This window comes from Anoxybacillus sp. P3H1B (assembly GCF_001560855.1).
GTDB lineage: Bacteria > Bacillota > Bacilli > Bacillales > Anoxybacillaceae > Anoxybacteroides > Anoxybacteroides rupiense.
On sequence record NZ_LPUG01000019.1, the window covers coordinates 1 to 57,671 of the forward strand.

Consider the following 57,671-nt stretch of genomic DNA (forward strand, 5'->3'; position numbering starts at 1 on the left):
CTCATAAGCTTTAATAACTTCATATTTAAACTCTTCAGAATAATGTTTGCCAGACACAGAAAAACTCCCCCTAAGAGAAAACAGATTTTTATTTTTTAATCTGTCTACCTTAGGGGGAGCATATCAAGGTAGAGTTGGGCTGTCTTTGGTTTATTTTTATTCATCAAATTTGTTCTGATTTATTTTGATCCCCTGTTTTTTTATTTCCGCCTCCAAATGCCTGCTATACTTCTCAGCGAAATGGATCATCATATCAAGTTGTTCCTCTGTTATTTGCTCAAATACGGCTTTATCTCGCTCTCGAAACTCTTTGTGCAGTTCCTCATGGATTTTATAAATGATTTTCCCTTGCTCAGTGAGTCTAAAATAGATTTCTTTCTTGTTATCCGGCTTCTGGTAGCTTTCGATAAGGCCTTTTTTTATGAGCTTCTTGGTCATTTTGCTTATGGCACCTCTAGTCATATAAGAGAACTCCGCAAGTTTTGTTACATTGGAATCTACATGTTTTCCAATGTATTCGATGCAATGTACTTCAGAAGGCTTATAACCCTTAAGACTTTCTTCCATCTTAGTCTTATTAAGCAAAATCAACTTATTTAATAAATTCTTGAAGCTCATTAAGACCTGTTCTTCTTTGTCCACTGCCTGTCCTCCTACTCATTGGTGCATTAACTTTATTATATGAAATTTTTATTTTCGTTTCAAAACTCTATTTGTTTATAGGCTGGGTTGTCGGCTTTACGCCGCTGCTCTTTTTTGAGGGTAACGGGCCATAATGATGGCTTTACTAGATGCGAAGGGGTGGATTTTGGCTTATAAAAAAGGAATTTTGCTTGCTGTGAGGAAATACAAATAAAAGGGCTGTGGATTGTTCAAGCTTTTTTTCGCATGCCGTCTGTCATGCCGGCAGTTTTACAGAAAATGAAAATAAGACGGTCTTGCTATGAATGATCGCACCCATATGAGTCAAACAAGGGGGAGAAAAATGGAAACAGTCGTGCTTTCTTTTTCAGGAAACTTGGCGTTATTAGAGCTGAATCGTCCCGAATCATTAAATGCGATCAATGTTCAAATGCTAAATGAACTGCTAGAAGCGTTGCATCAAGTCGAGCAGAGTGAGGCCTCCATTCTTGTCATTCGCGGCAGAGGAAGAGGGTTTTCCGCCGGTGGCGATATTAAAACGATGCTTAATGTAGATGATCCAGAAGCGTTTCATAAGGTGATGAGTACGATTCAAAAGATTATTGTGACTTTGTATACGTTGCCGAAGGTCGTCATTGCTTCGATTCATGGACCTGCAGCAGGGTTGGGATTAAGCTTGGCTTTAGCGGGCGATTATGTGATGGCTGCGAAGGAAGCGCGTTTAGCCATGAATTTTATTGGGATTGGGCTGATCCCGGATGGAGGAGGTCATTTCTTTTTAGCGAAACGGATCGGTGAAATCAAGGCTAAGCAATTGATTTGGGAAGGAAAACAAATGAGCGCACACGAAGCCTATGAGCTCGGCATCGTTGATTGGCTGGCGGAAGATGGGGAGCAAATCGAGCAAAAAATCAGCGAATGGCAGGCTAAGCCGCTGCAAGCGATGATTGCCAGTAAAATGTTGTATGCCCGTTTAGGCAAAAATGAGTTATTAAAGGTATTGCAGCTTGAAGCAGAATGGCAGCAGCATATGCGGCAAACGAAAGATCATCGTGAAGGGATTCGCGCCTTTCTTGAAAAACGGAAGCCAAATTTTATCGGAAAGTAGCTTATATATACGGTTCTTTCAACAGAAGCAAAGTATTTCGGTGGACTGTAAAGAAAATTTATCCCAAAATGGTTGTTGGATTTCGGATAGTTATCCTGTATTCATCTATGACATCATGCGGCTTTTTATGGGTGCGCAACAGTCGGAAAGGGGGAGATGCCGATGAACGGAATGCTGCGCTCGCTTCAGCTTCCTATTATTCAGGCCCCAATGGCAGGCGGGGCCTCAACTCCACAGCTGGCCGCTGCAGTGTCCAATGGCGGAGGGCTCGGTTTTTTAGCTGGCGGCTATAAAACGGCAGAAGAAATGAGAAATGAAATAAAAAAGATTCGGGGCTTGACCGCCGCTCCATTTGGCGTCAACGTATTTGTACCTGGGGAAAATAAAGCAGACGAGCAGGAATTAGTCAGCTACAAAGCACAATTAGCGGAAGAAGCGAAACGTTTTGGCATCACGCTTGAAGCAGAAAAATGGGACGATGATGAGTGGGAGGAGAAGCTTGCGGTTTTAAGGGAAGAAAAAGTCCCGGTCGTCAGTTTTACATTTGGTTGTCCTTCACGCGAGGTGATGGAGTCATTACAAGCTCATGGCTCCTTTATAATTGTAACCGTGACATCAAAGGATGAAGCGATCCAGGCAGTACAAGAGGGAGCGGATGCTCTTTGTGTGCAAGGAATGGAAGCGGGAGGGCATCGTTCCGTATTTCGCAACAGCAAAGAAGCGGACGACCAAACGAGCTTATTGGTTTTATTGCAGCAAGTTCGCGATGTTGTCAAGGTGCCGTTGATTGCAGCAGGGGGAATCATGACAGGACGGGATATTGCTTCCGTGTTGGCGGCAGGAGCATGTGCCGCACAGTTGGGAACCGCTTTTTTGCGTTGCCCAGAGAGCGGGGCACATCCGGTGCACAAGGCAGCGCTTGCTGATCCGCAGTTTCAAACGACAGCGGTTACCCGTGCGTTTACAGGGCGGCCGGCACGAGGTCTTGTGAATCGATTTTTCCTTCAACATGATGCAACCGCTCCAGCTGCTTATCCGCAGGTGCATCATTTGACTAAACAGCTGCGCAAAGCTGCTGCCCAACATGGCGACCCGCATGCGATGGCATTATGGGCTGGACAGGGATATCGGCTAGCTAAGGCGCTGCCGGCAGCCGAACTGCTTTCACTATTAAGGGAGCAGCTGAAGGAAGCATGGGCGGAAAGGATGATTTTGGATCTGTAAAATGGATTGCCTACGAAAGCATAGATGATTTTTAATCAATCATGAAAGCGGGGGAGAAGCTGATTTTCTAGCCCCGTTTTTTTATCGCTTTTTTGGCTATTCGAGCACTGTCTGATGCGAAAGTAGAACGAATATATTTTTTGATTTTTCTGTAAATATCAACACCAAAAGTTCTAGCGAAATGTGTAAAACATGATATGATAAAAAATAGAGGTGAGAGCGATGTGGCAGCTTTGTCTTTCCATGGTTGAAAGGCTTGGAATTATTGTGATGGTCGCTTTTTTATTGACGCGTCTTCCATATTTTCGCCGCTTAATTTATCATCAAGAAGTAGACGGGATGCAGCGGTTTATTATTATGGTCATTTTCGGAATTTTCGGCATTGTTGGTACTTATACAGGCTTGACCGTTCGGGTTGAAACATTTGAAATTATGAAATGGCCATGGTCGTTAAAAGAGAATGAAGCGCTTGCTAATTCGCGTGTTATTGGAGTTGTTATTGCCGGTCTTCTCGGCGGCTGGAAAGTAGGGCTTGGAGCCGGGCTGATTGCCGGAATTCACCGGTTGTTTCTTGGTGGATTTACCGCTGTGGCTTGCGGAATTTCTACGATGGCTGCCGGTGCTATTGCTGGGATTGTGCATCATCGTAAAAAAAGAGCGAACGCTCTTTCGCCACGTGTGGCACTTATGGTGGGAATGGCCGCCGAGTCTTTGCAAATGCTTGTCATTTTGTTGGTGGCCAAGCCATTTGCGAGTGCGTGGCTTTTGGTAGAAGAAATCGGAATTCCAATGATTATTGCGAACGGGCTTGGCAGCGCCATTTTTATTTTAGTGATTCGCAATGTTTTTCAAGAGGAAGAAAAAGCGGGGGCTCTACAGGCTGAAAAAGCGATGCGTCTGGCGGAAGCAACCGTTCATCATTTGCGAAACGGCTTGACTCCGCAGTCCGCTAGGGCGATATGCGAGCTTTTTATTCGGGAGGTGCCGTCCGTAGCGGTGGCCGTTACGGATCGAACTCATATTCTTGCCCATGTGGGGGCAGGCAGTGACCACCACTTGGCTGACGAGCCGATCCAAACAGAAATGACGCGCCGAGTGATTGAAACAGGAGAAATGATAATTGTGCGCGATCGTGTGATTTGCGGCCACCGGCATTGTCCGCTGCATAAAGCCATTATTGCTCCGCTGAAGCGAAAAGATGAAACCATTGGGACACTTAAGTTTTATTTTCATTCGGAAGCGGAGCTATCATCGATTGCAGTAGAATTTGTAAAAGGGCTATCTTCGCTTTTAAGCCTGCAGCTTGAAATTGCCGAAGCAGAAAAATATTATCAGCTTATGAAAGAAGCGAAAATTAAAGCGCTGCACGCACAGGTGCACCCGCATTTTTTATTTAATGCGCTTAATACGATTGTCTCATGTATTCGAATCGATCCGAATCGCGCCAGACAGCTTCTTGTGTCTTTAGCGTATTATTTTCGCAAAAATTTAGCGGATGCAACGGAGATGCTGTCAACACTTGAAGAGGAGATCAGGCATGTCCAGGCGTATTTGACGATTGAAGAAGCGAGATTTCAAGATAAATTGCGCGTCCGCTATGAAATCGAGGCCGGGTATGAGCAAATGACCCTGCCGACGATGACATTGCAGCCGCTTGTCGAAAATGCGGTGCGGCATGGCTTGAAGCATATGAAAAAAGGAAGCGAAATTGTTATTTCTGTCAAAGCAGAGGGAAGTATGGTGAAAATCTCCGTTTCTGATAATGGAAAAGGAATGACAGAGGAGCAATTATCGCAATTGTTGAAGGCGCCGATTGCTTCCCAATCCGGTGCAGGAATCGGATTGTATAATGTCTATGAGCGTTTAAAATCGCTGCTTGGGGAGGAGGCGGAGCTTTCGCTTGCCTCTGAAAAAGGAAAGGGAACAACGGTTCAATTGCTTGTTCCATATACAGAAAGAAAGGTGGGATATGCGGTTGCGTATTCAGGTTATGGTCGTAGATGATGAGCCTTTGAGCCGCGAAGAGCTAAAGCATCTGCTCTGTGTATATGAACAGATCGAACTTGTCGGTGAAGCGGATTGCGGAGAAAGCGCATTAGAGAAAATTGTTACATTAGAGCCCGATGTGGTTTTTCTTGATATTGAAATGGCGGAAATGTCCGGATTAAGTCTAGCTAAAATGCTGCAGCGCATGAAGCAGCCGCCGAGCATTGTGTTCGCTACCGCCTATCCTAATTATGCGGTAGAGGCGTTCCGATGTGAAGCGGTCGATTATTTGCTGAAGCCATTTGATGAAGGGCAGATTCGCGAAACGATATGGCGTTTGATTCGCAAATTTGAAAAAGAAAGGCCGGCTGCTTCTGAGGAGGCGGTTCGCAAGCTGGCCGTCGAGGAAGACGACGGGATTGTTTATGTTTCGCCACACGATATTTTGTATTGCTGTCGAGAAATTAAAGATACGCTTATTGTTACGAAGCAAAAAACGTATTATACGAAGGTGTCGCTAAAGGATTTGGAGCAAAAGCTAAAAGGAAATCTGTTTTTCCGGCCGCATAAAAGCTACTTGGTGAATGTGGAAAAAATTGCGCAGCTCACCCCCTGGTTTAATGGAGCATATCAGCTGTCACTCGAGGGAACGGCCGATAAAATTCCGGTGAGCCGGAATTATGTCAAAGCATTGCGACAACGGTTGGAATTATAGAGGAAGCTAGTTTAGTTCACTTTATTTGAAATGGAAAATCAAGGGATGGAAACGAGACATAAAAGGCTATTGAAAAAATGCTGATGAAGAAGAGGAGCTAATTTTATGCTCCTTTTTTGTACATAGGGCCCCCTGAACGAAAAGGAGTGAGAGGCAGGGGGCGATGAAAGGTCATCTGTTTTGTACGAATCGCAACAATTCGTACGCTCGATCGCCGACAAGAAGAATAAGCTGTTCAAACAGTTCGTCGCGTTTTATATCTAAATCTACGACTTTTTTAGCTAATTCAAGAGCTTGCCGATTCAACATCATCCCCTCCGTTTCTTTTCCGACGGCTTTTATTTTTCTCATATTCATGACGCAGATCGCTTACGGTCCATTGGGAAAGGAGATCGGGATTGACAAACTGTCCCGTCCTCATCAGTTCATAAATATAAAACTGCTTTTGTTTCGACAGGGCTTTCCGCATGAATGCTCCCATATGATCAACTCCCTTTTTCTTTTCATCTTATATGATTCAGCTAATGATTTCATATCTTTTTGTTAGTTTTTCTTACATAAAATCGGAATGATTGTTAATTTTTTTAACAATATGGTAACAGTTTTCCCTTAAAACTTTTATAATAATGTTAGAAAAACTATCATAGGAGGGGCGCCATGTCACATAAAGAAGATTCTTATAAATTCAAAAAGGTTATTTCGATCGGAATTGTTAGTGAGTTAACAGGGCTCTCGCAACGGCAGATTCGCTACTATGAGGAACGAAAGCTCATTTTTCCAGATCGATCAAAGGGAGCGCGCAAATATTCATTTGATGATGTAGAACGATTAATGGATATTGCCGATAAGCGAGAAGAGGGCGTTACGACCCGAGAAATTCGCAAAGAGTTGACAAAGGAAGTTAGAGAAAAAATGTTAAAAGGACAAATGAATGCTCACTTTCGTCTGCGCGGATAAACCAATAGCCAAAATGGAGAAGAGAATACATTTTAGCCGTACGAATCATACTAACATATAAAGTAAAAGATTTATTGACAAAGGAGCGGTTCATGATGGAGCCTTCTTGGAAATCTCTTCTCCCATTTTTAATTGTGATTCCACTATCAATATGGACGCGGCAAGTCATTCCCGGTTTGTTTGCTGCGCTGATGCTAGGCAGCTACTTAATAGAGCCAACGCTGCTTGGCGGTTTAAAAACGATGCTGTCTTATGTCGTTCATAATCTTATGCAAACGAATAACATCCGAATTATTATTTTCCTTTATGTATTTGCTGGCTTAATTAGTATGATCAAATATACAGGAGGAATCAAAGGCTTTGTTCACCTCGTGAGCAAAAAGGTGAAAACAGCGAGAAGCGCTCTCCTGCTTACGTGGGTTTCGACGATGGTGACCTTTAGCGATCCTGATTTTCGGATTGTGACAGTGGCTCCTATTATGAAAGCGCTGAAAAGACGTCTTCATTTATCGTCCCAGCAAATCGGTTTTACAATTGAAGTGACCTCCAATCCTGTCGTAGCGTTGATTCCGCTGGCGACTGCGTTTGTCGGATACATGGTGTCGGTGATTGATAAAGCGCTGAAAACCGCCGGGATTCATGAAAAAGCCTACACCATTTATGTCCAAAGCATTCCTTTTAACTTTTTTTCATTCACCATTATTGTGGTTGGTCTGTATTATAGCTTTTTTAAATACTCGAAAAAAACGGAGCCGATGGCCGACATAAAAAAATGGAATCAGGCGGTCATGGTTGAAGCGGCAAGCGAGGCGGAAGCCAATCCGAACGAGGCTCAAGGGGAGGAAGGATTAGAAATCTGTCCAAAGGCATTTGAAAAAGAAACGCCGATCAGGCCTTGGAATTTAATGATTCCTCTTTCATTTGTGCTTGTATTAACGTTATTTCTTAGCTGGTGGGACGGACGGAAAGGAGCAAACAGCTTTTTTGATGCTTTTCTGCGCAGCGATGCCCTTGGAGTCATGCTGGAATCGTTAATCATAACGGTCATCGTCGCTGTGGCCTACTTTTTATTTCAAAAATTTAAGCTAGCGGATTTGCTCACTCATTTTGTCAAAGGCGGAAATGAGTTAATGTCTGTCATTATTATGCTTTCATTAATTTGGGCGGTGTCCGCGATTTCTGAGGACTTGGGATTCTCGCAGTATATTACGGATCATGTAAAAGGCTGGATTCCTCACTATTTTGTAGCTCCTGTATTGTTTTTATTGGGTGCGCTGATTTCTTATTTTATCGGCTCCTCTTGGGGAACGTGGGGATTATTAATGCCGCTTGGCGTTACGCTTGCTCATGAATCGGGCACGAACATTTTATTAGTGATTGGCGCTGTATTTGCTAGCGGTACATTTGGCGCTTTTGCTTCCCCGCTTAGCGATAACACGGTAACGCTTTGTACCATTTTAGATCTGCCGGTGATTGAATATGCGCGCACGAAGCTGCTTCCTTCTTTTATTGCAGCGGGCCTAGCCGTTATTTTATTCAGCGTCATGTCGTTTATTATGCGGTAGTCTGGTAGCATGGCTGAAAAGTGCTATATAAGGGTCACTTGATTCATATGGATCTCGTGCGGTTTTTCAACGGCCGGAGGAAGGTTTTTGAACTTGCCTCCGGCCGCTATTTTTTCAGAGCTTCCAGTTACTGAACCTTGCTTACTAGGCATGCCTCGACAGTTTTTCAAATGGTGAATATCTGCCAATCGGTTTTTTTGATATAATACAGATAATCACCATTTTATTTGTCCAGTTGCATCATCGGCTTCATCCTGAGAGCTAGCTGCTACGTTAGTTGTAGACAGAAGAAACAATCAATCATCATCCCTTCCTTGTTGTCTTCTCATTGTCTAGTGAATTCAAATGACCCGTGGCGTTCTAGTGTAAAATGGAAAGCCAAACAAGATGCGCACGGTCAAGAAAGCAAGCATTGACGTACCATATAGAGAAAGAATGACGATCCATATGCAGCCGTTTATCAATCAGGGGACAGAGAAGCTTGTTGTTTGCCTAAAAACCGGCGGATAAACCTCCTAAAAGGCGGGTGGAGGAAGATGGAAAATGAAATGAACCTGTTGAAAAGTGTTCAGGAGCTTGAACAGTGGAATTGCGAGGACTGCGATACGCAGTTGATGGTATTGAAGGAAAACCAGCAGCAAATCCAAGCGGATGCAAGGATCTATTACGATGAAACAAAAGATGGTCAAGCGATTAAGAGATATTACCGGAAGATTGAGCATCAAGCGGATAAGCTGTCCCTGTTTGTACAGTATCACGAACTGATTACAAAAACGCATAAGCGGAGATTGCCGTATTTTTTCAGTAAGGATGAGTATTTGTATACATGGGTCGATCTTCATCCGGATGGCTCCGTTCAAAGCATTTATTCAGGAGAGAAAAAGGCCCCTGAAACGATGATTGTCCGAGATTATGAAATCGTTAAAAAGAGATATGAGGAATTCCGGCTGCTGTTAAAAAAAATAAGAAAAAGTGAATTGAATGTCGAACAAAAGATAAAAGGGATTGAACAGCAATTTAAATTTAACACGGAGCATGTTGTGCCGCAATCATGGTTTGGAGCGCGAGAGCCGATGAAAGGAGATTTGCATCATCTGTTTGTGTGCCAGCCGGAATGCAATACGGTCCGCTCTAACTTTCCATATGCTGACTTTCCCTTCTATGAACCAGAATCACCTGATGAACTGATTCAAAATCATTGCGGCGTCGCTGAAAATGGCTTTTTTGAACCGGAATACGGAAAAGGGACAGTGGCAAGAGCGATGTTATATTTTTTACTGCGCTATCCGACGCAAATTGCCAAGGGAGTCCGCCGTAAAATTGATGTTCCGTTGCTTATTCGCTGGCACAAACAGTTTCCCGCTACGCTTTATGAAAGACATCGAAATCAAGCCATTTTTCTGATTCAAGGCAATCGCAACCCGTTTATTGATGTTCCGGAGTTAGCAGAGCATATGGTATTTCCGATCAAGCTCATAAAAAATAAAGCGATATAAATCGTGGTTATTTTTTTCGGGAGGGGCATTTAGGGGGACATAGAAGCAAGTAAGACAATCCTATCTCTAAGTGAAGGAGACGCTGGAACGCCTTCTCCTTTTGAAAGGTGGCCGAAGATCATCGCTTGGCAGGCAGTGAAAGGCGGTGCCGCTCGGCCATTTGTTATGCGAAATGATCGATAGAGAACGGAATGAACCTTTCTTTTCGTGGTGTAATCGAATGCAACGGTATGAATGGAATGTGTCCACATTTCTCTCGCCAATGATCAGATAGGGTATTCGGACGACCGTTTTCGTCATCAAGATGCATGACGCAAAGGAAAGGTGTGAGGTCGATAAGCCGGCTGCTTCGCCTTCCGATTGCCAAAAACATTCGTTTCCCTCGCTTCGCCTTTAAGCTGTATAATAGAGTTTGAAACGAGAAGAAGGGCGATTGAAAGATATCTTGATATAAATAGTTCTAAACTCCTATTTACATTTTTATACAAGAATAGATTTAATGGATATAAAGGGTAATAATTTTCTAAATATTTTTTCTGATTTTTGCATGAGAAAAGCAAGTGCTTGGACTGGCCTCCAACCATTGACTTCCCAGTTCTTCGCAAGGTGGATGTATATAGATTCAGGGAATGAGATGGCATAGGGCATGCGCGCGAATTTTGACGATTGATGGAAGGTGCGAGAGGCAAAGGAGAGTAAAAGATGGTTTATGACGGTATTCTTTTATCATTATTAATCGGTTTATTGCGCGGGGGGAATTTGAAAGGGATTGCCCATATAAACTTGCGCGGCGGCTGGCTTTTTCCTATTTTACTAGGGATTGAAATTTGTATTTTTATGTTGCAAAATAAAATAGATATAATTGGTCAAGCTAGCAATGTCTTGTTTCTTTTGATTTATGTAGTTGGCCTGATTTTTCTCTGGATGAATCGACACCAACCGGGTTTTTTGGTGATTTTTGCAGGAGTGTTTTTGAATTTCATTGTTATGGCAGTCAACGGCGGAAGGATGCCTGTTTCCATTGAAGCTGCACAAACGCTTGGGCGGGAGTATGTCGAAATTTTGAAGGCTGGCATATATGGAAAGCATGAAGCGATTCACGCTTCCACTGTTTTGCCGTTTTTAGGAGACATTATTCCGCTTTCCCCGCCATATCCGCGCCGGCAAGTAATCAGCATCGGCGATGTGGTCATGAATGTAGGAGCGTTTCTCTTTGTTCAGCATCTTATGGTGAATGGACAGAATAATCCTTCTTCACATCAAACCGCCCATGAAGGGAGGTGAACAGGATGAACGTAACCGTTAAAAAAGTGCTTGTGAACCTATTAATCATCGGTTCTGTTATCGTGGCGTTGACATCGGGATTTCGCTTAACATAAGTCTAAGTTTGGAGAAGTGTTATACTTCTCCTTAAAACCTTTGAAAACGAGAGTGGTTAAAGATGTTTTCAAGTAAATATTTTCATCAAAAAAATTTAGTTAAACTATATGTAGCAATTATTTATGGCGCAGGCTTATTTGTATGCTTGTGGAAAAGCAGTTTTTTTACTCAATCCTTAGAGGATTGGGTTTTAATTTATATGCTGTCTTCATCGGTTCTTTTATTAAGTTATTTTTCTATTCATCTTCCTCCGAAAGATAACTCATTTTCTATGGATTCAGCTATTTATTTAGCATCAATGTTTTTGTATGGTATTAGTTTAACATTAAATGTTTTGCTTTTTAGTATTATTATTGAATTATTGTATAAAAGAAGAAGAGTTGCTTCGTGGAAACATCTTTTTAATTTTTCTATGTATTCTTTAATGATGGTGGGAGCATATTATACATTTTTGCTTTTTGGTGGAAGAATAGGAGAGATTAATACCAACAATTTATTTCCATACATGATTAGTTTAGTAGTTTATTTTAGCTTGAATATTATGTTTATGTTTCTATTTTTCTTTCTGTCTGGACAAATTTTCAAAGGTACTTTCAATTTGGGAGTTTTAGGAGAAGCTTGTATTAGTTATTTTGTTACTTTATTGCTTTCTTTGGTTTTAGCCATTTTATTAGAAGAACAAAAATATTTTGGTTTATTTTTATTTACTGTTTTAGTCACATTGCTTTCATTTGTATTTCGAAAGTTTTTGCAGCTATATCAATCCGTCGCTGAACGAGCGAATCGGGATGATTTAACGGGTTTGTACAATCATGGTTTTTTTAAAGAAACGTTAAAAGAACATTTTGCAGATGTGAAAAAGTTGCCGCAATCTTTTTGCCTCGCGTTGCTGGATTTGGATGATTTTAAAAAATATAACGACTGCAATGGCCATTTGCGCGGGGACGAGCTGTTGAAGTTTTTCGGTGATTTATTGCAAGCCGAAACAAAGGAGAAAAATTATATTGTGGCGCGTTATGGCGGCGAAGAATTTGCCATTTTAATGCCGAACACAACGAAAGAAGCGGCCTTTTTATTTCTCGATCGGCTGCGTAAAAAAGTGAATGATACGTATTTTATTGGTGTTGAATATGTTCCTTATCGCTGTCTTTCTTTTTCCTGTGGAATTGCTGAATATGAAAAAGGAATGTATGACAGCGGTGAGTTAATTCATAAAGCAGATCAAGCCATGTATTATGCAAAAGCGCAAGGAAAGAATAATGTACAAATATATGACGAGGAAAATATTTGTTGGAGTCAAATTGAATTTAAAGAAGATTTGGAGGACATGGAGCAGCTGTTGAGAATTTTTTTATCAAAGGATGTCTATACGTACCGTCACAGCAAGCGGGTCTTTACGTATGCGCTTGAATTCAGTGAACGGCTTGATCTAACCGATCATGAAAAACAAACGCTTATTTTAGGAGCGCTTATTCACGATATCGGAAAGATCGAAGTGCCGCGCGACATTTTAAATAAAAAAGGAAAGCTGGAGCCTCATGAATGGGAAATTATCCAAAAGCACGTGATATGGGGAAAAGAAATTTTAGCTTCGAATCGCCGGTTTGAAGATGTGCTGCCGCTTGTTGAGCTTCACCATGAACGATATGATGGAAAAGGCTATCCATATGGATTAAAAGGAGAGGAAATTCCGAAGCTGGCTCGCATCTTATGCATCATCGATTCCTTTGATGCGATGACAACAGAGCGCCCGTATCAGCCCACCAAGACATTTGAAGAAGCTGTGGCCGAACTACGCGCCTGTGCAGGAACACAGTTTGACCCTTATTATGCCCAGCAGTTTATTCAGTTTATCGAAACGCAATATATGCCGCGTTTGGAGCGGACGAATCGCTAGCCATGTATATGAATATAGAGTTCGTGTTGTTTTTTGACGGCCGAAGATGAGTATGTGGACTTATCTTCGGCCGTTATTTTTTAGAGACCTTTTGTTCGACCTTCAAGCTGTATTTATCGGGAATGATTATTTTTGATTGATTTATAGATAATTTTTGATTTTTTATGAATGAACTTGATTGATTTTGATTGATTTTTCGTTCGCCATACGATATGATGAAAGCAACGATATGATTCAGAAGGGGAGGTGAGACCGTGCTGACAGCGGAAAGACATCGCCTGATTCTAGAATTATTAGCAGAAAAAAAGATTGTGAAATTGCAGGAACTGGTTGAAGCAACGGCGTCTTCCGAATCAACCATCCGCCGCGATTTAAACCAACTGGAGAAGGAGAAAAAATTGCGGCGCGTTCATGGAGGAGCTGCTGTTTTGCATCAAAAAAGAGAGGAATTGAGCATACTTGAGAAATCAGAAAAGTATATACAAGAAAAACGAATGATCGCTCAATATGCTGCGGGTTTTGTTGAAGCTGGCGATTGCATTTACTTAGATGCAGGCACAACGACTCTTGAATTGATACCGCATTTAAATGCCAAAGATCTTGTTGTTGTGACCAACGGCATCACTCATTTAGAAGCATTGCTGGAGAAAAATATTCCCACTTATTTGCTAGGCGGATTGATTAAAAAGAAAACAAAGGCGCTAATTGGACGCGGGGCGCTTCATTCATTAGAAAATTATAGCTTTGACAAATGCTTTATTGGTGTGAATGGCATCCATCTTGAATACGGATACACAACACCAGATCCGGAAGAAGCGATGGTGAAAAGCATGGCGATTAAGCTTTCTCGGCAAGCCTATGTTTTAGCAGACCACTCGAAAATAAATGAAAGCACATTTGCGAAAATTGCCGATTTGCCAGCGGCCACGATTATTACAGATGAGTTAGATGAAGAACTGCTGGAACAATACGAAGCAAAGACCGAGGTTAAGGTTGTGACAAAATGATTTATACATGTACACTAAATCCTTCTGTTGACTATATTGTCGAAGTAGATCATTTTCAAATTGGTGAACTGAATCGAGCGTTGAGTGCAACGACCTTTCCAGGTGGAAAAGGAATTAATGTATCGCGCGTACTGAGACGTCTTGGTGTGCCAAATACGGCTTTAGGCTTTATTGGTGGATTTACAGGAGCCTTTATTGAGCATGAATTACAGAGCGAAAATATTCAGTTTGATTTTGTCAAAGTGCCGGAAGATACGCGAATTAATATTAAATTAAAATCGGGAAAAGAAACCGAAATTAATGGAAAAGGCCCGACGATTTCCTTTGATTCGCAAAAGGAAATGCTCAAAAAAATTCAATGTTTGCGGCCTGATGACTTTCTCGTGCTGGCTGGCAGCATTCCTTCCTCGCTTTCTGTGCGTTTTTATGAACAAATCATGGACGTGGCGAAAAAAGCGCAGGTAAAAGTGATCGTGGATACAAGCGGCCCCGCCCTAAAGAGGCTCATGAACGACCAGCCGTTTTTAATGAAGCCGAATCATCGCGAGCTAGGAGAATTATTTGATACGGTTTTTCATTCGAAAAGAGAGGTCGCCATATATGGACGCCGCCTAGTTGAATGGGGTGTGAAGCATGTCATTGTCTCACTTGCAGGAGAGGGAGCGTTCTTTTTTGATAAGGAAACCGCGCTGTTTGCTGAAGCGCCGAAGGGAGCGGTAAGAAATTCGGTTGGCGCTGGTGATTCGATGGTCGCAGGCTTTCTAGCTGCCTATACGAGCGGAAAAAGTGTAGAAGAATCATTTGCTTATAGTGTCGCATCCGGAAGCGCTACCGCTTTTTCGCAAGACTTATGCACAAAAGAAAATGTCGAGCGGTTGCTTGGCCAAGTAAAAATCATGCGCATTTAAAAGGAGGTGTGATCGTGAAAATTACGGATTTATTAACAGAGGAAACGATTGTTCTTGAGGCGAAAGCGAGAACAAAGGAGGAAATTATTGACGAGCTTGCTCAAACATTGGAGCAAGCAGGTGTATTGCATGATTTGAAAGCGTTTAAAGAGGCGGTTTTGCTCCGTGAAGCGCAGAGTACGACGGGAATCGGCGATGGAATTGCCATTCCTCATGCGAAAACATCCGCGGTGGCCAGACCGGCGGTGGCCTTTGGCCGATCTAATCTTGGAATCGATTATGACGCATTGGACGGAAAGCCAAGCCATTTATTTTTTATGATTGCTGCTCCGGATGGGGCGGATCACACTCATTTGGAAGCGCTCGCCCGTCTATCATCCATGCTGATGGATGCCGCATTTCGTTCACGTGTTGAAAGCGCTTCAACTAAGGAAGAGCTGCTTTCTGTCATCAAAGAAAAAGAAGCGGCAGAAGAGATAGAGCCTGAAACGGCGCCAGCTTCAGCGAAAAAAATAGTAGCGGTTACAGCTTGTCCAACCGGAATTGCCCATACGTATATGGCGGCTGATGCGCTCAAAGCGAAAGCGAAAGAAATGAATATCGACATCAAAGTTGAAACGAACGGTTCAAGCGGTGTCAAAAATGAATTAACAGCGAAAGATATTGAAGAAGCCTCTGCTGTTATCGTTGCGGCAGATAAGCAAGTAGAAATGGAGCGCTTCAGAGGGAAGCCTGTGCTGCAAGTGCCTGTTGCTCAAGCGATCCGCCAACCGGAAAGGCTGATTGAGCAGGCCTTAAAGCAAGAAGCACCCGTCTATCAAGGAAGTGGGGCCAAGCTGGAATCAACTCATGTGAAAGGACGTACAGGCTTTTACAAGCATTTGATGAACGGCGTATCAAACATGCTTCCGTTCGTGGTCGGCGGGGGGATTTTGATTGCGATCTCCTTCCTGTTTGGAATCAAAGCCTTTGATCCAAACGATCCATCGTTTCATCCATTAGCCAAGGCATTGATGGATATTGGAAGCGGCAACGCCTTTGCGCTTATGATTCCTGTACTTGCGGGGTTCATTGCCATGAGCATTGCTGATCGCCCAGGATTTGCGCCAGGAATGGTTGGCGGATTTATCGCAGCTAATGGCGGGGCTGGATTTTTAGGAGGATTAATCGCAGGCTTTTTAGCCGGATATTTAGTGGTTGGACTTAAGAAAGCCTTTCATAAGCTCCCTGCTGCGTTTGAAGGCATTAAGCCTGTATTGATTTATCCGCTATTTGGTATTCTTATCACTGGGTTTATTATGCTGTATGTAATTGTCGATCCAGTAAAAGCATTAAATGATGGAATGAAGCATTGGCTTTCCAGTCTGGGAACAGGGAATCTTGTACTATTGGGACTCATTCTTGGCGGAATGATGGCGATTGATATGGGTGGACCGATTAATAAAGCGGCCTTTACATTCGGACTTGCCATGATTGATGCCGGAAATTACGCTCCACATGCGGCGATTATGGCAGGAGGGATGGTTCCTCCGCTCGGTCTGGCCTTGGCCACGACATTGTTTAAGCGTAAATTTACAAAAGCGGAACGGGAAGCTGGAAAAACATGCTATATTATGGGCGCCACGTTTATTACGGAAGGAGCCATTCCATTTGCAGCCGCCGATCCAGTGCGTGTCATCCCTTCGATTATTGTCGGGTCGGCGATTGCCGGAGCGTTAACGATGCTGTTTAAAATCGGCCTGCCAGCGCCGCATGGCGGAATTTTTGTCATTCCGATCGTCAAAGGAAGTCCATGGTTATATATACTTGCTATTTTAATAGGATCCATCGTCACAGCCTTGATGATTGGTCTGTGGAAAAAAGAAGTGAAAGAATAAAAGATGGATAGGAAAACGAGGCGTGGAAACGCTTCGTTTTTTTATGAGAAAATTTTATGAAATTCTCATGAAAAGGATGGATCAGTCGTGCTAAAATAAAAAAGTTGCTGTTAGGGTATATTTGTCAATAACGACGGAATCGGTCGGAAAACGGTGTTGTGTGAACTTTTGCTATACATTCGTGCGACAGGTAAGTCTCTGGCGATTGGCTTCCGTCAGCGATCATTTGTTTCATCCGGCATAAAAAGACGCTATTGGCCAATGCGGATAAACGGAAACATATTCAACAAATAAGGTGTTTTATTAATAAATTTTTTGCCATAGACCTCTATATGATGATCCGATTGCCAGGGGCAACCGATGCTGCTTCCTGCAAGTGGCTTTGTTTGTAAGCGGCTGATTGTTCGGCGCTCAGTGGCGCTTTGGCGTGACAGAAGTCCGTTACCGATTGATCTTCCGTTGTCGAAAAAATGGAGGAGATGGGTTTCTGGTGAAAACTCCATCTGTATTTCCATATAGAAAGTTTGAAACGTTCAGTTGTATTATGATAGTATAACGATCATCGATGCTTCGCATACAGCAACGGCACGTCTGGAACGATGGAATCAGTCGGCTGATTGCAACATGATCCGTTGATGGAATGGCCAATATATAGTTGGAATTGGTCATGTTCACAGTTGCATGGATACGAAGGTTGAACCGATTTTTCCACTCATTTTCGTTACAGAAGTGCGTGGTGAAAAACAAGTCGCGAGACCCTTTCGACCGAGGGCTGTTACAGATACCATTTGTTCAATTGTTTTAGTTATAATTTATACAGATATAATGGTGAGATCCTGTTATGAACTTTATTAAAGAAAAGGAGAGGCCGCATGAAGTCCTTTCTACAGCTTAATACTATTTTTGTTAGTATTTTAATAGAGTCTATTCCTTTTATATTAATTGGTGTATTTATTTCGGGTATTATTCAAATGTTTGTGACAGAAGAAATGGTCAAAAAATGGGTTCCGAAAAATAAAGTGCTGGCTGTCCTGTATTCAGCTCTCATTGGCGTGTTGTTTCCAGCATGCGAATGCGGCATTGTACCGATTACCCGCCGTTTAGTTACGAAAGGGGTGCCGCTACATGCTGCCATTCCGTTTATGTTGACAGGGCCTGTCGTTAATCCAATCGTCCTGTTTTCTACGTATATTGCCTTTGGCAGCAATTTTAAAATGGTGATTTATCGTGCGGTTTTTGCGTATATTGTGGCTGTCATGGTTGGACTCATATTATCGATACAATATAAAGATGAGCAGCTGCGAAACCAAGAAGTGATCCATGCTTCCCCGTCCCGGACATTGAAGGAAAAATGGATGGGGACGCTAGAGCATACGGTGGAAGAATTTTTTACGTCAGGGAAATATTTAATTATCGGTGCTTTTATCGCTTCTGCTATGCAAACGTACGTCAAAACATCAACACTTCTGGCCATTGGACACGGGAAAATGACGGCATCTCTTGTGATGATGGCGCTGGCGTTTGTGCTTTCATTATGCTCTGAAGCGGATGCATTTATTGCTTCGTCGTTTCAAAATACATTTTCTTTTGGAGCATTGGCTGCCTTTTTAGTATATGGACCGATGTTGGATATTAAGAATACGCTTATGCTGCTTCAATCGTTTAAAACACGATTTGTGCTTGTGCTGATTGCTTATATTACACTCTTTGTTTTTATCGGCTCATTATTGATTTAACATAACCTGTCGAGAATTCTCCCACCTCTAAACAAAGGGTAAGTGGAGGGGGATTCATTAAGGAGAACGACTTTTCTGATCCGGAAATTTTACTATCCATATGGCTTGGAAGCAGGGCGATAGTTGAATCGATGAGATGAAGCAGCTTGGCGGCCATATCTTGCTGGCAGTTCAGCATAAAAAAGCGGTGAATAAGGAGGGCGGTTCGATGCTGCGCACATATATTTTACTTGGCTTTGCTTTTGTTTTTTTTCATTTGCATGCCACTGGTGATATAAGCAAATACATTAATATGCGCTACTCTTACTTGTCGTTTAGTGCCATTTTTTTGTTTGTTTTTCTAACGGTTATTCAATTTATCATCGCAAATCGAAAGGAGAAACATACACATCATCACCATTGTCATGATGATTGCTGCCATCATCATGAAGAGGGGCAGCCGAAGTGGAAAAAAGCGCTTAATTATGCTATTTTCATTTTTCCGATCGTCTCAGCATTAGCATTTCCCATCGCTACGTTGGATTCAGACATTGTCAAAGCCAAAGGGTTTCATATTCCAGGATTTGATACGCAAAGCGAAGACCCTACCGTGCAGCGGCAGTTTTTGCGTCCTGATACAAGCATTTATTATGATCGAAGCGGCTATGAGGATTTAATGAGAAAGGATTTGGCTCAATTCTCTAAAAAATCCAGTCTGATTCTCAATGACCAAAACTATTTAAAAGCGATTGAGACCATTTATCAATTTCCAGGTGAGTTTAGCGATAAAGAGATTGAATTGGATGGCTTTGTTTACCATGATGAAACAACGAATAAGGACCAAGTATTTATTTTGCGATTTGGCATCATCCATTGTGTAGCTGATTCAGGGGTCTATGGACTGCTGGCTGAGTTTGCAAAACCGCCTGCTCTCAAAAATGATGAATGGATTCATATAAAAGGGGAACTATCCACTATGTATTACCAGCCGTATAATGCTGTTATTCCATATGTGAAGGTAGCATCTTGGCATACGATGAAACAACCGGAAGAGCCCTATGTGTTTCGCGGCTATGACCGTTAGCAAATGGAATAGGAGATGGATGATCGTCAGACAGCCCTTGCCGTTTATTAAGCAGCAAGGGCTGTCTGCCTATGCTGGCTAGCCGCAGCAATTCAATACTTCTCCAAGCTTTAAGCAGCGCAGCCGTTCTAGATCGAGCTGGCGCCTTTGCCATTCAGATACGAGACGGTCAAGCGCTTCCTGCGGTGTGTCATCAGCGAGGCGGAACGCTCCATAATGCATGGGAATAAATATATTGGCTTGACAGTCCATAAAGGCTTGAACGGCTTCCTCAGGAGTCACGTGCTGCGGCCCCATAAACCATTCTGGTTCATAAGCGCCGATGGGCAGGAGCGCATAGTCGATAGAAAAACGTTCACCAATTTCGCGAAAGCCGCGAAAATAGCCGCTGTCACCGGCAAAATAAAAGGTTGGCTGTCCATCTGTATGGATGATCCAGCCCCCCCAGTGGGAGGTATTCATATCTAGCAATGTTCTTCTTGTCCAGTGCTGTGCGGGCACAAAGGTAAAGAATGTTCCTCGATACTCCACGGTATCCCACCAAGAGCATTCTGTCACATGTTGATATCCTTTTCGGCGGAATAGACGTCCAAGGCCAACTGGAACGAAAAAATGAGGATTTCCTTTTAGTTTGCGAATGCTGGAAAAATGTAAATGGTCGTAATGGCCGTGTGAAATAAGAACAATATCGACAGTTGGCATGTCGTTGATCGCAATTCCCGGAGCAGTAAGCCGTTTAGCTGTCCCCATTCTTTTAGCCCATACAGGGTCTGTCACAACCGTTATTCCATTTGTTTGGATAACAAAGGTAGAATGGCCGATCCATGAAAGCAATGTATTCGCTTGATTCTCATGAAGCTGTTGATATTCAGGCGGATCAACGTGTGGAACTTGATAGGAAAGATCCTTTTGTTTGGTTTTTCGTTCTTTTTGCCATCGACGAAAGTCAGAAAATGTTTTTTTAGTCGAAATAAGGTCTAAATTTTCATATCGCTTCATGATGCTTTCCTTCCTTTTTAAACCGTTTGAGAGCTATCATATCACATTCTCTCTTCCTGCTGCTTTGACAGGTTCATTTTTCACGATGTATCTAAATGATTTGTACGAACGGCAAATAAAAAGTGAATAAGATGGTCCGCGCAAAAGGCGGACCTCCATTCATTTTATATGGAACAAGTAGTCAAAATTAACGGTCCGTTTTTCGTAATGGCAATTGTATGCTCGTATTGGGCAGAATAAGATCCGTCTACCGTTCTGGCTGTCCAGCCGTTCTTGTCCATGCGGCTCTGCCATTTTCCGGTGTTTACCATCGGTTCAATCGTAATCACCATGCCCTCTTTTAGGCGCATCCCTTTTCCTTTTTGCCCGAAGTGGGGAATGAACGGTTCTTCGTGAATGGTCGGACCGATGCCATGACCCGTAAAGTCGCGGACAACTGAAAAACCTTGTGCTTCCACATATGTTTGGATAGCATAACCGATATCCCCGATCCGGTTTCCGACTACAGCCTGTTCAATTCCTTTATATAAAGATTGTTCCGTAACAAATAACAAGGATTTCAGCTCCTCGCTGATTTCGCCAACGGCATATGTCCATGCCGAATCAGCAAGCGCTCCATGCAAATTTACAACGAAATCAATGGTGACGATATCCCCGTTTTTCAGCGGCTCATGGCGTGGAAAACCATGACATATTTCATCATTGATCGAAGCGCATGTGGCATATTGATAGCCTTTATACCCCTTTTGTTCTGGAGTAGCTCCATGTTGAGCTAAAAAATTCTCAACAAAATGGTCAATTTCTGCTGTTGTTATTCCTGGCTGAATGAGTTTGGCAATTTCTTGATGGCAAGCAGCCAGTAATTTTCCGGCTTCCTGCATAAGCTGAATTTCTCGTTCTGTTTTTAAATGAATCATTGTCAATAAGCTTCTCCTTTATTCTCATCTTTCTTTCTTATTTTAACATATTTGCCGAGAAATCTCTCATCTTGACAGCGCGTAGGCTGGAGCGGTTCATATTATGTATATGAAGGAAAAGGTTAAATGACTAGAGCATTTTCTTGGTCGCTGGCCGTCTGCTTTTGTCTTGATTGCGCTAATGGGAAATAGATACATACGGTTGTCCCTTTGTTAACTTCGCTTGTAATATGAATGGTTCCGTCCATCGATTCAACGATGCGATAAACGACCATCATGCCAAGTCCTGTTCCTTTTGTGCCTTTCGTCGTAAAATAAGGTTCACCAAGCCGGTCGATTTGTTCTTTTGTCATGCCGATTCCTGTATCACTCACGCGGATTAAAATTTGCTCATGCTCAATAGATACATAAATATCAAGTGTTCCGCCATTTTGCATTGCTTCAATGGAGTTTTTCATAATATTCAATAAACATTGCTGGAATTTTTCTCGTTCTCCTTTTACATGGAAGGGGATTAACGATGCTTGAATATCCACACTGTTCATGTTGGCAAGCGGACGCAGCAAATCAATGACTCGTTCAATTTCTGTTTTGACATTGAGCTTTTCTACATATTCTGGGGCCGGTTTAGCAAATGTCAAATAATCCGTAATAATCGACTCCGCCCGATCTAATTCTTCGATGGCAATTTGGATGTACTGCTTTCGTTTTTCCGGTGGCAAATGGCTCTGCTCAAGCAACTGCATAAAACCTCGGGCGGCAGTGAGCGGATTGCGCACCTCATGAGAAATGGAAGCGGCTAAGTGGCTAACGACTTCCATTTTTTCTGCTCGAATAATTTGTTTGCGCAATGAGTTGTTTTTATAAAGCATTTCTTTTAAATAACAGGCTGTTGCCATGCTAATGGGTTGAATAATCAAATACGAAGACCAAAACGGCAGCGATGAGAACGCCATTTGATCCAATAGGACGGTCAACATCCCGGAAAAGGTGGATAAAACAAAGGTGAGCAAGATACGCTGCTTAACAGACAATGATAAAAAATATTTTGACAGCAGCATGCTAACGAACATCACAAAAAAGGATGGCATGACGGTAATCATCCATTGTTCTTTTCCTAAAAGTATGTGATATCCAATTGCAAGCAAACAAAGAATGAAGCCAACAAGCGGTCCTTTATATAAACTTCCGAGCCAAAGAGGAATTTGGTGCAGATTGTAATCGCGCTCTGTGTCGGTGCTGATTGGAAAAGTCATGCAAAGAAAGGTCGTTAAAGCAAACGAAACGGTTAGCACATGATTTTTAAGCAGTTTTGGCACCTTTCGTTCCTCTAGCCATAACGGAACGGCGAAAATGGGAGCTAAAATGAAAAATAAATTCAACAAAAAATCCTTCAAAATATTAAGCATAAAAGCACCTTCTTTCGCATTTCGACAGCATGTACTAGTCTATTTCATTGTAAACAAAAAAACTGTCAAATGTTAAGGGGGAATCATTAGAGTTATTTTGACATAAATCCTGCTTTTTCAACACATTGATGCATAAATGACAAGGTTCGTTTAACTGCTCAAAAATTTGTTGATTTTTTTTGGTTTATTGTTCAATATTTTCTTCTATATAATTTTATTGGAATGGAAAGAAAAAGGGGGAGTTTTATGACAGGGGATCAGTATAACCAACTTATCCAATGGATTCAGCAAAAACAGCCTGTCAAAATCAAGATGCGTCATGGAGAAGCAACATTTTTGCCGGTAAAGCTATATCAAGATGCGCAAAAATTATTTGTATACAACAGAGAAATGCGGTTGATGAATATTGCTTTTGACGATATTATCTCCATCAAGCCAACACGTATTTACGGTTCGTTTGATCGGCGCAAGCTGATACATATGTATATGCTGTAAAAAAAGGGCGGTCTGTGACCGCTCTTTGTCGCTTTTAGAGGTTTTATATGGATAGGTGGCCAACGCTTTTCCTTTTGTTATATACTATGTGTATGAAAAATGAAACAAATCTGAAACCTGTGTTTCCTTTGGCTAGCAAGCGAGCCGTTGTTTGGTCTATGGTCGTTTAAATTAGGATCCGCGGTGCTAGGTGAGCATAACGTACGGTTACTACTTTAACATCTATTTTCATGTGAGCAGGTGATGCCCCCGCCTCTGACCGTTGGTTTTTACATGGATATACAAGTCAATCAAGCTCTAAACGTTTTAGAGACTGTTGACCAATGTTTTGTATTCTGCATTAGGGACCTCGCATGGCTGCGCTCTTAAGCCATTTGCGGCTGAAGAAATCGACATAAGATAGTTTACAAGAATGATAGGGCAAGGTTCATGGTGATTTTGTCTAGCAAATAAACATCATTGCAAGGAAGGGGAAGCAAAAATTGAAGGGAAAACGAGTCGCTTTATGTGCATCAAGAAAGCTGGAAGAAATGGCAACGTTGATTGAAAAGCAAGGAGGCATTCCGCTTGTGCGACCTGCTCAAGGAACGGTATTTGCTAAAAAAGAAGAGCTTGTTCACGAAATCGAAGAGGTGATTGCAAGCCGCCCAAGTTGGATGATCTTTACAACGGGGATTGGAGTAGATGCATTATTAGAAGCAGCTGAGCGAGGAGGAATGAAAGAAAAGTGGCTGGAGACGATTCGGCAAGCGAATGTTGCTATTCGCGGCTATAAAACAGCAGCCGCCCTGAAACGAATCGGAATCGCTCCTATTGCGGAAAGCGATGACGGAACGACGAAAGGATTAATTCGCTCGCTACAATCATTTTCATTTGCTCAAAAACGTGTGGTTGTCCAACTATACGGAGATACTGCTCCGTCATTAAAGCAATTTCTCCAGGAATCGGGCGCCATTTATACGGAATTGTTGCCTTATCAGCATATTGCACCAGATGAAGCGGTTCTTGGGCAGCTATATGAAGAAGTGACGAACCAGCAGGTTGATGCTGTTTGTTTTACGACAGCGATGCAAGTGCGTTTTTTCTTTTCTTTTGTTAAGGAAAAGAAAGACCTTGAGCAGCTGCGTCGGGCTTTTGCTAGGGATGTGGTCGCTTGTGCCGTTGGGAAAGTAACGGCTGAGGCGCTTTCTGAGGAAGGGGTCGATCGCATCGTTGCTCCAGAGCTGGAGCGCATGGGAGCGATGATCATTACTCTTGCCAAACACTTTAGTGCTAATTAAGAATGGCGAAAATAACAAGAAAGTTTTGTATGCTTTTTCACAAAGCGATGTAAAAAGAGAAAAAAACTAAACATTATATAAATCTTAATAAAGGCTCTTTTTCTGTAAATAACTCGTCGGTTTTGATTTGCAGCTCAATTTCTTTAGCAAGCAGTTCGGCATCATGAAATGAGTAAAGCGGCAGTGAGGCGAGATGAGGATATTCGTAGTAAAATATGTTTTCATTGTTTGACGGGTATACTTTGACGGTCCAATAATACAGCTCGCTAGCGTGGTCCGTTGGCGAGCCTTCTAAGGCGATGACCCAATGGGTTGCGGAAAACAACGTTTTTTTGTTTTCAGAAAGATTTTGTATAAAAGCGTTGCGGTCATTTTCCCCCATTGGAATAGCCGAGGTAGGATAAAGTTCTTTGTAGTTTGGAAACATAGCACCCCTCCCTTATATACATAATATATGTGCCCAAAACACAAAATGCCTTCTTTTTTAAAAAGCGAGGAAATGAAATAGAGTGGATGAGAAAAAATGAACAGGCAATCAGCAAGCCGGTTTAAACACGTGTGAGAAGTAATCATGGTGAGAGGGATTTACCTAGAATAATGGCTAAAGTTTTTCACCAATTTTCTTACTGTCTATTGCGATTAGGCGCTTTTCGTATTAGAATGTGAGGAGACGAACAAATATTCTTTTTTGTGGTATCATTAATGAAAACGTGTTTGTAGGTGATGGTTGATTGCGGTATCATACTCATGTGGTGACATCGTTGTGCATTGGAGCGGCAATCGCTTCACAAACCTCTTTGCCGTTTACGATTAGCTATACGGCCGGGATTATAGCGGGGAGCTTGCTGCCGGATATTGATGAACCGAAATCATATGTCGGCCGCCGGTCATTAGGAGCTGCGCAAAAAGTGAAGCAGGCGTTCGGCCATCGCGGAATGACTCACTCGCTTTTTGTTTGGGCTGTACTCGCTCTTATTATTATGCTTGAATCGCCGTCGGTTTTTGCAAGCGGGCTCGTATTGGGTTATTTGCTTCACATTTTAGAGGATTTTTTATCGGTTCAGGGAGTGCCGCTGTTCTGGCCTTTGCAGGATAAACGATACAAAATTCCGTTATACCGGACAGGGAGCCGCTTGGAAACGGTCCTCTTTTATGGTTCCTTTTCGTTGCTGATCTACATAGCCAGCCAGTATCAGCTGTTTCATGAATGGCTGCGATCGCTGCGGTCGTTTTTTCAGCAAATATGGTGAGGGGGCGAACATCTCGCTTTTTTTTCTTAAACAAATCTGTTATGTTTATGTTAGGTAGGACGCTGAAAGAAATGAGGTAGGGGAAATGGAAACACCCTTTGATCTGCTGCCCTATTTATCGTTAGTGAGCGCTTTGTTTGTAGCGATGAAATGCTACATGACTCAATATCGGAAAAATAGGCTGTTTCTCCATCAGCTTGAGTTTTATGATGTGGAGGTACACAGCCGGCAGCAGGATAATCAATGGATACGGCTGCCGCTGTATCGCTTGTTTATATGGAGGCAGCGAAAGATTCCAGTCAGGGAACGATCGCCTGTTTCCGATGAGGATGGAAGGAGTCTCCTTGCTTTTCGCTAAGAAGAGAATAAGCAAGGAGGCTAAATGATGAAGAAAAAATGGCTGTTGATGTTATTCGTGATTGTCGGAGTGTTAAGTGGCTGCAATCGCAATGCTCCGATTAATGAGCATAGCCAAGGAATTTGGGATCATTATTTTGTTTATCCGATGTCCAAGCTGCTTTTGGTATTGGGAGATTTGTTTGGTGGAAACTATGGCCCGGCGATCATTGCTGTTACGTTGATGGTGCGGTTTTGTTTGCTTCCGCTCATGCTGAAGCAGTTCCGAACATCGTTAGCGATGCAAAAGCTTCGGCCGGAGATCCAAAAATTGCAGGAAAAGTATAAAAGCAAAGATATGCAAACACAACAAAAGCTTCAGCAGGAAATGATGCAGCTATATCAAAAGCACGGAGTGAATCCGATGAGTGGCTGCCTGCCAGCATTAATTCAAATGCCGATTTTTATGGCACTGTATTATGCGATTCGACGGACGCAGGAAATTACACTTCATTCATTTTTATGGGTACAGCTCGGGCATCGCGACCCATATTTGATTTTGCCGATTTTAGCTGCTCTCACGACATTCATCTCCATGAAATTGTCACCAACGATGTCGGAGCAGCAAATGTCACAAATGGCCATCATGTCCTATATTATGCCGATCATGATTTTTATAGGGGCGAACTCTGTTCCGTCCGCTTTATCATTGTATTGGGTAGTCGGCGGTTGTTTTTCGATTATTCAATCGTTGATTTTTCGCATGCAGCTGAAATCAGCAAGAATGTCAAACGAGCAGGCATCGTAATGAACAGACCGCTTCCATACGAATGGAAGCGGTCTGTTTTTGCTATATCTTGCCTTGTTTTCGCAAAATGTGTTCCATTTCATTGACGAGCGAATCGAAGTAAGCGAAAAGACTATTTAACGGTTGCGGAGAAGTCATATCCACTCCGGCTTTTTTTAATAAAGAAATTGGATCATCCGATGTTCCGGAGCTTAAAAATGTTAAGTAGCGCTTTGTCGCTTCTCCTGTTTGGTCTTTCTTCATTTGTTTGACGAGCTCAAACGATGCGGCAATCGATGTTGCATATTTATATACGTAAAAGGCGTCATAGAAATGAGGAATGCGCAACCATCCAAGACCGGCTTCAGGATCTGCCGCATAAGCAGGGCCGTGGTATTTTTTCAACAAACGAAGCCAAAGCGCATTCAAATCTTCAGCGGTTAGGCTGCCGCCCTGCCGCACCTGATCATGAATCGTTTTTTCAAATTCAGAATACATCACTTGTGTATATAAGGTACCGCGAATTTGATCAATTTGTTGATTGAGTAAATATAACTTTTCTTCATCGTTTTTTGCCTGTTTGATGAAATAATCCATCATCAGCCACTCGTTAGCTGTCGAAGCCACTTCTGCCGTAAAGATGGATTGCCCTGAATAGCGGTAAGGTTGTGTTTGGTTTGTATAGACAGAGTTCATAGCGTGGCCGATCTCATGAGCGATCGTCAATGTTTGGTCTAGTGAATGGTCATAATTTAACAAAATAAACGGATGGGTATCATAGGCTCCCGTGTTATATCCGCCTGTATATTTTTTAGGGCGGGGATAGACATCAAGCCAACGATGGTCAAAGGCATATTTCACTTGCTTTATATATTCTTTGCCGAGCGGTTTTAAGCCTTCGAGTATAAGCGCCTGTGCTTTGTCAATCGGAAACCTCATTTGGTTGGCCACTGTTTGTGAGACGAGCGGAACGTACATATCATAGCTATGAATTTGATCTGTTTTCAATATGTTTTTTCGCAGCTCCACATAGCGGTGCAGCGACGATAAATGCTGGTTGACTCCTGAGATCAGATTCGTGAACACTTGTTCCGATACATCATCGGCCGATAGAGCCGCATCAAGGCCTGATTTGTACCGGCGTGCTTTGGCATATAGCTCATCCGCCTTAACGGAAGCATATAATGTTGCTGCTGCGGTATTTTTGATGGACTCATAGCTTTTAAAAAATGTTTGGAACGCCTGCTGGCGATAGGCCCGGTCAGGGTGCTCAAGCGCTTTTAAATAATTGCCTTCTGTAAGCTGCACCGTTTGGCCATCCGCCGTTTTCATAACGGGAGGAGTATAATCGCCTCGTGAAGCGTTATTGTAAATATTTTCGGCATCGCTTGTGATTGGAGAGAGCTTAGCGAGCAGTTGTTCTTCCTTTTTTGACAACGTATGCTTTTTTTGTTCCAGCAGCTCTTGAAAATAGCGGCGGTATCCTTTTAGTTGTTTGCTTGTTTGAAAATCATTCAGCTTGCTTTTAGGAAGCGATAAAATTTCTGGTTCGATAAATGAAGTAGCGGCTTGATAACGAGAAAAAAGCACCTCTAGCTTCGCCTTTAAACTGGCTGCTGTTTTGTCTTCAATATTTAAATCTTGCTTCATATGTGCATAAAGAGAGAGTTTTTCAAGTGTGCGCGCTGTTTTTTCCTGCAGAGCGAACAGTTTGGCCACATTGCTTTCGTTATGAAGCTTTCCTTGATAGGATGATAATAACGGGATGTTTTTTGCTGCTTTTTCGTAATCTTTGTTGAAATTGTCTTCAGATGGATAAATATCGGCGAGATTCCAAGTATAACGTTGAGCGTTGCTTGCTGCTTGTGTATGATGGAGCGGAATGATAATCATCCACAGCGTGAGCATGATGAGAAGCATTCGCTTCATTTTTGCCACTCCCTTTCCTGTAGGTTCCATATAGTAGTATGTGCAAAAATAGCGAACTTACTCGATAGAGATGGATGGAACTTGGCATGTTTACCTTTGCATGCAGGAGTTTGGCCTGTTTTTCAACGGTCATGTTCGTGATGGGACTTTTTCGACTGGAGATTTTTAGGATATCCTTCGGTTTATCTTTAAAGTTGATTAATATAGAAAAATGTCGTTTATCGGTTAAAGGAGAAAGAAGCTATGAAAGTGATTATCGCGGAAAAACCAGATCAAGGAATCGCGTTGGCCTCGATTTTTCAGACCAAAAAACGCCAGGGCTATCTTGAAATTTTACCAAACGAGTTGTTTCCAAAGGGGGCTTATATGACATGGGCAGTCGGCCATTTGCTCCAGCTGGCTCCGCCTGAACGGTATCGGCCGGAGTGGAAGCAGTGGAAGCTGGAAACGCTGCCGATCATTCCCGAGCAATTTCGCTATGAAGTGGAGAAATCCAAGGCGAAGCAGTTTCAAATAGTGAAGGAGCTCTTGCGAAAACCGGAGGTTATGGAAATTATTCACGCGGGAGATGCCGGGAGGGAAGGAGAGCTGATCATCCGCAATATCATTCACATGAGCGGTGTGAAAAAGCCGATGAAACGTCTTTGGATTTCTTCGTTAACTCCAAAAGCGATTGATGAAGGGTTTCGCCGGCTGCTTGATGAAAAAGAAACATGGCCGCTATTTGAAGAGGCATATGCGCGCGCTTGTGCCGATTGGCTTGTCGGCATGAACGCGTCTCGCATTTACAGCATTTTACTTAAACAAAAAGGAATGAATGATGTTTTTTCAGCTGGAAGGGTGCAAACCCCAACTCTCGCTTTAATTGTCAAGCGTGAAAAAGAAATCGAAAGCTTTAAACCAGAGCCATTTTGGGAGGTTGTTGCTTCATTTGTTATGAACGGCAAACAGTATGAGGGCAAATGGATGCAACAGGAGGATTCTCGTTTAAAGGACCAAGAGCTGGCCAATAAAATTGCCGCATTTTGCCAAGATAAACAAGCGGAAGTCAAAGAAATCAAGATGGAACGGAAAAAGTTTCAGCCGCCGCTTTTATTTAACTTATCGTCGCTGCAAGCAACGGCTAACAAACTTTATCAATTCTCTCCGCAAAAAACGCTTGATATTTTACAAAAGCTGTATCAAAGAGGAATCGTTTCGTATCCCCGTTCTGATTCACAATATGTAACAAGAGGGGAAGCGGAAGCGTTTCCGGAAATTTTGCAAAAATTAAGCCAGTTTGCAGCGTATCAATCCTTCTTTCCGCTGCCAAACACAAGTATTTTACATAATAAACGTTATGTAAATGAAAAAAAGGTGACGGACCATTATGCGATCATTCCAACTGAGCAGGTGGTGAATCCTGAAACGTTATCGAAAGAGGAGCGGAATATTTATGATCTAGTTGTCCGGAGATTGCTTGCTGCCCATTATCCTGAAGTCATTTTTGATTATACGACAGTGACGACGCTTGTTGATGGGCGGGCGGCTTTCATATCAAAAGGAAAGCAGCAAATTCAGGAAGGATGGCGGAAAGTTTTCTTTCAGCATGACGAAGAGAATGTAGCCGCTCTTCCGCCGCTTGCGGAAGGAGAACAGGGGAAAGTGGAAAAAGTCGATGTTAAAGAAGGCAAAACGCAGCCGCCAAAGCGGTATACAGAAGGTCAATTGATTACGTTGATGAAAACGGCGGGGAAATTTTTAGAAAACGAAGAATTGGAAAAAGTGCTTGCTAAAACGGAAGGTCTCGGTACGGAAGCGACACGGGCTGGCATTATTACGATGTTGAAAAACCGAAAGTATATCGAAGTGAAAAAAAATCAAGTCTATGCTACTGACAAAGCAAAAATTTTAATTGAAGCGATTGGGGATAAGATTTTAGCCTCGCCGGAAATGACCGCAAAATGGGAGCAGCGTTTAAGCGAGATTGGCGAAGGAAAAGCCTCTGCTTCCCTATTTATGGAACAAGTAAAAAAGCTGTCGATAAAAATCATAGAAGATGCAACAGCGATGGCGAAGGATTGGAATTTCTCAGGATTCGATACCGCTTCTATTCAGCGTACAACATCGAAAGCAACGCTTGGCAAACCGATCGGCCAATGCAAGTATTGCGGCGGAACAGTCATTGATAAAGGAGAGTTTTATGGCTGCGCGCATTATGCGAAAACAAAATGCTCATTTACGATCTCAAAGGTGATTCTCGGTAAAAAGATTTCACAAACGAATGTAAAAAAGCTTCTGCAGCACGGAAAGACAGATTTAATCAAAGGATTTAAAAAAGGGGATAAAACATTTAATGCCCATTTAGTGTGGAATGAGCAGGAAAAAAGAATTACTTTTTTGTTTTAACATTATCCACCAAGAAGTCTCCCGTCTCTTTAACGGATTGTAGGTGGGGGAGGCTCATTGCAAAATATTAAAAAATGCTTGCTCCTTTTTCTACCCGGCATAGCTGAGCATGTGCCGGGTAGAAGGCAAACTTAAGCAGCAACCATTAGCAATGGCGAAAGATTTCCATAAACTGATCTGGCTCATGCAGCACTTCAAATCCGAACGGCTGGTAAAGACCATGCGCATCCTTTGTCACTAATAAAAAGCGGCGGATATTGAGAAGATCAGGGTGCTGCAGGACACATTCCACCAGCCACTTGCCAAGCTCTCTGCCGCGATAGGCTTCATCAATAAAAACATCGCATAAATAGGCGAATGTAGCTCCGTCAGTAACCACGCGTGCAAATCCAATCTGTGTCTGGCCGTGAAAAAGAGAAAAGCATAGCGAATGTTCAATCGATTTGATAATCGTTGTTCGTTCCCTTTGATTGGCCCAATAGGACTGAGCCAGAAACTCGCATACGCGGTCCATTTGAATGAGGGCACGATTAGTGGAAATCATCATATCATTTCGTTTATATTCAACGACTTGAAACAAAGCGTTTCCTCCTCCCTATTTCGACGAATTATAAGCGATTTTAAGAAAAAAGGCAATGCTGGGTACTGGGCAAAGGAAAAAAAGCAACGGCTTTGGGCAGTCTATTATATATCGCTTTTTGTTTCCTCCCTTTTATTGGTGTAAGAGCTTCATGCTTTCGCGTGACAAGGACGAACCGAGCCGACGACTCCTTCAATCAGATGATTTATTCGATGTTTATAGCCCGTTTGGCGGAACTTTTCTATTGCTAAAGGCATGACGAATTGAGAGCAACGGCCTTTTGCGGTGGAACAAAAGGCACTGATGTTTGACAGGAGCGAAATTCAAAGGTACATTGAAGCTAACAAACATGAAATGCAAAAGATGTAAAAAACACATAATGAAGGAGGAAGGATAAGAATGGATATGATTAGAAAGATGTTGGCATTTGGTCTTGGTTTGGCGGCTGTCAGCAAAGAGCAAGCAGAGAAGTTGGTGGATGAGCTAGTAAAAAGAGGAGAATTATCTTTAGAAGAGTCAAAAGATGTAATTGATCAATGGATTCGGCAAAAGGAAGAAGGGAAAGCGGAGTTTCAACGCGCTGTGCGTGAGCAGTTTAAACAAATGCTTGATAAACTTGATTTAGCTACAAAAGAGGATATTCGCCAATTAGAAGAACGAATTCAACGCTTGGAGCAGAAAAACGAGTAAATAAAAAGATTTTGGAGCTGCAAAAGGAGACAAACCAATGGCCGGAAAAAGGATGCGTCATGTAAGTCGTTATCGGGAGATCGCTGTCGCTTTGATTCGCCATGGCTTTGGGATCGTAGCGGAGGAAATCGGGTTTTCCCAGTTTCTTTCTCTTCCACAAAGATTATTTTTCGATGCGCAGGAAAAGAATGAAAAAACAATTGGAGAACGAATCAGGCTCGTTTTACAGGAGTTGGGTCCAACTTTCGTGAAGCTGGGGCAGATTGCGAGCACGCGTCCGGATTTAATTCCTGGCCCTATTATTCGGGAATTGGAAAAGCTGCAAGATCAAGTTTCTTCTTTTTCATTTGCCGAAGTCGCACGAACGGTTCATGAGGAATTAGGAAGTGATGTGGATCGATTGTTTCAACAGTTCGAGGCGGTTCCGATTGCGGCCGCTTCGATTGGACAAGTTCATCGAGCCATCTTGCATTCAGGAGAACAAGTCGCTGTTAAAATTCAGCGCCCGAATATCGTCCATATGATTGAAACGGATTTAGAAATTCTGCAAGATTTAGCGATTCTCGCTGAGCGCCGCCTTTCATGGGCCGCGCAATATCAAATCGGCGATATGGTTGAAGAATTCTCGCAATCTCTTCGGGCCGAGCTTGATTATACGATTGAAGCGAGGAATGCTGATAAAATTTTTCAGCAATTTAAACAAGATCCTAGCATTTATGTTCCAAAAGTATTTTGGGAGTATTCAAGCAAAAAAGTGCTAACGATGGAATATGTGGAAGGAATCAAACTTAACGAGTTGGAGCGGCTGAAGGAAAGCGGATATGACTTGAAACATTTGGCCGAACGTCTAACCAAGGCAATTTTGCAGCAAATTTTAAGAGAAGGGTTTTTCCATGGAGATCCTCATCCCGGCAATCTATTCGTATTGCCGGGGGAGGTGATCGCTTTTATTGATTTTGGGATGATCGGGCGTCTGACGCCAGATATGAAATATCACTTTTCTTCGTTAGTGATTGCTTTAATGCGTCATAATACAGATGGGATCATTAAATCGCTGTATCAAATGGGGCTTGTTCCTGAGCATGTCGATGTATCGCGATTGCATGAGGATATCGAACAATTAAGAGAGAAATACTACAATGTTCCGCTCAGCCAAATCAGTCTTGGCGAGGCGCTTCATGATTTGTTTCATGTTGCCTTTCAACACTCTATTCGCATTCCGAAAGATTTAACCCTTCTGGGAAAGACGTTGCTAACAGTGGAAGGCGTAGCAGAGCAGTTAGATCCGGAGCTGAACATTCTCAATATTGCTGAACCATTCGGCCGCCAGCTATTAAAGGAGCGCTTGCATCCTAAACATCTAACCGAAGAAGTGTGGAAGCGCGTGTTCAATTATGGAGAAATGTTGCTGGACTTCCCTAAGAACATGAAGGAGTTAACGGCATTTATTAAACAAGGAAAGCTGCATTTGAAAATGGATATTCCTGAATGGCCGCTTTTTTTAAAAAAATTAGATCAAATTAGTAATCGCTTATCGTTCAGTATTGTGCTGCTGTCCTTCAGCATTATTATGGCAGGGATTATTATTGGCTCTTCTTTAGGTAGGCAATCGACTTTGCTTTGGAAAATTCCAGCAATTGAGATTGGGTTTGGTATCGCCTCTTTGATGTTTTTATGGCTGTTATATTTAATTTATAAATCCGGACGGTTTTAGCTGTTGACCTAATCGCTGGTGGTGGATTACTTGTTTTATTTCTCGTGCTGTATAAAATGGAGAACCACGGTTAGAGGATAGGCCGCTGACTTGTCTCGGTCACGCCAAAGCGTGCTGTCGAAACCTGCTTATATAGGGACTGCCTGCAGAGGCTCGACTAGAATGTGTTACGATAATAATTTTATGTAAACAATCAGGTGTGCTGATGATCCAATAAAAACCATTGGCATTACTTGATTCCAAGCTTTTCTGCCGTAGTCGGCAAGCAAATGACTTGCCGACTGGGCATGCATATGGCAGAAAAGCTTGTGTCTAGCTCAATCATTCCATATTTTTAGTAAAATGATCATCCACACTTGCGGGAAACCATATTAGTTCTTCTTATTTCACCGTTCCTCTGTTTTTTTTTGACGGATTTTGCAGGATTTTTTTTCAAAATGTCAAAAGGATTTAATAGACAAAGAAAAATGAGGGAAGGGAAATTAAATGAAGACAGCAGATTTATGTGATCAATTTTTGTCGGAGCTGCAAGTGTGCCAATTACCGTTGCATTCTTATGGCGGAAAAACAGAGTTTTCCGGACCGATTGCCACTGTTGAGGTATTCGAGGACAATGTGCTCGTTCGCGAAGCGCTAGAAACCATTCCGGCAGGCACGGTGTTAGTTGTTGATGGAAAAGGTTCGCGAAATTGTGCATTGCTCGGAGATCGTCTGGCACAAATCGCTTGTGAACGAGGACTTGTAGGCGTGATTGTCCATGGTTGCATTCGCGATTCAGCTGAAATTGCGCAAATGCCGCTTGGCGTAATCGCTCTTGGGACATGCCCTGTCAAAAGCAAAAAAGAAGGGAAAGGGGCGCGTGATCGCGTTCTTGAATTCGGGGGCGTACATTGGGAGCCGGGCGCGCATGTGTATGTTGATAGCGATGGAGTTGTTGTCGCTAAAACAAAACTGTTCGAAAAATAAAAATGGTTGACTTTTTTCGAAAATTCATCATATCATTGTGGAGGAACAACTGAATCATTGAATCGTTTGCTAAAGCAAGTAAGGTGCCTTTCTCTATTGGGACAGGCTTAAAAGGGAAGTACGGTGAAAAGCCGTCACGGTACCCGCCACTGTGATGAGGAGCTTCATTGCATCATGTCACTGAAGGAAACTTCGGGAAGGCGCAATGAAGCGATGATTCTAAGTCAGGAGACCTGCCTTATTTGCTCGGCCGGATACCTACGGGATTATAGGTAGACGTGCGGGGGAATGGTATACATATGCATTTGTGATTGGCCGTATGCATTTTTCTGCACCTCTATCGATAGAGGTGCTTTTTTATTTCATCAAAAAGGAGAGGATCGGTGTGACAACGTGGAATTTAACTGGAGTAAAGCATCACATATTGATCTGTAACGGCGGCAGCTGCATGCGAAAAGGCGGAGAGGAGGTGACAATCGCCATTCGTGATGAAATTGCGCGGCTGGAATTGGACAGCACTGTACACACAACGAGAACGCGCTGCAATGGCCGCTGTAATGATGCGTGCGTCGTAATCGTGTATCCGCAAGGAGTTTGGTACAAGGGGGTGACGCCGGATAAAGGAAGAGAGCTTGTCCAAACACATTTAAAAGATGGGGATCCTTTAAAAGATATTGTCACCTATCAGTATGGAGAAGATGGATTATCGATGTGCCATCCAACAGCTGCGGTTGGCATTACTAAAAAAGCTAGCATCAAGGAGGAGAGGGTATGAAGCAATGGAAGTTTCTGCTGCTGCTATGTGGCCTTGTTGTTTATTTTACTGTCAATAGCGGCACACCAGCCTATGCTATGCATATTATGGAAGGATTTTTGCCGATGAAATGGGCGCTATTTTGGTGGATTGTTTTTCTGCCGTTTTTCATCGCAGGAGTGCGAGCGCTGATGAAGATCACAAAGCGCCATCCTGAATTAAAATTGTTGATTGCGCTTTCAGGAGCTTTTACCTTTGTACTTTCGGCGTTAAAAATCCCATCGGTGACAGGCAGCAGCTCCCATCCGACTGGAGTCGGGCTCGGGGCCGTCTTATTTGGTCCGCTAACGATGACGGTGATGGGGAGCATCGTTCTTTTATTCCAAGCGTTACTACTGGCGCATGGGGGATTGACGACATTAGGAGCGAACGCGGTGTCCATGGCGGTATGCGGTCCGCTAGTAGCATACGGGGTGTATCGTTTAGGAAAAAGGTATAACATTTCGCAGCGATTTGTCATTTTTTTAGCCGCTTTTCTTTCTGACTTGGCCACATATGTAGTTACATCATGGCAATTGGCGCTTGCTTTTCCCGACACAACAGGAGGAGTAGCAGCTTCATTTCTTAAATTTGCCGGAATTTTTGCGATTACGCAAATACCGCTCGCGATCACCGAAGGGCTGCTGACTGTTGTTGTGTGGAACTTTTTATCTACTTACAGCAGTCGAGAGCTGAATCAACTTCAGAAAGGAGCCTAGCAGATGAAGCGAAATCTATTGCTTATTGTTCTTGCTTTTGTATTAGCTGTCGCTCCCTTGCTATTGGTTCGCAATTCGGATTTTGGCGGTACAGATGATCAAGCGGAAAAAGCGATTCAAACGATCGTCCCGGATTATAAGCCTTGGTTTGAGACGATCTTTTCACCGCCGGGTGGGGAAGTGGAAACATTGTTATTTTCTTTGCAAGCCGCGCTTGGCGCCGGGGTGATTGGCTATATTATCGGCGTTTATAAAGGTCGAGCCGGTCGAAGAGATGAAGCGGAATGATTCGGCATTTTGACATGATTGCCTATCATAATCGTCTGCGCCGTCTGCGGCCTGAACAAAAGACTTTATTCTCTTTTCTCTTGCTTTTGAACACTATGGTAGGAAGCAGAGGAACGCATCTTTTTATTATTTTCTGGCTAGCCATATGGACGATTGGGTATGCAGGTGTTTCTTGGAAAGTATATGTAAAAACGTTGGGAATGGTCATCCTTTTCCTTTTAATTAGCTGGCCGATTTTGCTTATTTCCCTTGATTCATGGCACATATCCGTGAATCGAGGAAATATTCCGACAGCAATCGATGTATCGCTGCGCTCCATTGCAGCATGGTCGTGCTTATTTTTCCTTTTAGTAACAACGCCGTTTCCAGAGTTGCTCTATGTATTAAAAAAACTGAAAATACCATCCGTTATGATTGAATTACTATTTTTTATGTATCGATTTGTCTTTGTGTTTGAGCAGGCGGCGGAGGAATTGTATACGGCGATGAAAGCACGCAACGGCGGCAGTCATTGGCGGCATGGCGCCATGCTTATTTTTCAGCTTTGGCAAAAAGTATGGGGCGCTTACCATGCTTTATTGCTCGCATTACGGGCGCGCGGGTTTTCCGATGAGCTTGTCTATATTCAAAACGAAACGCGTGGTGTATGGAGCAAGCGCTATATTGTAGAGGCGATTGCCGGAATGGGGGTACTCATATGGATGAGATGATCGAGAGGAAAAAAAGATGTTGAGATTAGAAGAGGTGTATTACCAATATCCTCATGGCCAAGAAGTGCTGAAGGGAGTGTCTCTTCAGATTTTCAGAGGGAAAAAATATGCGCTTATTGGCCATAATGGCTGTGGGAAAACGACGTTATTTTTGCATATGAACGGGCTGTTGCGCCCCAATCGCGGATGCATCTATTGGAAAGAGCAAAAAATGGATGACCGGCGCCAAACGATTCAACAATGGCGCCGAGAGGTAGGCATTGTTTTTCAAAATCCAGAACATCAGCTTTTGGCTCCTGTTGTGAGAGATGAATTAGCCTTTGGCTTGCATCAGCTGGGGCTACATGAAGCAGAAATCAATCAGGAAATCGCCAGAACGGTTCGTGAATTTGGCCTGCAATCATGGATGGACAAGCCTGTCCACCATTTAAGTCTCGGCCAAAAAAAATGGCTGACTCTTGCTTCGGTGATGGCCATGAGGCCGCATTTGCTAGTGTTAGATGAACCGACAGCCTATTTGGATCTCTTACAAACAGAGCGATTGGTAGAAAAAATCAATGATATTCATCAAGCAGGAACAACGGTATTCATTGCGACTCACGATTTTGACTTTGTTTTGAAATGGGCTGACATCGTCTTTGTGATGCATGATGGGCAAATTGTGATGCACGGGGAACCGCAAGAGCTGTTTGCACGGCCGAGCGTACTGCAAGAATACCGTCTCGGCATTCCGCTGCTTGCTTCCGTTTGGAACGCCCTTTTTCCCGAAGACGCAAAAATCCCTCGCGATATTTGCGAGCTGAAGCAACGATTAGGCGAAAAAGCAGAATGGTACGCGAACGCGCTTTTTTAAGATTCTTAAATGCTTTAAATCAGACTAAATCATAAACGGTTAGCCAGTTTGCTAGGTTCCCAGCCTTCTAGAGTGATAGAGGCATCATTTTATAGTTTTGATGGCTGAATTCTTGAGCCGCAAGCCGCTTTCAAACATTGATGAACTTTGGAAGCGTTGCTATCTGACCTTTTGCTGACATAATCTCGGCTGTCGTCTTGTTAAACCTTCATGGCTAAAGGAGAAGGCTGAATCATAAAGAAAGAGGTGAAACAATGCAAGGAAAATTATTGGTCATCGGATTTGGGCCGGGCAGTGCCGACCACATGACGAAACGGGCACGACAAGCGATTGAAGAAAGTGATATTGTGATTGGCTATAAGACTTACATCGAGCTTGTGGCGGATTTAATAGGAGAAAAGCCGATTATCAGCACAGGTATGACAGAAGAGGTGAGCCGAGCGCAGGAAGCGGTGAAATGGGCGGAAAAGGGCAAGAAAGTAGCGGTTATTTCAAGCGGCGATGCAGGAGTGTATGGCATGGCGGGACTTGTATATGAGGTATTAATTGAGAAGGGATGGACAAAAGAAAGCGGAATAGAAGTCGAAATCATTCCCGGAGTTTCTGCCATCCATTCATGTGCAGCGCTATTAGGGGCCCCTATTATGCACGATGCTTGTACCATTAGCTTAAGCGATCACTTGACGCCGTGGGCGGTGATTGAGAAACGGATTGAAGCAGCGGCGATGGCCGATTTTGTCATTGCTCTTTATAACCCAAAAAGCGGAAGGAGAACGAGGCAAATTGTCGAAGCTCAGCGCATTTTGCTGCGCTACCGTTCTCCACAAACCCCTGTTGGTCTGGTGAAAAGCGCATACCGCCCCCGGCAGAATGTGGTTATGACAGATCTAGAACATATGCTGGAACATGATATAGGTATGCTAACGACTGTCATTATTGGCAATTCATCGACATTTGTGCATGATGGGCTGATGATTACGCCGCGCGGATACCAGCGGAAATATAGCTTGGATAAGCTGGAGCAGCGGCTAAAACCGCACGAACGGCTGCGCAAGGAGGCCGAGCCGTGGGCGCTCGATCAAACAGAAGAAACAGAGAGTGTGCGCAAAACAGCGGAAGAAGCCCTGCAAAAAGTGGCCATTCGTCAATACGAACAAGCGAGAGCAATCGAGGAGATTTTTGAACTGGCAGTAAGTCCGGGAGTCGCGAATAAGGCCTTTACGCCACAGCAAATGCTGCTGATTGCTGAAATGGTCGGGAACCGTGGCAAGATGATGTATACACCGGATCATTATTTAAAGCTGGAAATGTTGACAGACCGTCCTGATGACATGGTTCGAAAATTGAAGGAAGCAGGTCTTGTTGTCATGCCGATTGGCAACGTATTAACCGTTAAAGCATGCGATTTTTGCGATGGTGAGAAAAAAGAGGGGATTCCATACGCTGAACAGCTGCACGAAAAGCTGGGAGGAATGGCGCTGCCAAAAGAGCTAAAGCTGGGAATTAACGGCTGTGGAATGGCGTGCTACGGAGCGGTAAGAGAAGATATAGGCATTGTCTACCGCAAAGGCGCGTTTGATTTATTTTTAGGTGGAAAAACGATTGGGAGGAATGCCCATCCTGGGCAGCTTGTGGCAGAGGGGATACCGCCTGAGCAAATCGTTCCTGTCGTCATACAAATTATTCAAGAATATAAGGAACACGGGCATCCTAATGAAAGATTCCATAAATTTTTCCAAAGAGTAAAAAAAGCAGGAGGTTTTGTTTACCAAGAACCTCGCACCAATCAAAAAATCGAAGTTTCGGCGTGTGGAGAATAGGGGGAAAAAAGAGTGAAGGCGATTTTATTTGTAGGACACGGAAGCCGGGATCCGGAAGGGAACGAACAAGTCATCCAATTTGTGGAGCGTTTGCGTCCCCAAGTGGATGCTCGCTATCATATTGAAACATGTTTTTTAGAGTTTGGCTTGCCGACGATGTTGGAAGGAATGAAACGCTGTGTTGAAGAAGGAGCAGATGAAGTGATCGTCATTCCGATTATTTTGCTTGCGGCTGGCCATTCCAAGCTACATGTTCCAGCTGCAATCGATGAAGCGAAACAGCAATATCCGCATGTCACCTTTATATATGGTAGACCGATTGGCATTCATGAGCAAACATTTACTATTTTAAAAGAAAGATTGCAAGAAATTGGTGAAAATGTGGAAGCTCCTGATCCTAATACCGCTATTTTGCTGCTTGGACGTGGGGGCAGCGATCCTGATGCCAATAGCGATTTATATAAAATCGCACGGCTGTTTTGGGAACGAACGAACTACTCGCTCGTTGAGCCGGCGTTTATGGGGGTCACAGCTCCGCTTTTAGAGGAAGGGGTGGAACGCTGTATAAAACTTGGTGCGAAAAAGATTGTTATTTTGCCGTATTTTCTATTTACCGGCGTTCTTATCAAAAGGCTTGAAGCCAAAGTTTCCGAGTTTAGCAGTCGTTATCCGCAAATACAGTTTGCTTTAGCTGGGTATTTCGGGTTTCACCCAAAGCTGCAAACGATTGTGCTTGATCGCTTAGAGGAAGCCCTTGGACAAACGGTGAAGATGAATTGCGATTTATGCCAATATCGCTTGCATATGGCCGATCACCATCATCACCACCACCATCATCATTAAGGAGAGATGCTATGATTATTGTTTTAGCAGGTACAAGCGATGCGCGGGAATTGGCGCTTGAAATTCAGCAAGCGGGCTATCGTGTGATGGCGACTGTCGTCACAGAGCACGCAGCCGAGCAATTGGAAAGCGCAGGGATTTCAGTTCACCTCGGCCGTTTGACAGCCGCTCAATTGACGGAGCTCGTTTATACAAAAAAAGCTCAAGCCATTGTTGATGCCAGTCATCCATTTGCTGAAGAAGCTTCGAAAAATGCAATAAAAGCGGCTCAGGATGCTAACGTTCCCTATATTCGTTATGAACGAAAATCTGTTCTGTTGGCGTATGAACGCGTCACATTCGTTGATACCTATGAGGAAGCCGCTCATTTAGCAGCAATAAAAAAAGGGGTTATTATGCTGACGACTGGGAGCAAAACGCTGCCTATCTTTGCGGACAAGCTGCTTGGTTTGCCGGATGTGCGTGTGATTGCTCGCATGCTTCCGCGCAAGGATAATATGGAAAAGTGCGAAAAGCTGCAATTTCCTCAAGAAAATATTGTAGCGATGCAAGGACCGTTTACGAAAGAATTAGATCTCGCGCTTTTTAAACATTTTGGCGTCACACTTTTGATTACAAAGGAAAGCGGCAAAGTGGGATTTGTCGATGAAAAAATCTCCGCTGCTGAAGAAATGGGAATTGAAACGATTGTCATTCGCAGACCATCGATTCAGTATGGCACGGTCTATTCCGAATTTTCCGACGTCCTTGCTGCGCTGAAGGAATCCTTACCACGATTATAAATGAAAGGAGTTTTGCCAATGGACTTTCGTACAGAATTTCGTCCTGTGACGATTCAACCGCAGCAAATTGAAGAACGCAGTTTTCAAATCATTGATGAAGAGATGGGAGAGCACCCTTTTACGGAACAGCAATATCCAATTGTTCAACGTGTCATTCATGCATCAGCTGATTTTGAATTGGGAAAAAGCCTGCTGTTTCATCCACATGCGATCAGCGCAGGTATTCAAGCGATTCGTGAAGGGAAAAAAGTAGTCGCTGACGTCCAAATGGTGCAAGTTGGCGTGAATAAAGCAAGAATTGAAAAATATGGCGGAAGTGTGCACGTCTACATTTCTGATCCTGATGTGATAGAAGAAGCGAAGCGATTGAATACGACAAGAGCGATCGTTTCTATGCGGAAAGCGGTCAAAGAAGCCGATGGGGGCATTTTTGCGATTGGAAATGCACCAACGGCATTGCTTGAACTGATTCGCCTCATTAAAGAAGGAGAAGCGCGGCCGGGATTAGTGATTGGCTTGCCTGTCGGATTCGTATCGGCTGCCGAGTCGAAAGAGGAGCTTGCAAAGTTAGATGTTCCGTTTATTACGAATATCGGACGAAAAGGAGGCAGCACAGTCACGGTAGCGGCGCTGAATGCACTTTCGATTTTAGCTGAGCGAGGGTAGAAGATGGGAGAAACGAAATTGCGTGAAGGATATACGACAGGCGCTTGTGCCACTGCGGCGACCAAAGCAGCGCTGACCGCTCTCATTACGGGCATTCCGCAAACGGAGACGACGATCTATTTGCCTGTAGGGAGATGGGTCACTTTTGCAGTGGAACGGTGCGAAATTGTTGGCAATAGGGCAACAGCCGCTGTCATCAAGGATGGCGGAGATGATCCGGATGCTACGCATGGAGCGGAAATTGTTTCGACCGTTTCCTGGATGGAAGATCATCGAATTGAACTAGATGGAGGAGAAGGGGTAGGACGGGTAACGAAGCCGGGGTTGCCCGTCTCTGTCGGAGAGGCAGCTATCAATCCAGTGCCGCGCAAAATGATTATCGAGGCCGCGCGAGATGTCCTTCAGCAATACGGAAGGGTTGGTGGTATACGTATCGTGATTTCTGTTCCAAAAGGAGAAGAAATCGCGAAAAAAACGTTAAATGCCCGGCTTGGCATTATCGGTGGCATTTCTATTTTAGGAACGCGCGGCATCGTTGTCCCTTTTTCAACATCTGCTTATCGAGCAAGTATTGTTCGGGCGATTCAAGTAGCCAAAGCGACGGGTTGTCATCATGTCGTCATAACGACAGGAGGAAGAAGCGAAAAGTATGCGATGAAGCAATATCCTTATCTGCCAGAGGAAGCGTTTATTGAGATGGGGGATTTTGTTGGATTTACGCTTAAGCAATGTAAAAGGCAAGGAATCAAAACGGTATCGATGGTTGGAATGATGGGGAAGTTTTCGAAAATTGCTCAAGGAGTCATGATGGTCCATTCAAAAAGCGCTCCTGTTGATTTTCATTTCTTAGCATCGATTGCTCAAGCGTCGGGGGCTTCTCCTGAACTTGTTCGTTCCATTCAGGAAGCCAATACCGCCTCACAAGTCGGCGATCTGATGTATGAAGCAGCACACATGTCATTTTTTGAAAAACTATGTGAGCATTGCTGCGCTTCTGCTTTAAGAGAAGTTGGCGGCGGTCTTGTGGTGGAAACCTCTCTTTATACGATGAGCGGACAATTTTTAGGAAAGGCGGTGCAAGCGGATGCAACCGATTAAACTGATCGGTATTGGCGCAGACGGAAAACAAAGTCTGCCGTCCTTGTATGCACAATGGATCGAAAATAGTGAACGATTGGTCGGGGGAGAACGCCATTTATCGTTTTTTTCCGATTACCGAGGGGAAAAGCTGGTGATCAAAAACGGTCTCTCTGCTCTTGTCGAACGGCTGCGCACGGAAGAAAAGCGCACCGTGATTTTAGCATCGGGCGATCCGCTTTTTTATGGGATCGGTAGCTACTTATCTCGCAAGCTTCCAATTGAAGTGTATCCATCTGTCAGCTCGCTACAGTGGGCATTTGCGAAGATGGGAGAGAGCTGGCAGGATGCATATGTTGTCAGCGTGCATGGTCGAAGCATGAAAGGACTGGCGCAACGAATTGACGGGCGCGATAAAGTAGCGATTTTAACGGATGCAGAGCATTCACCGAACGAGATTGCTAGTTACCTGCTTTCGTATGGAATGACAGAATATCGCGCATTTGTAGGGGAAAATCTCGGCAGCGATGAGGAGCGGTGCCGCTTTTTTGAATTGGAAGAGATGGCACAAACCGAATTTCATCCTTTAAATATTGTTATTTTGCAAAAAAAAGAAGCCGGACCTATTTGGCCTTTTGGAATCGATGATGAAGCCTTTTTGCAGCGCAAACCAGAAAAAGGGCTAATTACAAAAAAAGAGATTCGGATTTTAAGCGTTAGTGCCCTTCAGCTGCGGGAAACGAGCGTTGTTTGGGATATCGGAACCTGCACGGGCTCTGTAGCGATTGAAGCGGCGAAAATCGCACGCGAGGGAGCGATATTTGCGATTGAAAAAAATGAATATGATATCGATATTTGCCAGCAGAATATGCGGAAATTCCGCACGGATTTCACCCTTGTTCACGGCCGTGCGCCGGATCATCTCAATGAATTTCCCGATCCCGATGCGATTTTTATCGGCGGTACATCTGGGGAAATGGACCGGCTGCTTGATGTTTGCTGCGAGAGGCTTAAGCCAAACGGACGTATCGTGATCAACGCGGTGACGATCGAAACATTGCACGAAGCGGCGGAAGGGCTAAAACAGCGGGGATTTCAGGCTGATATCACATTGGCGCAATTATCAAGAAGCAAACCGATTTTGCAGCTGACCCGCTTTGATGCTCTAAACCCTATTTATATTATTTCTGCTTATAGGAAGGAAGAAGAACAATGATCGGAATGCTGTACGGTGTCGGGGTGGGCCCGGGAGATCCAGAGCTATTGACAGTCAAGGCGTTTCGCTGTTTAAAAGAAGCGGATGTGATCGCCTATCCGAAAAAGCAGCGCGGCAGTAAAAGCTATGCTCAGCAAATTATTGAAGCTTATTTTTCCCCAAGCGAAAAAGAAATGCTTGGTCTCGTGTTTCCCATGACAAAGGATTCCTCCGTTTTACGGGAAAAATGGAAGGAAACGGTTCAGATTGTGTGGGAGTATCTTGCTGCTGGAAAAAATGTTGCGTTTGTCACTGAAGGCGATCCATTTTTATATAGCACATTTATTCATTTTATGAGAACGATGCAAACGAACTATCCGGATGTGCGTATCGAAGTGATCCCGGGCATCTCATCTGTCAATGCGGCTGCCGCCCGTTTGCAGTTGCCTTTGGCTGATGGCGATGAGCATGTCGCCATTATTCCAGCACGCGATGATTATGAGGAGATGAAAAAAGCGATTGAAACCCACGATTGTGTCGTATTTATTAAAGTCGCCAAAGTCATTCCTATGATGCTGCGGCTGTTGCGGGAGCTTGATTTAGTACAAAAAGCCGCGGTGGTGACAAAGGTGACATCAAACGAAGAAGTGATTTGGGATATTGAGCAGCTCGAAGGAGTAGAGCTCGAATACTTAACGTTAATGGTGGTGAAAAAATGAAGCTGTATATTGTCGGTGCCGGACCCGGCGATCCAGAGCTGATTACCGTGAAAGGGCAAAAGCTGCTCCAAGAAGCGGATGCGATTTTTTATACAGATTCGCTTGTGAATGATGCCTTACTTAAGCAAGCTAAACCGGAAGCGGAAATCTTCCACACAGCAGGCATGTACTTAGAACAGATCGTTCAGCTGATGGTGGAGCGCGTCAAAAGCGGCAAAAAAGTGGTGCGCCTCCATACCGGCGATCCGTCGATCTATGGAGCAACGCTTGAACAAATGGTTCAATTAAAAAAAGAAGCGATTGGCGTTGAAATCGTTCCTGGTGTCAGCTCTGTATTTGCAGCAGCGGCTGCTGCTCATGCTGAACTTACCGTTCCCGATTTAACCCAGACCGTGATTTTAACGCGCGCAGAAGGACGCACCCCTGTTCCTGAGAAGGAAAAGCTGGAGGAATTAGCGAAACATCATTGTACGCTAGCGTTATTTTTAAGCGCCACGTTGACGAAAAAGGTAACGAAAGCGCTGCTTGAGGCGGGATGGAGCGAGGAAACGCCAATCGTTGTAGTGTACAAAGCGACATGGCCAGATCAAAAAATTGTCCGTTCAACGGTCGGAACATTAGATGAAGATATGCGTGCCAACGGCATTCGCAAGCACGCGCTGATCTTGGCAGGATGGGCGCTTGATTCGGCAATAGCTGAGCGTTCGTACCGCTCAAAGCTCTATGATCGAACGTTTACGCATGGATATAGGCAGGGGGAGAAATAGCATGTACGCTGTTGTTGCGATTACGAAGCATGGGGTGACTATCGCGCGCCAAATCGGCGAGCAGCTGCCAGGCGCCCGTGTATATTACGCGAGCAAATTTGCCAGAGGCGATGAAGAGGAGAAAGGCATTCATTTATTTGAAGGAAATGTGCGTCTCTTGCTTCCCTCACTGTTTGTTACATACCGTGGGTTGATTCTCATTATTTCGCTTGGCGCGGTTGTGCGGATGATTGCTCCGCTATTAAAGGATAAAAAAACAGATCCGGCCGTTGTTGTCATTGATGATAAAGGGGAGCATGTCATAAGCGTATTATCTGGCCATCTTGGCGGGGCGAACGAATTAACTCGTGAGGTAGCTCAACTTTTGCATGCCCATCCCGTTATCACAACCGCTTCCGATGTTCAAAAAACGATCGCTGTAGATTTATTCGGCCGCTCATTCGGCTGGGTATGGGAGTCGGAAGACAAGCTGACCCCTGTGAGCGCTGCGGTGGTGAATGAGCAGCATGTCGCCATTATCCAAGAATCAGGCGAACGGAATTGGTGGCGATATGATACGCCTTTACCGTCTAATATTCGCATCTATGCTTCGATTGCAGATGCACTTGCTGCTAAGCCGGATGCGGCCCTTGTTGTTACGCATCGGCTGCTTTCCAAAAATGAAGAAGCGATTTTACAAAATGGCGTGCTATATCGTCCAAAGGTTCTTGTTCTTGGCGTTGGCTGCAATCGTGGCACATCTGCCGAGGAGATTGAAGCGGTCATTATGGAAACGCTCAAGGAGCTGCAATTTTCCTGGAAGAGCGTGAAAGCGATTTGTACAATTGATTTGAAAAAGGACGAACAAGGGCTCCTTAAGGTTGTGCAAAAATACGGTTGGGAGTTTATTTGTTATTCTCCCGCACAGCTTAATCAAGTGGAGATCGAACAACCTTCGGAAACGGTCTTTCGTTATACGGGAGCGTATGGTGTCAGCGAGCCGGCAGCAAAATTGTACAGCGGCGCTGATACGCTTGCGCTTGTGAAGAAAAAATCAGGCAATGTAACGATTTCCGTTGCTTTGCTTCAGGAGGAGAAAAGGCAATGCGCAGAATGGTGATCGCCGGAACGGGAAGCGGTGTCGGCAAAACAACCATTACTATTGGCGTGATGGCGGCGCTAAAAAAGAAAGGATATACGGTTCAGGGATTTAAGTGCGGTCCTGATTATATTGATCCGACCTATCATGCCGCTGTTACCGGCCGTCCATCCCGCAATTTAGACAGCTGGATGGGCGGAGAGGACATTGTGAAAGCGGTCTGCCAAAAAGGGGGGGAAGGAGCAGACATTGCCGTGATTGAAGGTGTCATGGGCTTCTTTGATGGCAAGCAAGCGACTTCGATAGAAGGGTCGACGGCCGAAATCAGCTTATTGACAAAAAGCCCGGTGTTGTTAGTGGTGGATTGTTCAGGGATGGCACGCAGTGCCGCTGCTGTTGTCCGCGGCTTTCAGCTGTTGGATGAGCGCGTGCATATTGCTGGAGTCATTGCGAATCGCGTGGGCAGCGAAGGGCATTTTCGATTAGTCAAGGCCGCGATTGAACAAGAATGCGGCATTCCGGTCATTGGATATTTGCAAAAACAAGACGATTTACATATTCCTGAACGGCATTTGGGACTCGTGCCATCCATTGAACGCGGCGAGCTTGACCATTTTTTTGCAAAGCTTGGCGAGCGAATCGCCCAAACGATTGATCTTGATCGGCTGTTGCAATTAGCTCAAGCTCCCGAATTAGAAGTGAAGCCTTCTTTTTTATCCAGTGATGCTGTCTCTTCTGTTCGGATCGCGGTTGCGAAGGATGCTGCCTTTCATTTCTATTATCCAGAAAACCTTGAGATGCTGGAAGCATATGGCGCGAAGCTTATGTTTTTTTCACCGCTGGCTGGAGAAACGGTTCCAGATGATTCAGACGGTTTGTATATCGGCGGGGGATTTCCGGAAGAATTTGCCGAACAGCTATCCAAGCAAGAGCATGTGAAGCAATCAATAAAGCAGGCCATTGAACGCGGAATTCCTACCCTTGCAGAGTGCGGAGGATTTATGTTTTTGACAGAAGGAATTGAAACGACAGATCGCACGTTTTACGAGATGGTCGGTGTCATTCCGGGGAGAGTGCGCATGCAAGAGAAGTTAGCCGCTCTTGGTTATCGTGAAGTAACAGGAGATCATTTTCTGCTTCCGAAAGGGACGGCGGCCAGAGGTCATGAATTTCATTATTCTACTTTTACGCGTTTGGCAGAAAGCGATTTTGCCTATGAAGCAAAAGGATTGCGCGGAGTGAAAAAGGATGGCTATATGCGTGGAAATCTTGTCGCTGGCTATATTCATCTGTATTTTCCATCATGTCCTGATATGGTAAAGCGTTGGCTTCAACAATGCGAAAGGATGAAGCATCATGCCTAAAGCGCTGCCGATTATGTTTCAAGGAACGCATTCCGATGCAGGCAAAAGCATCATTACCACTGCTTTTTGCCGGATTTTTGCCCAGGAGGGATGGAAAACAGCTCCATTTAAATCGCAAAATATGTCGCTCAATTCATATGTCACGTTTGACGGGAAAGAAATTGGCCGCGCACAAGGAGTACAGGCAGAAGCAGCGGGAATTGTGGCAACTACAGATATGAATCCCATCTTAATTAAGCCGAGCCGGGAAAATGAGTCGCAGATCGTGGTCCACGGAAAACCGTATGGAAACATGAAAGCAAGTGCATATCGAAACGAATTTTTTGCGATGGGGCTGCAAGTTGTCGAGCGCTCATTGCGGAAGCTGATGGCTGAATATGATCGAATCGTCATCGAAGGAGCCGGAAGTCCGGCTGAAATTAATTTAAACGATCGTGAGCTTGTCAATATGCGTATTGCTCGCATGGCGAACGCTCCTGTCATTTTGATTGGCGATATTGAGCGGGGCGGCGTGTTTGCAAGTTTAGTAGGAACGTTGCAACTTTTAGAAGAAGCCGACCGCAAACGAGTGATCGGCGTGATCATTAATAAATTTCGCGGTGATGTGGCGCTTTTGCAGCCCGGATTGGATTGGTTTGAAGGCTATACAAATGTGCCGGTGCTCGGCGTCGTTCCGTACATGCCGGATTTACCTATTGATGCAGAAGATTCTGTTAAGCTGGCGGAGTTTTCTAGATACAAAAATGCTCAAAAAGAGATTGATATTGTCGTTGTTCAATATCCCCGCATCTCGAATTTTACCGATATCGATCCATTTTTCAGCGAGCCGGATTGTCATGTTCGTTTTGCTACAAAAGCAAGAGAAATTGGTCAGCCGGATCTATTGATTTTGCCGGGAAGCAAAAATACGATGGAAGATTTGCTGTATATAAAAGAAAGTGGAATCGCAGACGAAATCAATCGTCTTTATGAACAAGGAAATACCGCCATCATCGGAATTTGCGGCGGCTATCAAATGCTTGGCCGGCATATTCGCGATCCATTCGGCGTGGAGACAACCGTGAAGCAGCTGAAAGGACTATGCTTTCTTCCGATCGATACGACCTTGGAGAAAGAAAAAACAACCGTGCTTTCAGAGGGTGTGTTGACGCTTGGCAATGAGCGCTTCCAAGTACGCGGATATGAAATTCATATGGGACATTCAACCCCTTGTGACGGCTATCTTTCGCTGATTGCTATGGGAGCCCATACAGACGGATGCAAGACAGAGGATGAACGGGTATGGGGGACCTATTTTCATGATATTTTTCATAACGATTCCTTTCGCGCCCATTTATTAAATCACATCCGGCACAGCAAAGGGCTTCCGCCTTTATATGACCGTCCTTCGTATCGAGCGATGCGCGAGCAGGCCTTTGATCGGTTAGCGGATTGTGTCAAGCGCCATGTCCGAATCGAGACAATTGAACAAAAAATGAAGGAGTTTCAAAGGAGGTAACCCCATTGTTTGATATTCCAGCATTAGATGAACAAGCGGGACAAAAGGTAGAAGCCCATGTCAACCAGCTTACCAAACCGCCTGGCAGCCTTGGACGTTTAGAGCAGCTTGTCATTGAGCTTGCCAAAATGACAGGGTCTCATGTTCCGCAGGTGACCCCGCCTGGTGTGCTTCTGTTTGCTGCCGACCACGGAGTGGCCAAAACAGGTGTTTCTGCGTTTCCGCAAGAAGTAACGGCGCAAATGGTGCTGAATTTCGTGCGCGGCGGGGCGGCGATCAATGCATTTAGCCAACAAATTGGCGCATTATTTGCTGTCGTGGATGTGGGGGTAGCATCCGATATTCCGGAAGAAGGGGTTATTCGTCAAAAGGTTAAATATGGAACGAATCATTTTTGCGAAAAAGAAGCGATGACGCAGGAAGAGGCAAAGCAAGCATTATTGGTCGGTTATCAGCAAGCTAATGAGATGATTGAACAAGGGATTCGCTGTTTGATCGTCGGGGAAATGGGAATTGCCAATACAACCGTTGCCAGTGCGATTTTAGCGGCATTAAGCGGCCAAAAAGTCGAACAGCTCGTTGGAAAAGGAACGGGTATTTCCGATGATAGGATCGCCCATAAAACGAAAGTCATCGAACAGGCATTGCGGCTTCATCGTCCGGATCCTTCTCAGCCGCTTGAGCTGCTAGCTAAGATTGGCGGCCTCGAAATAGCGGCAATGGCTGGCGCGATGCTGCGCGCGGCGGAAAAGCGTATTCCGATTTTACTTGATGGTTTTATTTGTACAACTGCTGCTCTTCTAGCTAAATTGTTTCATCCCTATGCAGCCGACTATATGATTGCGGGGCATCGCTCGCAAGAACCGGGCCATCATGTGGCATTAACGTTGTTAGGAAAAGAGCCGCTCCTTGATTTAAGCATGCGGCTTGGCGAAGGGAGCGGGGCGGCAGTGGCCTTTCCGTTGCTGCAATTTGCTGTGAATATGTTGAATATGACGACATTTGCAGAAGCGAGTGTATCGCAAGGTGGTGAGCAAACATGAGCAAAGGAAAAGTATATTTAGTAGGAGCGGGACCAGGCGATCCGAAGCTGATGACCGTTTATGGATTGGAATGTATTCAAAAAGCCGATGTCATTATTTATGATCGTCTCGTTAATCAAGATTTGCTCCAATATGCGAAAAACGAGGCGCAATTGATATATGCCGGAAAAGAGCCGGGAAAGCATGACAACATTCAAGAGCAAATTCACCAATGGCTTGTGGAGAAAGCGCTGCAAGGCAAAATGGTAGTCCGCCTAAAAGGAGGCGATCCATTTGTATTTGGACGAGGCGGGGAAGAAGCGGAGGTGCTAGTAAAGCACGGCATCCCGTTTGAAGTAATTCCCGGAATTACCGCAGGCATTGCCGCTGCTGCTTATGCAGGCATTCCGGTCACGTATCGTCATCTGGCGACTTCATTTACCATTGTGACTGGACATGTCCGCAGCAAGCATGGAGCCGATTCCTTAAATTGGAGAGCGTTAGCGGATGGGAGCGACACGATCGCGTTTTACATGGGGATCGGAAATTTGCCTTATATTTGCCAGCAGCTGATCCAACATGGAAAGGATCCTGAAACGAAAGTCGCTATTATTGAATGGGGCACGACGATGCGGCAGCGCACGGTTGTTGGCACGCTACAAAATATTGCTGAAAAAGCGGAAGGAGCGGGCATTTCTCATCCAGCGATCATTCTTGTCGGAGAAGTGGTAAAGTTGCGGGAAACCATTCAATGGTTTCCTGAATTAGAAGGTGAGATCGTTGACACAAAATAAAGGAAGACTGATTGTGTATACGGGTGATGGAAAAGGAAAAACGACGGCCGCTCTTGGACTGGCGCTGCGAGCGGCGGGAAGAGGGAAAAAAGTAGCCATCATCCAATTTATTAAATCGCCTGAGCGGACATATGGAGAGCATATAATGCTGAAAAAATTAGGGATTGAGATACATGCGATGGGAGCTGGATTTACATGGACGAAAACACCGCAAGAGCATCGTCGAGCATTAGCTGAAGCATGGCGGTTTGCCAAGGAAAAAATCATGTCGGGAAGCTATGATCTGATGATTTTAGATGAACTCAATAATGCGCTGGCGATTCAGCGTTTTCCTATTGATGATATTCTTTCCTTGGACGAGGTAGTCGAGCTGATGAAAATGCGCCCCTCCCATCTTCATCTGGTGGTTACGGGGCGCTCAGCCGCAAAGGAATTAATAGCTCTAGCCGATATTGTAACGAACATGCAAGCGGTGAAGCATGATTATCATGAAGGGATTTCCGCTGTTAAGGGAATCGAGTTTTAACCTAATCCGCCGCGCGTCTCTCACCCTAAGAGTGGAAGTGGGAGAGGGGGGAGCGAAAAAATAAAGTTTGCTATCATGCTAGTCTAAAGCATGTGGTCCTTCTCAATCATTGAAGATCAATGTATAATCGGTTTACAGCCACTTTTTCACTTAGAGGAGATGGAAGCAGCGAACATGAACATGTTTAAATGGCACGAAGAAGCGAAAAAGCAGTGGGACGAACGGGCCGAATTTTGGAATAAAAGCAGTGAGGACATGTGGGAACGCGGCAGCAGGAAAACGATTTTGCCGTTTCTTGCCTCCTATATCCCCATTGGGAGCGAAATGATTGATTTAGGATGCGGAGACGGATATGGAAGCTGGAAGCTGGCGCAGTCAGGCTACCGAGTGGTAGGCATCGACTTATCGTATGAAATGGTGGAAAAAGCGAGAATAAGAGGAGAAAATGAGCAGCTTCGGTTTATTCAAGGGGATTTGACTCATTTGCCCTTTGATGATGAAGCGTTTTCCGGGGCGATGGCGATTAATTCGCTTGAATGGACGGAAGAACCGTTAAAAGCGTTAAATGAAATGAAACGGGTCATTAAGCGCGGCCACTATTTATGTGTCGGGCTGCTTGGTCCGACAGCAGGCCCTCGAGCCAACAGCTATCAGCGTCTATACGGCAAGTCGGTCATTTGCAATACGATGATGCCATGGGAGTTTGAAAAACTGGCGCAAGAGAATGGCTGGGAACTTGTGGACGGGAAAGGCGTGTATAAAAAAGAAGTGGATGAAGAGGCTGTTTCCGGTCTGCCGACAGAGTTAAAACAGGCGCTGACATTTATGTGGCTATTTATGTTGCGCAAACGCTAAAGCGGCGTGAGCCGTTCTTCTGGCACCACGAGTATCTACTATTTATTATAAAAAGCCTAAAAGGGTTTGCCTATTAACAAAGGCAAGCCCTTTTAGGCTGCGTCATTGGCCTTATTCATCCGCTCATGAACGTTTCTTGTTCGATTTGCGTCTTTACTCGGCTATGCTCCTTGTTTGCTAAGCCTCTTGAAATTAAAATGGTTGTAGACAACGTCAACATCAACTTTGTCTACAACCTGCTTTTTATTTAACTGGCAATATATTTATCTTCCCACTTATTTCGCCATTTGTTGCGCCGTTCCATCCGCGATCCTTTATATAGGTGCTTATACTTTTTCCAATGACTTTTCCATTGTTTTCTTCGTTCGGCTCTCATCCCTATGTCATCCCTTTCTTTTTTCTGTGCTGAATCGCTTTCTTCTTTATTTCTCTTTTTTTTGTGTCGAACCCTTTAGCTGTTTTTGTCGAGATATAAGAAGTTTTGCTGTGTAGAAGGAATCAGTATAGTACTGTCGACAAGCAACCATTTAAACATTATAACAAATTTTTAGTTTAAAGTCTTACATGCAGCCAGCAGACGTCATCGCTGGCCTAATTTCATGCCTAAAAAGGCGAGAAGCATCCCGAATAGATAACTTGCGCCTAAGTATAGAAGGAACATTTTCCGTTTCCGATTCGCATGCAGCTGAATCGCTTCCAATTTAAATGTAGAGAAGGTCGTGAAAGCTCCCATAAACCCAGTGCCTAATAGCAGCTGCCAGCCTTGATTCAGCTCTTTGCCTAAGATGTATCCCAATAGAAAAGCTCCCGCTAAATTGATTACAAAGGTGCCCGTTGGAAAAGGGGTGCTTCCACTCCGTTTCAACCAATTGTTTATACTGAATCGGGCAATGGCGCCAAAAAATCCACCGATCGCTACTAATAAAGCCGAATGATTGAGCATTACTTTTTTTCTCCTTCGAAACGATGCTTTTGTGTTGATTTAACAAAAAGGAAATTACCTGTCTGAGCTCCCAGCCAAGACATTGCAAGCCCTCCGGCTAAACTGCTGAAAATATAGCTAAGGGCGATGGCCCATTCGGATTGTTGAAGGAGTCTTACCGATTCCACACTAAATGTGGAGAATGTTGTAAACGAACCGATAAATCCGGTATTAATGGCTGTTATAAGCTCGGAAGGGAGTCTATGCAAACGCGCTAAATACATGGTGATCCAACTGATTGCAAAGCAGCCGATCAGATTGATGGACAATGTGGCAAACGGAAATGGGTGATGCCACCATATATCCACGAACAGCCCCAAATAATAGCGAGACAACGCTCCGATCATGCCAGCGATGCCAACAACAATATAAATCATTTTTTCCACCCCTTCAATAGTTTGGACAAAAAAAGACTCCACCAGTATTTGCATACCGGTAGGAGTCATCAGCTCAAAGGCAATTACGGCGAACTCCATCGCCTCTTCAATTACCTTGGATTATATCAAGGAAGCGCGGCTTCTGTCAATGATCGAAAGGCCTACATAAGGATCTGGCGTTCATTTTGTACGATAAGCTGGATTATGCAGGGGGAATAGACGGAGAGATAAAAAATGGTAAGCAGAATATGCCCCCACCTCCATTCCGTAAGAGGTGGGGAAACTTCCCGGTGGATGATGGTACATTAAAATGAATGATAGGAAAATAAGTGAAAAATATTAATTTGATAAGCCTTTCAATTTAGCCGAATCTAAAGAAAAAGAATCGACTTACTCCCAAATATATGACGTTCTTTGTGAAATTCTATGTAAATATGATATCTAAAAAATAAGCGGGATTGCTCCCGCTTTTTCTGTGACCACATTGACCACGCATTTGACCACGTAATTAGGTGAAAATGAGTTAAATACAATAAAAACAATAAGGGAAGATAGGTGGAAAAAACCTATTAAATCAAGTTTTTTCTTCAATTAGATAAACACGAAGAAAAAAGAATAACATCACTCCCAAATATAAGGCGTTTCTTGATAGACGTAGTAATTGAGCCAGTTGACAAATAACAAATTGGCATGAGCACGCCATGTATTCAACGGCGGTTTGGTCGGATCGTCATTTGGAAAATAAGATTCCGGAATTTGAATAGGCAGGCCTTTAGAGAGATCCCGCTCGTACTCTTCTTGGAGTGTAGTGGCATCGTATTCTGGATGCCCTGTTAGAAAAATGTGTTTGCCATCGTTTGAGGCGACGAGACATACTCCTGCTTTATCGGAGGACGCTAGAATCGTCAACTCTGGAACGGCTTCGATATCTTTGTGCGAAATATCAGTATGGCGCGAATGCGGAACGCGAAATACATCGTCAAACCCGCGTAATAGTTTGATATTTTTTGCTTTGATCGAGTGTTCAAAGACGCCAAAGCATTTTTGCGGCAGCTGATATTTTGGAACGCCATAATGGAAATAAAGCCCCGCTTGCGCTCCCCAGCAAATATGCAAGGTCGAGGTCACATTGGTTGTTGTCCATTCCATAATGTCTCGAAGCTCGCGCCAATAGTCCACCTTTTCAAATGGCAAATGCTCGATAGGAGCTCCGGTAATAATCATTCCATCAAATTTGCGATGTCGAATCGAAGGAAAGGTCGTATAAAATTGTTCGAGATGATGCTTGCTTGTCGTTTTTGCTTCATGTGTTTCCGGATGCAAAAAGGTAATATTCACTTGCAGCGGCGAGTTGCCGAGCAGGCGCAATAGCTGTGTTTCTGTTTTTTCTTTTTGTGGCATTAAATTTAAAATCGCTATATTCAACGGGCGGATATCTTGGGAATAAGCCCGTTCTTCATCCATCACGAAAATGTTTTCTTGCTCTAATATTTCTTTAGCAGGTAGATTTTTGGGAATATTAATAGGCAATCGTCTCATCCTCCATTCCTTATTTTTCTAAATAATTTAATTATAAGAACATTACGAATTTTGTTCAATCAATTTTTTCACATTTCTCTAAATGATAAAATAAATACTAATAGAACAAGCTGTTGAATAGATGGAGGAAAAGCGATGACAACGAAAACGAAATGGAAGACAGATCTTGAAATTGCCAAAGAAATCAAATTAAAGCGCATTCAGGAGATTGCGCAGGAACTTGGTCTTTTAGAGGAGGAGTTTGAGCCACATGGTCACTATAAGGCGAAAATCTCGCTTGATGTGATGAAACGGTTAGCCAGCAAGCCAGATGGGAAAGTGATTTTAGTGACAGCGATTAACCCGACTCCTGCCGGAGAAGGGAAATCAACCGTTACAGTAGGGTTGGGGCAGGCGTTGAACAAGCTTGGCAAAAAAGCCATTGTGGCAATGCGCGAACCATCGCTTGGGCCGACGATGGGCGTAAAGGGCGGCGCAACTGGAGGAGGTTATTCACAGGTGCTGCCGATGGATGAAATTAATCTTCATTTTACAGGAGATTTGCATGCGATTACGACCGCGACAAACGCCTTGGCAGCGTTTATCGACAATCATATTCATCAAGGAAATGAACTGCGCATTGACGTGCGTCGCATTGTTTGGAAGCGAGCGGTCGATTTAAATGACCGCGCCCTCCGCCGCGTGATCGTCGGTCTCGGCGGTCCAACTCAAGGCGTGCCGCGTGAGGATGGCTTTGATATTACCGTTGCTTCAGAAATTATGGCTGTCTTTTGTTTAGCCAAAGATTTAACCGATTTAAAAGAGCGTTTGTCGCGAATGGTGGTGGCGTATAATGTTGATAAGCAACCGGTGACCGTCGGTGATTTGGGTGTTGAGGGAGCGTTAACGCTGCTTTTAAAGGATGCATTTAAACCGAATTTAGTTCAAACGGCTGAGCATACACCAGCACTGGTGCACGGTGGTCCGTTCGCTAACATTGCCCATGGCTGCAATAGCATCATTGCGACGAAAATGGCGCAGAAGCTCGGTGAGTATGTGGTAACAGAGGCAGGATTCGGTGCGGATTTAGGCGCGGAAAAGTTTTTGCATATTAAAGCTCGCTT

General features: G+C 43.9%; 57 protein-coding genes and 2 riboswitches (1 of these 59 running past the window's edge). Of the genes, 45 read left to right on the top strand and 12 right to left on the bottom strand.

Annotated features, from left to right (window positions below; translation table 11 throughout):
- Positions 1 to 156: 156 nt before the first annotated feature.
- Positions 157 to 618, bottom strand: coding sequence for a MarR family transcriptional regulator (locus tag AT864_RS11880; protein WP_275900496.1), 462 nt, complete (start codon positions 616 to 618; stop codon positions 157 to 159).
- A gap of 367 nt (positions 619 to 985) precedes the next feature.
- On the opposite strand from AT864_RS11880, the gene AT864_RS11885 reads away from it, so the two are divergent.
- From AT864_RS11885 to AT864_RS11900, 4 genes are all read left to right on the top strand, one after another.
- Positions 986 to 1,750, top strand: coding sequence for an enoyl-CoA hydratase (locus tag AT864_RS11885; RefSeq protein ID WP_066149139.1), 765 nt, complete (start codon positions 986 to 988; stop codon positions 1,748 to 1,750).
- Positions 1,751 to 1,921: 171 nt separating this feature from the next.
- Entirely contained in the window at positions 1,922 to 2,974 is a 1,053-nt protein-coding gene (locus tag AT864_RS11890) for a nitronate monooxygenase family protein (protein ID WP_066149331.1), read from the top strand.
- Positions 2,975 to 3,196: 222 nt separating this feature from the next.
- The gene (locus AT864_RS11895; protein WP_044746836.1) at positions 3,197 to 4,978 is read left to right on the top strand and encodes a sensor histidine kinase; all 1,782 of its coding nucleotides are present in this window, start codon (positions 3,197 to 3,199) and stop codon (positions 4,976 to 4,978) included.
- The gene (locus tag AT864_RS11900; protein ID WP_066149140.1) at positions 4,944 to 5,675 is read left to right on the top strand and encodes a LytTR family DNA-binding domain-containing protein; all 732 of its coding nucleotides are present in this window, start codon (positions 4,944 to 4,946) and stop codon (positions 5,673 to 5,675) included. The genes AT864_RS11895 and AT864_RS11900 overlap by 35 nt, the downstream gene beginning before the upstream one ends.
- Positions 5,676 to 5,846: 171 nt before the next feature.
- Here AT864_RS11900 and AT864_RS18530 read toward each other — a convergent pair whose 3' ends face one another.
- Positions 5,847 to 5,981 carry a hypothetical protein gene (locus AT864_RS18530; protein WP_255357508.1) on the bottom strand — a complete coding sequence of 45 codons (135 nt, stop codon included), beginning with the start codon at positions 5,979 to 5,981 and terminating at the stop codon, positions 5,847 to 5,849.
- Positions 5,962 to 6,156: a Fur-regulated basic protein FbpA gene (locus AT864_RS11905; RefSeq protein WP_044746834.1), complete on the bottom strand. Its 195-nt coding sequence runs from the start codon at positions 6,154 to 6,156 to the stop codon at positions 5,962 to 5,964. The genes AT864_RS18530 and AT864_RS11905 overlap by 20 nt, the downstream gene beginning before the upstream one ends.
- A gap of 176 nt (positions 6,157 to 6,332) precedes the next feature.
- On the opposite strand from AT864_RS11905, the gene AT864_RS11910 reads away from it, so the two are divergent.
- The 11 genes from AT864_RS11910 (at position 6,333) to AT864_RS11960 (ending at position 19,561) form a co-directional block, all read left to right on the top strand.
- Positions 6,333 to 6,632, top strand: coding sequence for a MerR family transcriptional regulator (locus AT864_RS11910; protein ID WP_044746833.1), 300 nt, complete (start codon positions 6,333 to 6,335; stop codon positions 6,630 to 6,632).
- Between the two features lie 95 nt (positions 6,633 to 6,727).
- On the top strand, positions 6,728 to 8,197 hold the full coding sequence (locus AT864_RS11915; protein ID WP_066149142.1) for a Na+/H+ antiporter NhaC family protein: 1,470 nt from the start codon (positions 6,728 to 6,730) through the stop codon (positions 8,195 to 8,197).
- Positions 8,198 to 8,584: 387 nt separating this feature from the next.
- On the top strand, positions 8,585 to 8,707 hold the full coding sequence (locus AT864_RS18535) for a hypothetical protein (RefSeq protein WP_255357509.1): 123 nt from the start codon (positions 8,585 to 8,587) through the stop codon (positions 8,705 to 8,707).
- A gap of 26 nt (positions 8,708 to 8,733) precedes the next feature.
- Entirely contained in the window at positions 8,734 to 9,693 is a 960-nt protein-coding gene (locus tag AT864_RS11920; RefSeq protein WP_082063882.1) for an endonuclease I family protein, read from the top strand.
- A 702-nt stretch (positions 9,694 to 10,395) separates the two neighbouring features.
- Entirely contained in the window at positions 10,396 to 10,977 is a 582-nt protein-coding gene (locus AT864_RS11925) for a DUF5317 domain-containing protein (RefSeq protein ID WP_044746831.1), read from the top strand.
- Positions 10,978 to 11,134: 157 nt separating this feature from the next.
- Positions 11,135 to 12,970, top strand: coding sequence for a diguanylate cyclase (locus AT864_RS11930; protein WP_066149143.1), 1,836 nt, complete (start codon positions 11,135 to 11,137; stop codon positions 12,968 to 12,970).
- A gap of 254 nt (positions 12,971 to 13,224) precedes the next feature.
- On the top strand, positions 13,225 to 13,977 hold the full coding sequence (locus AT864_RS11935; protein WP_066149145.1) for a DeoR/GlpR family DNA-binding transcription regulator: 753 nt from the start codon (positions 13,225 to 13,227) through the stop codon (positions 13,975 to 13,977).
- A complete protein-coding gene (pfkB, locus tag AT864_RS11940) occupies positions 13,974 to 14,885 on the top strand; it encodes a 1-phosphofructokinase (RefSeq protein WP_066149147.1) in 912 nt (303 codons plus the stop codon). The genes AT864_RS11935 and pfkB overlap by 4 nt, the downstream gene beginning before the upstream one ends.
- 14 nt (positions 14,886 to 14,899) lie before the next feature.
- Positions 14,900 to 16,762: a PTS fructose transporter subunit IIABC gene (locus tag AT864_RS11945; RefSeq protein WP_066149148.1), complete on the top strand. Its 1,863-nt coding sequence runs from the start codon at positions 14,900 to 14,902 to the stop codon at positions 16,760 to 16,762.
- Between the two features lie 872 nt (positions 16,763 to 17,634).
- Complete coding sequence (locus AT864_RS11955) at positions 17,635 to 18,498, top strand: permease (RefSeq protein ID WP_066149152.1); 864 nt, start codon at positions 17,635 to 17,637, stop codon at positions 18,496 to 18,498.
- Positions 18,499 to 18,706: 208 nt separating this feature from the next.
- A complete protein-coding gene (locus AT864_RS11960) occupies positions 18,707 to 19,561 on the top strand; it encodes a TIGR03943 family protein (protein WP_044743426.1) in 855 nt (284 codons plus the stop codon).
- 78 nt (positions 19,562 to 19,639) lie between these two features.
- Here the strand turns inward: AT864_RS11960 and AT864_RS11965 are convergent, their stop codons facing one another.
- The 3 genes from AT864_RS11965 to AT864_RS11975 form a co-directional block, all read right to left on the bottom strand.
- A complete protein-coding gene (locus tag AT864_RS11965; RefSeq protein ID WP_066149154.1) occupies positions 19,640 to 20,563 on the bottom strand; it encodes an MBL fold metallo-hydrolase in 924 nt (307 codons plus the stop codon).
- A 161-nt stretch (positions 20,564 to 20,724) separates the two neighbouring features.
- A complete protein-coding gene (gene map / locus AT864_RS11970) occupies positions 20,725 to 21,477 on the bottom strand; it encodes a type I methionyl aminopeptidase (RefSeq protein WP_044743428.1) in 753 nt (250 codons plus the stop codon).
- A 122-nt stretch (positions 21,478 to 21,599) separates the two neighbouring features.
- Positions 21,600 to 22,886: an ATP-binding protein gene (locus tag AT864_RS11975; protein ID WP_066149156.1), complete on the bottom strand. Its 1,287-nt coding sequence runs from the start codon at positions 22,884 to 22,886 to the stop codon at positions 21,600 to 21,602.
- 246 nt (positions 22,887 to 23,132) lie between these two features.
- Between AT864_RS11975 and AT864_RS11980 the strand changes: the two genes are divergently transcribed.
- The gene (locus AT864_RS11980) at positions 23,133 to 23,381 is read left to right on the top strand and encodes a hypothetical protein (RefSeq protein WP_044743430.1); all 249 of its coding nucleotides are present in this window, start codon (positions 23,133 to 23,135) and stop codon (positions 23,379 to 23,381) included.
- 482 nt (positions 23,382 to 23,863) lie between these two features.
- Complete coding sequence (locus tag AT864_RS11985; RefSeq protein WP_066149159.1) at positions 23,864 to 24,661, top strand: uroporphyrinogen-III synthase; 798 nt, start codon at positions 23,864 to 23,866, stop codon at positions 24,659 to 24,661.
- Between the two features lie 73 nt (positions 24,662 to 24,734).
- On the opposite strand, the gene AT864_RS11990 is transcribed toward AT864_RS11985, so the two are convergent.
- Complete coding sequence (locus tag AT864_RS11990; protein WP_066149160.1) at positions 24,735 to 25,088, bottom strand: hypothetical protein; 354 nt, start codon at positions 25,086 to 25,088, stop codon at positions 24,735 to 24,737.
- A gap of 304 nt (positions 25,089 to 25,392) precedes the next feature.
- Here AT864_RS11990 and AT864_RS11995 point away from each other — a divergent pair, with 304 nt between their 5' ends.
- The 3 genes from AT864_RS11995 (at position 25,393) to yidC (ending at position 27,055) form a co-directional block, all read left to right on the top strand.
- The gene (locus AT864_RS11995) at positions 25,393 to 25,911 is read left to right on the top strand and encodes a metal-dependent hydrolase (protein ID WP_066149162.1); all 519 of its coding nucleotides are present in this window, start codon (positions 25,393 to 25,395) and stop codon (positions 25,909 to 25,911) included.
- An 85-nt stretch (positions 25,912 to 25,996) separates the two neighbouring features.
- Positions 25,997 to 26,269, top strand: a complete 273-nt coding sequence (locus AT864_RS12000) for a hypothetical protein (RefSeq protein ID WP_066149164.1) — start codon at positions 25,997 to 25,999, stop codon at positions 26,267 to 26,269.
- Between the two features lie 27 nt (positions 26,270 to 26,296).
- Positions 26,297 to 27,055: a membrane protein insertase YidC gene (gene yidC / locus AT864_RS12005; RefSeq protein WP_066149166.1), complete on the top strand. Its 759-nt coding sequence runs from the start codon at positions 26,297 to 26,299 to the stop codon at positions 27,053 to 27,055.
- Between the two features lie 42 nt (positions 27,056 to 27,097).
- Here yidC and pepF read toward each other — a convergent pair whose 3' ends face one another.
- On the bottom strand, positions 27,098 to 28,963 hold the full coding sequence (gene pepF, locus AT864_RS12010) for an oligoendopeptidase F (protein ID WP_066149168.1): 1,866 nt from the start codon (positions 28,961 to 28,963) through the stop codon (positions 27,098 to 27,100).
- Positions 28,964 to 29,206: 243 nt separating this feature from the next.
- Between pepF and AT864_RS12015 the strand changes: the two genes are divergently transcribed.
- The gene (locus tag AT864_RS12015; RefSeq protein WP_066149170.1) at positions 29,207 to 31,351 is read left to right on the top strand and encodes a DNA topoisomerase III; all 2,145 of its coding nucleotides are present in this window, start codon (positions 29,207 to 29,209) and stop codon (positions 31,349 to 31,351) included.
- A gap of 145 nt (positions 31,352 to 31,496) precedes the next feature.
- Here AT864_RS12015 and AT864_RS12020 read toward each other — a convergent pair whose 3' ends face one another.
- A complete protein-coding gene (locus AT864_RS12020; RefSeq protein WP_044743438.1) occupies positions 31,497 to 31,931 on the bottom strand; it encodes a GNAT family N-acetyltransferase in 435 nt (144 codons plus the stop codon).
- Positions 31,932 to 32,330: 399 nt separating this feature from the next.
- Here AT864_RS12020 and AT864_RS12025 point away from each other — a divergent pair, with 399 nt between their 5' ends.
- The 23 genes from AT864_RS12025 (at position 32,331) to AT864_RS12135 (ending at position 53,670) form a co-directional block, all read left to right on the top strand.
- Positions 32,331 to 32,621 (top strand): phasin family protein, encoded by a 291-nt coding sequence (locus AT864_RS12025; protein ID WP_066149172.1) that lies wholly within the window; start codon positions 32,331 to 32,333, stop codon positions 32,619 to 32,621.
- A gap of 37 nt (positions 32,622 to 32,658) precedes the next feature.
- Positions 32,659 to 34,335: a 2-polyprenylphenol 6-hydroxylase gene (ubiB, locus tag AT864_RS12030; RefSeq protein WP_066149174.1), complete on the top strand. Its 1,677-nt coding sequence runs from the start codon at positions 32,659 to 32,661 to the stop codon at positions 34,333 to 34,335.
- 486 nt (positions 34,336 to 34,821) lie between these two features.
- Complete coding sequence (rraA, locus tag AT864_RS12035; RefSeq protein ID WP_066149176.1) at positions 34,822 to 35,301, top strand: ribonuclease E activity regulator RraA; 480 nt, start codon at positions 34,822 to 34,824, stop codon at positions 35,299 to 35,301.
- A gap of 64 nt (positions 35,302 to 35,365) precedes the next feature.
- Positions 35,366 to 35,557, top strand: a riboswitch (cobalamin riboswitch).
- Positions 35,558 to 35,686: 129 nt separating this feature from the next.
- Positions 35,687 to 36,076: a ferredoxin gene (locus AT864_RS12040; RefSeq protein ID WP_066149333.1), complete on the top strand. Its 390-nt coding sequence runs from the start codon at positions 35,687 to 35,689 to the stop codon at positions 36,074 to 36,076.
- Positions 36,073 to 36,813, top strand: coding sequence for an energy-coupling factor ABC transporter permease (locus AT864_RS12045; RefSeq protein WP_066149178.1), 741 nt, complete (start codon positions 36,073 to 36,075; stop codon positions 36,811 to 36,813). The genes AT864_RS12040 and AT864_RS12045 overlap by 4 nt, the downstream gene beginning before the upstream one ends.
- A gap of 3 nt (positions 36,814 to 36,816) precedes the next feature.
- Positions 36,817 to 37,101, top strand: a complete 285-nt coding sequence (locus tag AT864_RS12050; RefSeq protein WP_066149180.1) for an energy-coupling factor ABC transporter substrate-binding protein — start codon at positions 36,817 to 36,819, stop codon at positions 37,099 to 37,101.
- A complete protein-coding gene (gene cbiQ / locus AT864_RS12055) occupies positions 37,098 to 37,811 on the top strand; it encodes a cobalt ECF transporter T component CbiQ (RefSeq protein WP_066149182.1) in 714 nt (237 codons plus the stop codon). Before AT864_RS12050 ends, cbiQ begins: the two co-directional genes overlap by 4 nt.
- A gap of 16 nt (positions 37,812 to 37,827) precedes the next feature.
- The gene (locus AT864_RS12060) at positions 37,828 to 38,664 is read left to right on the top strand and encodes an energy-coupling factor ABC transporter ATP-binding protein (RefSeq protein WP_066149184.1); all 837 of its coding nucleotides are present in this window, start codon (positions 37,828 to 37,830) and stop codon (positions 38,662 to 38,664) included.
- 254 nt (positions 38,665 to 38,918) lie between these two features.
- Entirely contained in the window at positions 38,919 to 40,484 is a 1,566-nt protein-coding gene (gene cobJ, locus AT864_RS12065; RefSeq protein ID WP_066149186.1) for a precorrin-3B C(17)-methyltransferase, read from the top strand.
- 12 nt (positions 40,485 to 40,496) lie between these two features.
- Positions 40,497 to 41,327 (top strand): sirohydrochlorin chelatase, encoded by an 831-nt coding sequence (locus tag AT864_RS12070; RefSeq protein ID WP_066149188.1) that lies wholly within the window; start codon positions 40,497 to 40,499, stop codon positions 41,325 to 41,327.
- An 11-nt stretch (positions 41,328 to 41,338) separates the two neighbouring features.
- Positions 41,339 to 42,109 carry a precorrin-6A reductase gene (cobK, locus tag AT864_RS12075; protein WP_066149190.1) on the top strand — a complete coding sequence of 257 codons (771 nt, stop codon included), beginning with the start codon at positions 41,339 to 41,341 and terminating at the stop codon, positions 42,107 to 42,109.
- An 18-nt stretch (positions 42,110 to 42,127) separates the two neighbouring features.
- The gene (locus tag AT864_RS12080) at positions 42,128 to 42,775 is read left to right on the top strand and encodes a precorrin-8X methylmutase (protein WP_066149194.1); all 648 of its coding nucleotides are present in this window, start codon (positions 42,128 to 42,130) and stop codon (positions 42,773 to 42,775) included.
- 3 nt (positions 42,776 to 42,778) lie between these two features.
- Entirely contained in the window at positions 42,779 to 43,873 is a 1,095-nt protein-coding gene (locus tag AT864_RS12085) for a cobalt-precorrin-5B (C(1))-methyltransferase (RefSeq protein WP_066149196.1), read from the top strand.
- Positions 43,860 to 45,068, top strand: coding sequence for a bifunctional cobalt-precorrin-7 (C(5))-methyltransferase/cobalt-precorrin-6B (C(15))-methyltransferase (locus AT864_RS12090; protein WP_066149198.1), 1,209 nt, complete (start codon positions 43,860 to 43,862; stop codon positions 45,066 to 45,068). Before AT864_RS12085 ends, AT864_RS12090 begins: the two co-directional genes overlap by 14 nt.
- Positions 45,065 to 45,766 carry a precorrin-2 C(20)-methyltransferase gene (gene cobI / locus AT864_RS12095; RefSeq protein WP_066149200.1) on the top strand — a complete coding sequence of 234 codons (702 nt, stop codon included), beginning with the start codon at positions 45,065 to 45,067 and terminating at the stop codon, positions 45,764 to 45,766. Before AT864_RS12090 ends, cobI begins: the two co-directional genes overlap by 4 nt.
- On the top strand, positions 45,763 to 46,533 hold the full coding sequence (gene cobM / locus AT864_RS12100) for a precorrin-4 C(11)-methyltransferase (protein WP_066149202.1): 771 nt from the start codon (positions 45,763 to 45,765) through the stop codon (positions 46,531 to 46,533). The genes cobI and cobM overlap by 4 nt, the downstream gene beginning before the upstream one ends.
- Position 46,534: 1 nt before the next feature.
- On the top strand, positions 46,535 to 47,632 hold the full coding sequence (locus tag AT864_RS12105) for a cobalt-precorrin 5A hydrolase (RefSeq protein ID WP_066149204.1): 1,098 nt from the start codon (positions 46,535 to 46,537) through the stop codon (positions 47,630 to 47,632).
- Positions 47,617 to 48,975 (top strand): cobyrinate a,c-diamide synthase, encoded by a 1,359-nt coding sequence (locus AT864_RS12110; RefSeq protein WP_066149206.1) that lies wholly within the window; start codon positions 47,617 to 47,619, stop codon positions 48,973 to 48,975. Before AT864_RS12105 ends, AT864_RS12110 begins: the two co-directional genes overlap by 16 nt.
- Positions 48,968 to 50,473, top strand: a complete 1,506-nt coding sequence (locus tag AT864_RS12115) for a cobyric acid synthase (protein WP_066149208.1) — start codon at positions 48,968 to 48,970, stop codon at positions 50,471 to 50,473. The genes AT864_RS12110 and AT864_RS12115 overlap by 8 nt, the downstream gene beginning before the upstream one ends.
- Positions 50,474 to 50,478: 5 nt before the next feature.
- Positions 50,479 to 51,516 (top strand): nicotinate-nucleotide--dimethylbenzimidazole phosphoribosyltransferase, encoded by a 1,038-nt coding sequence (gene cobT / locus AT864_RS12120; protein WP_066149211.1) that lies wholly within the window; start codon positions 50,479 to 50,481, stop codon positions 51,514 to 51,516.
- Positions 51,513 to 52,289 (top strand): uroporphyrinogen-III C-methyltransferase, encoded by a 777-nt coding sequence (cobA, locus tag AT864_RS12125; protein WP_044743459.1) that lies wholly within the window; start codon positions 51,513 to 51,515, stop codon positions 52,287 to 52,289. Before cobT ends, cobA begins: the two co-directional genes overlap by 4 nt.
- Positions 52,276 to 52,815, top strand: a complete 540-nt coding sequence (gene cobO / locus AT864_RS12130) for a cob(I)yrinic acid a,c-diamide adenosyltransferase (protein ID WP_066149213.1) — start codon at positions 52,276 to 52,278, stop codon at positions 52,813 to 52,815. Before cobA ends, cobO begins: the two co-directional genes overlap by 14 nt.
- Positions 52,816 to 52,989: 174 nt before the next feature.
- The gene (locus AT864_RS12135; RefSeq protein WP_066149215.1) at positions 52,990 to 53,670 is read left to right on the top strand and encodes a bifunctional 2-polyprenyl-6-hydroxyphenol methylase/3-demethylubiquinol 3-O-methyltransferase UbiG; all 681 of its coding nucleotides are present in this window, start codon (positions 52,990 to 52,992) and stop codon (positions 53,668 to 53,670) included.
- 580 nt (positions 53,671 to 54,250) lie between these two features.
- On the opposite strand, the gene crcB (AT864_RS12140) is transcribed toward AT864_RS12135, so the two are convergent.
- From crcB (AT864_RS12140) to metA, 3 genes are all read right to left on the bottom strand, one after another.
- Complete coding sequence (crcB, locus tag AT864_RS12140) at positions 54,251 to 54,613, bottom strand: fluoride efflux transporter CrcB (RefSeq protein ID WP_044743462.1); 363 nt, start codon at positions 54,611 to 54,613, stop codon at positions 54,251 to 54,253.
- Positions 54,613 to 55,029 carry a fluoride efflux transporter CrcB gene (crcB, locus tag AT864_RS12145; protein ID WP_044743507.1) on the bottom strand — a complete coding sequence of 139 codons (417 nt, stop codon included), beginning with the start codon at positions 55,027 to 55,029 and terminating at the stop codon, positions 54,613 to 54,615. The genes crcB (AT864_RS12140) and crcB (AT864_RS12145) overlap by 1 nt, the downstream gene beginning before the upstream one ends.
- Before the next feature lie 52 nt (positions 55,030 to 55,081).
- A riboswitch (Fluoride riboswitch) is annotated at positions 55,082 to 55,141 on the bottom strand.
- Positions 55,142 to 55,650: 509 nt separating this feature from the next.
- On the bottom strand, positions 55,651 to 56,559 hold the full coding sequence (gene metA, locus AT864_RS12150; RefSeq protein ID WP_044743463.1) for a homoserine O-succinyltransferase: 909 nt from the start codon (positions 56,557 to 56,559) through the stop codon (positions 55,651 to 55,653).
- A gap of 144 nt (positions 56,560 to 56,703) precedes the next feature.
- On the opposite strand from metA, the gene AT864_RS12155 reads away from it, so the two are divergent.
- A protein-coding gene (locus AT864_RS12155; protein ID WP_066149217.1) for a formate--tetrahydrofolate ligase crosses the window boundary here: on the top strand, positions 56,704 to 57,671 show its 5' portion. 721 nt of this gene lie beyond the right edge of the window; only the first 968 of its 1,689 coding nucleotides appear in the window; the start codon lies at positions 56,704 to 56,706; the stop codon falls past the right edge of the window.

Coding starts and splice junctions, on each gene's coding strand:
- AT864_RS11880 (WP_275900496.1), bottom strand. CDS start 618: ATGAGCTTCAAGAATTTATTAAATAAGTTGATTTTGCTTAATAAGACT.
- AT864_RS11885 (WP_066149139.1), top strand. CDS start 986: ATGGAAACAGTCGTGCTTTCTTTTTCAGGAAACTTGGCGTTATTAGAG.
- AT864_RS11890 (WP_066149331.1), top strand. CDS start 1,922: ATGCTGCGCTCGCTTCAGCTTCCTATTATTCAGGCCCCAATGGCAGGC.
- AT864_RS11895 (WP_044746836.1), top strand. CDS start 3,197: ATGTGGCAGCTTTGTCTTTCCATGGTTGAAAGGCTTGGAATTATTGTG.
- AT864_RS11900 (WP_066149140.1), top strand. CDS start 4,944: ATGCGGTTGCGTATTCAGGTTATGGTCGTAGATGATGAGCCTTTGAGC.
- AT864_RS11905 (WP_044746834.1), bottom strand. CDS start 6,156: ATGGGAGCATTCATGCGGAAAGCCCTGTCGAAACAAAAGCAGTTTTAT.
- AT864_RS11910 (WP_044746833.1), top strand. CDS start 6,333: ATGTCACATAAAGAAGATTCTTATAAATTCAAAAAGGTTATTTCGATC.
- AT864_RS11915 (WP_066149142.1), top strand. CDS start 6,728: ATGGAGCCTTCTTGGAAATCTCTTCTCCCATTTTTAATTGTGATTCCA.
- AT864_RS18535 (WP_255357509.1), top strand. CDS start 8,585: ATGCGCACGGTCAAGAAAGCAAGCATTGACGTACCATATAGAGAAAGA.
- AT864_RS11920 (WP_082063882.1), top strand. CDS start 8,734: ATGGAAAATGAAATGAACCTGTTGAAAAGTGTTCAGGAGCTTGAACAG.
- AT864_RS11925 (WP_044746831.1), top strand. CDS start 10,396: ATGGTTTATGACGGTATTCTTTTATCATTATTAATCGGTTTATTGCGC.
- AT864_RS11930 (WP_066149143.1), top strand. CDS start 11,135: ATGTTTTCAAGTAAATATTTTCATCAAAAAAATTTAGTTAAACTATAT.
- pfkB (WP_066149147.1), top strand. CDS start 13,974: ATGATTTATACATGTACACTAAATCCTTCTGTTGACTATATTGTCGAA.
- AT864_RS11955 (WP_066149152.1), top strand. CDS start 17,635: ATGAAGTCCTTTCTACAGCTTAATACTATTTTTGTTAGTATTTTAATA.
- AT864_RS11960 (WP_044743426.1), top strand. CDS start 18,707: ATGCTGCGCACATATATTTTACTTGGCTTTGCTTTTGTTTTTTTTCAT.
- map (WP_044743428.1), bottom strand. CDS start 21,477: ATGATTCATTTAAAAACAGAACGAGAAATTCAGCTTATGCAGGAAGCC.
- AT864_RS11975 (WP_066149156.1), bottom strand. CDS start 22,886: ATGCTTAATATTTTGAAGGATTTTTTGTTGAATTTATTTTTCATTTTA.
- AT864_RS11980 (WP_044743430.1), top strand. CDS start 23,133: ATGACAGGGGATCAGTATAACCAACTTATCCAATGGATTCAGCAAAAA.
- AT864_RS11990 (WP_066149160.1), bottom strand. CDS start 25,088: ATGTTTCCAAACTACAAAGAACTTTATCCTACCTCGGCTATTCCAATG.
- AT864_RS12000 (WP_066149164.1), top strand. CDS start 25,997: ATGGAAACACCCTTTGATCTGCTGCCCTATTTATCGTTAGTGAGCGCT.
- yidC (WP_066149166.1), top strand. CDS start 26,297: ATGAAGAAAAAATGGCTGTTGATGTTATTCGTGATTGTCGGAGTGTTA.
- pepF (WP_066149168.1), bottom strand. CDS start 28,963: ATGAAGCGAATGCTTCTCATCATGCTCACGCTGTGGATGATTATCATT.
- AT864_RS12015 (WP_066149170.1), top strand. CDS start 29,207: ATGAAAGTGATTATCGCGGAAAAACCAGATCAAGGAATCGCGTTGGCC.
- AT864_RS12025 (WP_066149172.1), top strand. CDS start 32,331: ATGGATATGATTAGAAAGATGTTGGCATTTGGTCTTGGTTTGGCGGCT.
- ubiB (WP_066149174.1), top strand. CDS start 32,659: ATGGCCGGAAAAAGGATGCGTCATGTAAGTCGTTATCGGGAGATCGCT.
- rraA (WP_066149176.1), top strand. CDS start 34,822: ATGAAGACAGCAGATTTATGTGATCAATTTTTGTCGGAGCTGCAAGTG.
- AT864_RS12045 (WP_066149178.1), top strand. CDS start 36,073: ATGAAGCAATGGAAGTTTCTGCTGCTGCTATGTGGCCTTGTTGTTTAT.
- AT864_RS12050 (WP_066149180.1), top strand. CDS start 36,817: ATGAAGCGAAATCTATTGCTTATTGTTCTTGCTTTTGTATTAGCTGTC.
- cbiQ (WP_066149182.1), top strand. CDS start 37,098: ATGATTCGGCATTTTGACATGATTGCCTATCATAATCGTCTGCGCCGT.
- AT864_RS12060 (WP_066149184.1), top strand. CDS start 37,828: ATGTTGAGATTAGAAGAGGTGTATTACCAATATCCTCATGGCCAAGAA.
- cobJ (WP_066149186.1), top strand. CDS start 38,919: ATGCAAGGAAAATTATTGGTCATCGGATTTGGGCCGGGCAGTGCCGAC.
- cobK (WP_066149190.1), top strand. CDS start 41,339: ATGATTATTGTTTTAGCAGGTACAAGCGATGCGCGGGAATTGGCGCTT.
- AT864_RS12080 (WP_066149194.1), top strand. CDS start 42,128: ATGGACTTTCGTACAGAATTTCGTCCTGTGACGATTCAACCGCAGCAA.
- AT864_RS12085 (WP_066149196.1), top strand. CDS start 42,779: ATGGGAGAAACGAAATTGCGTGAAGGATATACGACAGGCGCTTGTGCC.
- AT864_RS12090 (WP_066149198.1), top strand. CDS start 43,860: ATGCAACCGATTAAACTGATCGGTATTGGCGCAGACGGAAAACAAAGT.
- cobI (WP_066149200.1), top strand. CDS start 45,065: ATGATCGGAATGCTGTACGGTGTCGGGGTGGGCCCGGGAGATCCAGAG.
- cobM (WP_066149202.1), top strand. CDS start 45,763: ATGAAGCTGTATATTGTCGGTGCCGGACCCGGCGATCCAGAGCTGATT.
- AT864_RS12105 (WP_066149204.1), top strand. CDS start 46,535: ATGTACGCTGTTGTTGCGATTACGAAGCATGGGGTGACTATCGCGCGC.
- AT864_RS12110 (WP_066149206.1), top strand. CDS start 47,617: ATGCGCAGAATGGTGATCGCCGGAACGGGAAGCGGTGTCGGCAAAACA.
- AT864_RS12115 (WP_066149208.1), top strand. CDS start 48,968: ATGCCTAAAGCGCTGCCGATTATGTTTCAAGGAACGCATTCCGATGCA.
- cobA (WP_044743459.1), top strand. CDS start 51,513: ATGAGCAAAGGAAAAGTATATTTAGTAGGAGCGGGACCAGGCGATCCG.
- AT864_RS12135 (WP_066149215.1), top strand. CDS start 52,990: ATGAACATGTTTAAATGGCACGAAGAAGCGAAAAAGCAGTGGGACGAA.
- crcB (WP_044743462.1), bottom strand. CDS start 54,613: ATGCTCAATCATTCGGCTTTATTAGTAGCGATCGGTGGATTTTTTGGC.
- crcB (WP_044743507.1), bottom strand. CDS start 55,029: ATGATTTATATTGTTGTTGGCATCGCTGGCATGATCGGAGCGTTGTCT.